Here is a 57,671-nt window from a genome sequence, read left to right on the forward strand (position 1 = left end):
AATGTACTCATCAATGTAGTGCTTATAATTAGTGCACCACCTAGTGGAACTCCCAAAGGCGCATAAGGCATTCCCCACCAGAATAACGAACTCAAAACAAATAAAAATAAACTACAAACTACGAAGACTAAAAACCATTTCACGAATCCAGCAGAGCGAATTACTCGATTATATGCACATAAAATATACAAACCAATTATGAAGAAAACAACGTTTGCAGTCGCATGCAACAAAACAACTATGGCTTCTTTCATAAATCAATACCCTAACTTTAATGTTCCACCCAATGCAAACGAGCCGCCACCGATTTCCCAAGATTTAGGTGCGAACCCAACGCCCGATGACGTCTTTGGTTTAGGAATGTACAAAAGATCAACCCAGCTAGCACCGCCTTCATACGTATAAACTTCTACCGCAATATCTAAAAGTGCATTTCCCAATCGGCTACTGTTGCAAGAGTATGCCAAGAATAAACGCATTTTTGTTCTACGCCTTTGTTTAATCTGTCCAATTTGAACTACACCGAACGGATAGCCATCCCTACACGTCAGCCATGCGCCAGACACGTCGTCTGGTGGGCCATGCCCTATAAATACGCAGCCTTCTACAGTATCATCACTCAAAACATCAACGATTTGTTCAGGCGTTGGATTTCGTAACACTATTATCTTAGTAGCACCTTTACCTCTTAGCCACCTTTTAAATTTTGCAAGTGCAATTCCTATTACTAACTTCTCCCACCAAGAATGTTCTCCTATAATAATTACAGCTTTCCACAAACCAAGTGGATCTGTATACTTAGCAGGATTATTCTCACAATACACATACCAATTCGCACCATCGCCTATCGGGTCGTTCGATAAAAATCGTCCGATGCTCGGGTCGTAGTAGCGATGACCCAACAACAGCAACCCGGAATCCGAATCCGTCTGATAACCGAATGCCCCCCCGTATCCGAAAGGTCCGCTCCAACTTCCCGTCTCGGATACCCCATTCCCGAAAGCATCGTATCGCTTCGTCCCATCGAAACTTTGCGAGGTGTTCGTCTGCTGAACGTCGTTCTTCAAGTCCGCATGATAAAAGCGGGAAACTTGCGTCGCGATATTCCGCTCCGAAAGACCTGGGGTGTAACTCGTTGTCGTCCCCCCCTTCGTGACCGTAAGAACAGGAGAAACCACATCCGTCCCCGCAAGCATGAACGAAGACGTCCCAGACGAATCCATCTCGGTCACCGTGATATTATCTCGCATTCTCGAAAAAGAAATTCAATTATTTTCCTCCCAACAAAGCACCCTTCCTAAAACGTCAATCCACCACTTGCTGTACTTAGGTTCTCCACGTATTTTTATAAACGGTTGATTAGGTTGTAGGTCTTTATATTTTTTACCTACGATATCAGCGGGTATGTAGTAGTCCCATTCTCTTTCGTAGAATTCTCGTATTCTTTCCTTTATATAAACGTCTTCTATGCCAAAAGTTTGTTCTAATTCTATAGGGAATGCTTTTGTATCGAATTCCGGTACTTTGCCATCGTGATCTTCGATATAAGAGATAACTATCTTACGAAGGAGTTCTAGATCCATGCGTATCATCTCTATATAATTCAGCCTCCGTCTCGCAATCTCTTTTGCTTTCTCTGTTTCAACTTGCTTCCATGCTGAAGGATTCCCTTCTAATAGATCTCCACATTCTCGAAGCATACAAGCTGCTCGTTCAACTTTCCTTTTCACAGAATTCTGCGTTACACCAAACCAAAGATCAATCATATGTTCATACCATGAAGTTATTCAACAATTCGGCATCTTTCGAATACACATCAACCATTCTAATTTAATCATTCTCGGGTCTTTTCTTATTTCATAGTCGTAAACTATACTAGGAGGACCAAAACGACTTTTTGGTTCTAGCCTGAACAGTAAAACATCGAAATAAGCATCCCTTAAATCAAAATGTACTTCAAGCCCCACATATTGCGCTCTACTGAAGGCACTACAACCAGCGGAATTAAAATCAAAAATAAAATTGCTGAATCCGAAGTTCGTTATGAGAAAATCAAGTTCTGATACGATTGCTTCTTCAAAACATCGGCAAATTTCTTTCCATGATTGCAATAGCATATCTACGACCTAGGGTATCTAAATAACCACATTTATGAATCTTTCCATTCTATAGTAGGGACTTCTTCCCAGTCGTTAGAGTCAATTGCAATATCCATTAAAATGAAAGGCATTCGCGACCATGTATGAATTTTATTACATCTTGCATCCTCGCATCAAAAATATAATTTGTGATAACAATATTATTGTCCCTATCAATATGCATCCCAAACTTTTACTTCCCTTTGCTTTATTAATTTTCGTCAGGAGTTCATCCGCATGCTCCTCCGGAAGGCCTTCTGAAATATGCTCCCTACGATATTTCTCAACTATGACATTCCATTGCGAAAAATCTCCCGATAGAAAGTCGGACGCATACTCATCGCAAAGACGAACGAGTTCTGCTAAGATTTTTTTTCTCGTATCAGAAGGAAAACTCATAAAAAGTTGATAGGGAGGAGCCTGATAGTGAGCACCACGAACTTTTGCGATGAATACTACAGGGAGCAAGAAATTATTATCTAAAATGATTTTTCCATTGTTAAGTTTGCAAATAGATACAACGAGCTCCGCATCATCTCTATTGATATAAATACCTGTCCCAGTTTTCTTATTCAAATACCTTCCAATGAACCAACGAGTATCAAAAGTTTGAGATAACTTGTACTTCTCAGCAAGGGGCTTGAACGCCCAGTAAATTTCGCGTTCTTGAGGACCGAAAAAGGCCTCATCGAAACGCTCTATAACGCTTGCAAGCCAACGAAAACAATATAATCTCCACATCATATACTTGGGTATCCAAACAAATCGACAAAGAAACTTTCTATACGATAAAACGCACTCTGGATTACTCCTTTCTTTAAAGGTCCATAGTCGACTAATACTCTTCCTAAGAGCATGTTAGACAATAACCATCCTACGTTTTCTACTGCCATAAGAACCGAAACCGGGAAACGGATAATTTTGGCACTTAGAGATGCAGAAAAATACCATTCTTTAAGCTTAAGTAACCCAATAACAGCTTCAACGCTTTTTCCTACCTTCGACTCAAATGCCATAGCCCCTATTGCTTTTGCAGCAGCCGGTATACGTCCACTTCCCAAATTTTCTCCTATTATGAATACACCGGCACCTGGATAAGGTCTCGGCAAACTAAACAAAAGAACGGAATTACCAACCCCAGCAAGCATACCCCACCCATAAGAACTGCTATATTTATTCACATTGTCATTTACTCCCAGCCAATCTCTTATCGTATCCGTGACAGTTCCTGACACGACATCCCCCCAACCGCAAACGAAATCGGTCAAGTCGAAGGGAACTCCACCTTCTAAATTGCCCTTCGGAAGACCATAAGGAATAGGCTGTGGATCCCCCAAAGGAGGAATAAAGCCTAGAGGATTATTGCCTACCGGAGCATAGCCGCCCCCCCAACCACCTCTCCCTCCACCACCGGTAGGCGTGAGATAACGACCTGTAGTCGTGTCGAATATCCCCACACCCGAAAACACGAACCCAGACCAATCCAGTGTGTAACCCGAGCCCCCACCGAATTGGAATGGAGTAGAGGTGTCCCTTATTCGAGAAAGGACGTTCCCCCAGGCATCGTATGACCAAGTATCGGAAAAAGAAGGACTGCCATCCGAAAGTTGTTTCGTGGAGGTAGAGGCGTCGAAGTGATAGAAGCGACTTACGCCATCACGACGCTCCGAAATTCCTGGAGTGTAATTCGCTCTCCCATCAGAAAGAATGAAAGACGAAGCACCAGAACCAGCGCGATGGAAAGTGTATGAACCCGATGTGTCTGTTTTCGAAACTCTCGCCCCGAAACCATTGTATGCAAAGGAACTCTGTGCCCCCCCTGGATAATTGATAGCGACGAGCCTATCTTCGTAGTCCCATGCGAAAGTTGTCGTTCCAGTGGAATTGGTAATCGCGGTCGTCCGTCCGCATGCGTCGTATCCGAACGACCTCACCGGGTTCCCGTTCACCCGAATCTCGGTCAATTTGTCCGCCCCGTCGTATAGGTAATTCTCTTGATTCACCACATCGCCGTTGTAGCGACGATACAGGCGATTCCCGTTCGCATCGTAATCGTACTCACACAAATACCCAGGGCGAGTTTCCGACAAGAGTTGGTCAATCGGGTCGTATGTAAACGTCACCAAAAAAAAATTCGGTATACTTTCTGCTCCCAGCATGAAACGGACCTTTCAGCCCAATAAGCGCCGCCGGAAGAAGACCCATGGCTTTCGGGTGCGTATGCGCACCACCGACGGGCAGAACGTCATAAAACGGCGCCGAAAAAAGGGTCGCTACCGACTCACCCCGTGAAGTCGCGCACGCTCAAAAAGCGCCAAGAATTCGAACGTCTCTTTCAGCAAGGAAAGGTTTTCGATACTCCCTACCTCCGGGTCCTTTGGCTTCCTGGGGAGGGGCGATTTGCAGTCATTCCGGTACGAGCGATAGGAAGCATAGCCAGGAGAAACACCATCAAGCGAAGGTGGCGCGAAGCGCTGAGAACGATGCTCCAGGAGGTTCCCTCGAATCGGGACATGCTTTTCCTCATCAAGAAATCAGGCGAAAACCTTCGAGGAGAGCACCTTAGAGAGGCGTTGCGTGCCATACTTAACCAACTTAGAAATTGAGTGATTTCGGCAAACGCGTCGGAGTGGGATTGATTCGGCTATACCAACGAAGCACCCGTTGGAAGCCGTCTATCTGTCGTTTTACGCCATCCTGCTCTCAGTACACATTGGAAGCCATCGAACGTTACGGGTTTTGGAAAGGTGTTTGGTTAGGTCTGCGCCGCATTTGCCGATGTCATCCGTTTCATGCTGGGGGTTATGACCCCGTACCGTAGATAAATCATGAGTCAACAACCGAACGCGCGAAGCAATCTGATCCAGATGCTTTTGATTTTCGCTCTGGTGTTTTTGGGGATGCAACTTTTCTTTCCCAAATCTCCTCAACAGTCCCTGACGACTGCCGAACTCATCGCGCGATATAAAAGCGCTTGGAAAGAGACTCAAATGGCATCGCGCCTTTACGTGGATAAATTGCAAGGGGAGGAAGCGGAACGACTTAGAAAAATCCATGCGCAAATGGAAACTCTGCCGCAAGCCTATGCACCGGAAGCGCAAACAACCCAGCCTTCAGAACTCGCGCCGAAACCGACCGACCCCATCGAAACGCTCAAAAAGTATTTTCATGATTCTCTTTCTCGATTGTTGCAAACTTCTTCGGAATTAGCAGCGCGTTTGCGGAACGAGAGCAAAGAAAATCCACGTTTAGCAACTCCCGCATCGAGAGTAGAGTACGAACACGCACGATTGCTCCTCATCAAAGCCGAAGTAGACAGAGATTTCAACACGGCGGTGAGCGCTTATCAAGCCTTTCGCTCTTTAGCAACCGGTTCGCATCCTCCTGAAATATTAAAAGAAGCGAAGGAATATCAAGAAATCTCGCGCGATATTGCCGCTCACATGGCTCGTTTCGAAGCGTCGGGTCCTGCGCATTTCGGTTATATGATTATCGATGCGCTCGTGAAAATGACCGGTTCGATTCCCGGATTTAGTTATTGGTTCGCAGCCATCGTGCTTGCCGTCGTCGCACGGTTACTCGTTTGGCCACTCGCAGCAAAACAAATACGCAGTTTCAAACGCATGGCTCAACTCCAACCGATGGTTAAAGAACTGCAAGAAAATTATCAAGGGGCGGAATTGCAGCAGCGAATCATGAAACTTTATCAGAAATACGATATTAATCCTTGGGCGGGATGTCTACCGAGTTTAGTGCAAATTCCATTTTTCCTTTGGATTTTTTACAGCATGAATTTATATCGTTTCGAATTCCAAAAGGGAACGTTTCTTTGGATTAATCCTTCCACAGCGAATGCATTTCACGGAATCGCCCCGAACTTAGGGTTCAGGGATTATCCTCTCGTTATTATCTACGGAATATCCATGATCGTAGCCACTTTGCTCTCGGTAAGTGATCCACAGCAAGCGCAAAAACAAAGAATTATCGGTTTGATTATGGCAGTGGTATTTACCACTCTCATGCTCTTTTGGGATTTCCCTAGTGCTTTCGTGTTATATTGGATAGGGTTAAATATCGTTTCGACAGCACAAACGATTTATATGAACAAACAACCTCTTCCGCCATTAGTGGAAGTCCCTGCGGGAGCGAAAAAGAACGGTCTATTCAAAGGACTGATTCCTTCGGAAGGAACACCGACTCAAGAACCAAAACAAAAAACCGGTACACCGGTGTTGCATAAACCTAAAACGAAAAAACATAAAAAGAAAAGATAACAACGAATTCCCTTTAGGGAGGATATTTTGAACATGACAGAAAGTACTGAAGCAACTGGTCGAACGCTCGAAGAGGCGAAGCGCGCTGCTGCGCAGGCTCTCGGTCGAAGCGTCGAAGAATGTGAATTCGAAATCATCGAACAAAAAGCCGGGGGGTTATTCGCGCGCGACAATTTCCGAGTGCGTGCATGGGTGAAGGCTCATCCACCGGAGGCAGTTGTCGAATGGAGTGCATCGGAATCCGCCCCGGAAGAGAAAACGGAAACAATCGAAGAAGCCGAAGAAGAAACGGAAGAAGGCGAAGAAGAACTCGCCGTCGAAGCCACGCAAGAGGATGCGGAAAGAGCGAGAGCGACTGTCGAAGGCATCTTCCAAGCCGGGCGTCTTCGTGTTAACGTGAGCGTAAAAAGTGTTCACGGAAGGTATGTAGATTTGCACCTTTCCGGTCCGGATGTGGGTTTTTTATTAGAAAGTCGCCAACCGGCAATCGACTCGCTACAGTATTTAGCGAATGCAATGATGGCGAGGAGCGTTCGCCCTGGAGTGCGAATTACTCTCGACGCGGATTCCTATCGAATGGAACGAAATGCAGCGTTGATACGCCAGGCGAAGCAAATCGCGGCTCAAGTTCGCAAGCGACAGCAAGAAGCCGTCCTCGACCCCTTACCTGCACACGAGCGAAGAATAATTCACCAAGCCCTTGCAGATTTCGAGGGGGTCGAAACCTACAGCGAAGGTGAAGAGCCGAACCGCCGCGTCGTGATTAGCCCGAAACCTTCATAGGCTGAGAGAGTTTTTATCGCGCACTAAGGCTTTTCTACGCTTTTTTCATACCTCGACTGCTCTCAACTTTTGAGCCTATTGGATGACTGAAATATAAAAGCGTGTGAAAGCTGCGCTTTAGACAATGTAGGCTAATAGTTTTTTTAATCGCGCCTTACGGCGCTCTCCTACGGCTCTACATCTTGCTTTTTTATCGCGCCTTACGGCGCTCCTACTGGCTATCTACATCTTGTTTTTTATCGCGCCTTACGGCGCTCCTACAATGTTTTCCCATTTTCTACTTTTCGCGCTGCGTTCGACTGCGTCTAAAACCATTTGATTTCGCAAGCCATCCTCGAAATCGGGCGTCGGGTTCTCCCCCCTCCCCATCCGTTCGAATCCTGAGTAAACCAAATGCGTGAACGTGTGTTCATAGCCGATGATATGCCCCACCGGCCACCAATTCGCTGTATAAGGATGAACTTTGTCCGTAACTTGAATCACACGAAATCCCTGCAGGTGGGGGGGATCTTCTGCATTATAATACTCCAATTCGTTCATTCTTTCCAAATTGAAAACGACTGAACCCCTCGAGCCGTTGATTTCGAAACGGTTGTGATTCTTTCTTCCCAATGCAAAGCGAGCCGCTTCGAAAGTACCCAAAGCGCCATTCTCGAATCGCGCCAAAAACATGGAAGCATCGTCTACGGTAACTTCACCCATTTCGGCAGACGCAACCCCCCCGAGTCTATCGTCTGCCTTCGCCAATTTCGGTCTCTGTTTGATGAAAGTCTCCAAATGTCCGCATACCTCTGTGATTTCACCGACTAAATATCTACCCAAATCAATAATATGCGCGCCGATATCTCCATGCGCTCCTGAACCAGCGATTTCTTTTTGCAATCTCCAAACCAAAGGAAAAGCTGGATCAGCGATCCAATCCTGTAAATACACTGCTCGAAAATGATAAATTTTTCCCAAAACGCCCTCTTCGATCATTCGTTTCGCTAAAGCGACAGCAGGACAGTATCGGTAATTGTGAAAAATCGCATGAAAAACGCCTGCTTTTTTCACCGCTTCGAACATACTTTGCGCTTCTTGCAAATTGTTCGCGAGAGGTTTTTCGCACCAGATGATTTTTCCCGCCTCAGCCGCGGCAATCGAAATCGGTGCATGCAAATTTCCCGGCGCGGAGACGTCAATAAGGTCTATGTCTTTTCGCTCCACGAGACGTCGCCAATCCGTTTCGGTCTCCTGCCATCCATATTTCTCTGCCGCCGCCTTCAAAGGGGCTTCCGTGCGTCCGCAAATCACTGCCATTTCAGGTTCCCAATCCATGTCGAAGAATCTCGCAACCTGCCGATAAGCATTGCTGTGCGCCTTCCCCATGAATTGGTATCCCACCATTCCGATTCTGACTTTCCGTTTCGGCATAGAGTCTATTTTGATATATTTTGGAAACCGAAGTAATTGAGGAGATTGTTTAGACAACAGCCCCGATTAGATGAAGCACAAATGTCTGGATAGGTTGACCAACAAGGAGTCCGATAAAACGACACATAGACCTGTTCGATGTATCTAATCCTTTCTAGCGAAATCGCTCGAACTTCAGCGCTTCAATAACTTCTCTACAATCTTAGCAAGAATATCGTATTCCAAATTCACCTTATCGCCAGGTGCCAACTCTCCCAAATTCGTCTTCTCTAAAGTATAAGGGATCAAAGCCACAGAAAATGTATTCTCTTCTCCCTCTCGGAGAATCGTCGTCAAACTCACGCCGTTTACTGCGATCGAGCCTTTATTCACTAAATAACGCCCGCCCTCGTTCGGAACCATAAACCGATACTCTTCACCTTCCTTTCCTATGAACTCTCCCACCGCATCCACATGCCCCAAAACGAAATGTCCTCCCATAGGTGCGCCTGCCTTTACTGCCGTTTCCAAATTCACCTTATCACCGACCTTCAACCCCCCCAAATTCGTGCACCCTAGCGTCTCTTCCGAGAGAGCAAAGGTCAAATCCTCCCCCCCTACGTGCGTGAGACAACAGCCATTCACCGAAACGCTTTCCCCCTCTCGAACGCGCAGTCCAGGCGCGCGAACAACCAAGTGCCGATTCTTTTCTACTACGATTCCTACCGCTTCGATGATTCCTGTAAACATTTTCTCCCCACTTTATCTTTTTACTTTAGCGGTTATTTTCAAACCGTCCCCCAATGGTTCCGCATGCAAATCCGTTAATTGCCACGCATCCTTCAATTCCTTTACCCCTTTTCCATCAACCCACACACGACCAGAACCTAAAACTTTCGGCGCAACGTGCAATTCGATTTCATCCGCCAGGGATTGACGAAAAAACGTTTCCACCGTATTCCCCCCACCTTCCACCAACACTGCGATCATGCCCCGTTCCTTCAAAAAATGCAATAGAGCATTCAAATCGAACTCCCCTTCTCGAAGCGGACAAACCCAATTCTCGACGTATTCATTTTCATAATCTCGATGCATCTGTGAAGTAACCCAAATTGTTTTTGCCTGACGATCCGTAAAGCATTTCCATTCACCTCGAAGGCTCGCATCCAGATCCAAAATCACACGCAAAGGTTGAGAGGGAACGGAAAACGCGCGAACCGTAAGAGAAGGATTGTCGCAAAGCACAGTTTTCGAACCGACTAAAACACAGCCCGTCTCTGCTCGAAGTTCGTGGGTTCGTTTTCGCGCCGTTTCGTCGGTTATCCATTTGCTTTCTCCCGACGATGTCGCAATTCTGCCATCCAAAGTCACTCCTGCTTTTACGAACACCCACGGTCTGCCCAGCCTATGACAATTCATAAAGAAGCGATTTATCTTCGCCGCCTCCTCGCAGAGCAACCCCCCTTGGACTTCGATTCCTGCTTCTCTCAATACATTCGCCCCCCCTGCTGCCATTGGGTTCGGGTCGTCGCAGGCATAGACCACCCGTCGAATTCCCGATGCGATAATAGTTTCCACACACGGGGGGGTGCGTCCGTGATGCTTGCACGGTTCGAGCGTCACATAAAGGACACCGCCGCGCGCGCGCTCCCCAGCTTCCCGAATCGCTACAACCTCCGCATGCGGCAAACCTACAGCCTCGTGATGCCCTCTGCCTACGATTTCACCATTGGAAACTACGATAGCCCCGACTCTCGGATTCGGTGCAGGAAAACCCATTCGAGACAAAGCAATCGCTTCGCGCATCATCGCGGAATCGAAATCCGTCCATTCACTCCGATTCGCGTTCATTATTCTTTTTCGGAGGACGAGACGATAGCAATTCCTGCAAATGTTGTTCGCTTTGTTCCAGATATTCCATTCGAATTCGACGGATCATCAATAACGCACTCGTAGCAGCCGCTAACCAAGTCAAAAGAACTACGGTAACGAAAATAACCATTTTTATCAAATATATTTTTTTCTCTTCGTTCGTAGCCGTCTCCACGGGAATCGAGCCTACCGTCCAAGGATAGCTCACGATCATCGCAATTCCCAAAACGACGAAAATCGTAGTGATGATTTTCAACCTTTGCACAGTGCGCTCCGTATCTTAGAAATGCGTTCTTTAGGCTTTCCGGAAAAGGCATAACTCCCGACGACAAAAACATTCGCACCATGATTAGCCGCTTCGCATACCGTCTCGGCATCGATCCCGCCATCCACTTCCACATGATGATGAGGAGCCATCTGTCGCGCTTCCTGAATTTTTCGCAAGCAACTCCTAATAAATTCTTGCCCCCCCCACCCAGGGTTCACAGTCATTACGAGAATTAAATCCACCAATTCCAAAACCTCTCTCGCAGCGTTTAGAGGTGTTCCAGGATTGAAAGCGACTCCAGCACAAAGGTCCGCTTGACGGATTTCTTGCAATGTTCGATGCAAATGCCGACAAGCCTCTACATGCACCGTCAACCGTTCGACACCGGCATCTCGAAACATTTCGATTTGTGTCTCGGGATGCTCAATCATTAAATGACAGTCGAATGGCTTCTTTGTCAAGGGTCGCAATGCAGCGACCATCTGCGCACCGAAAGTGATGGGGGGAACGAAAGTTCCATCCATTACATCGAAGTGAATCCAATCACAATCCGCTTCGTCCAACATACGAATCGTATCAGCGAGCCTTCCGAAATCCGCTGAAAGAATAGATGGTGCGATAATTCGATTCATTCCGTCTTTTCGCCCCTCCTCCGAACAGTTTGGTCTAAAAATCCATTGAAGTAAATCCTAAACGTCGCCTCTTTCCCATAACCGGGAATATCTTTCAGCACAATCTCCGACCCCCCCGGTCGTTGTTCTTCGAAAATCACTTCCTCCACCCCTCTCGCATCCGTCATCTCCACTCGAACTAAAACAGGTTCTTCGCTTTCTTGAACTCGAAACGAAAGACTGAACCTGTTTTCGATGAGTTCAGAAACATCTCTTCTTGTTCGCTCAGCCCGTTTTTCGCCACTGCTTACCGTCACGGTGATTTCCGTCCCGCGTTCCACTCGCTCATGTGGGGCTGGGTCTGTGGATATGATAAGCCCTTCGGATATCGTTCTGCTCGGAGCCTGACGAGTCGTAGGATCGAGTTCCAAACCGATTTTTTCTAATCGAGTCTTCGCTTCTGTAACCGTCAGACCACGCAAATCAGGAACTTCAACCATCCGACTTCCTAAACTCAAACGAACCTGAATAATCCCCCCCTCGCGCATGGGAGTTTTCGGAGCAGGATACTGATAAATTACCGTGCCCGGTTGGGGATAGCGCTCATTGTATTCAGAACCGAGTTCTGCGACATCCAAATTCACTCGCTTTGCCTGTTCTTTCGCTTGAGATATCGGCATTCCCAATAACGAGGGGGCTTCTACAATGGGGCGTTGCGTTAAATTGAAAATAATCCAGCCGATCACGAACATAACGAATGCGCCAGCAGCAGCAAAAACAGTGGCGCGAAGCCAAAAAGGAACATCATCCGGTTCGCTCAGGCGGGTCGTCCGCGTTGACACAGGACGAGATTCCGGCTTCGTGCTCGCCTTCGGCACGTTAGGAAATACAACCTGTGCTCGTTTCTGCTCCTCTTTCTTTTCGGCATAGGTTTTAACAGGTGCTACATGTTCCTCCCCCTCTTCGTGTTCCAAAGGCCATGTAAGTTTTTTGCCAAAGCGAAGTGCGTCCAAAAGTTGACGCAAATCTCGGAGAAGTTGCGAAGGAGATTCATAGCGTTCTAAAACGTTTTTCGCTAATGCTTTGTTCACGATGGCATCAAATACGGGGGGGATTGCCGGGTTGATTGCTCGAACGGACGGCGGGGGTTGAGAAAGATGCTTCGCTAAGATCGCAGCGGGTGTTTGACCTCGAAACGGAAAATTTCCCGTCAAAAGTTCGAACAGAATCACACCCAATGCGTAAACATCCGAACTCTGCGAAGGCATTCCACCCTCGATGACTTCCGGCGCTAAATACGGAGCCATCCTGGACAGCACCACTGCGCCTGCAGTTTGGCTCGCGCCATAACATCTCCACAATCCGAAATCGATAACCGCAGTGCGTCCTTCCAAAGTTGCGATTACATGGTCTGCGCACAAATCTCCATGAATCATTCCTCTTTCCGATGCATAGGAAAGGGCTTCTGCAATTGCAATTCCTATCTCGCATGCGACCGAAGGAGAAAACGGAGCCAAACGTCGTATCCTTTCTGCCAACGTGCTTCCTCGAATAAACTCACAAATAACGAATGGCTTCCCATCGTGTTCTTCGATTCCGTAGCATTTTGCTATCCCCGGGTGATCTAATTTCATTGCCTGTTCCACGACTTGGCAAAGCATTTGAACGAACTCGGGCTCGTCGGAAAAAGGTTTTTTGACGAATCGTAAACAGACCTGTGAGTTATGCAAACGGTCACGCGCTACGTAATTCGCAAAAATCGCCGAGGAGGGTAATTCCTCGGTTATCTCGTAGCGAACACGTACAACTTCACCTACAATCACGATTATCCTGCGGCTTTCGTATTATCGAAAAGAAGATTCCTAAAACAACGATTATCCATCCCAAATATAAATTCGGCGTATACACGAAATCCGTCCAATCTCGTAAAGCCTCCCTCCCTTGTAAATAGTAATACTGTTGTGCGAAATAACCCACCACGAGAATCAAACAAACTATCGAAGTGGCCAAGAATCGCAAAATTTCCATATCAAGATTTTTTGAGTACCTCGAGAATTACGTCTTCTGATATATCGGGAACGAGGGAACATTTTCCTAATTCGCTTACTAATGCCATCCCGATTCGTCCCGATACCACCTTTTTGTCTAACTGCATAATATTCAATAACTCCTCTTTTAGGATTCCTTTCGGAATAGAAGTCGGCAATCCCCAAACCGAAGCCGCTCGTTGCAAAGTTTCGCTCACTTCGGGCTGGGTTATCCCCAACCGTTTTCCGATTTCCGACTCGATTATCATACCAATCATCACGGCTTCGCCGTGGGATAGACCGCGATATTCTAAGGCGGTTTCCAAAGCATGACCCACCGTATGCCCGAAATTCAGAATAGCCCTCCTCCCACTCCTTTCCTCAGGATCTTCCGCAACCACGCGAGCCTTCGCCTGTACGCATTGTTCTACCAAACTGCATAATGCTGCGGGCTCTAGGGAAAGAAGTCTTTCCGAGTCGTTCAGGATCTCCTCGAACAATTGGGGGACAATAATTGCCGCATACTTTATCGCTTCTACGATTCCATTTCGAAATTCTACGTTCGGGAGAGTATTCAAACGTGTATAATCGCACCAAACTGCCAAGGGATGATGAAATGCTCCTACTAAATTTTTTCCGTCGGGTAAATCAATCCCTGTTTTCCCCCCCAATGCCGCGTCTATTTGACCCAAAAGGCTCGTAGCAACGGTGACATATCGCAGTCCTCGCATATAAGTTGCGGCAACGAAGCCTCCTAAATCCGAAACGACCCCCCCTCCTACTAAAACGAGAACCGACTTCCTGTCTGCGCCGTTGCGTGCCAGCCACACGAGACATTCCTGCCATGTTTCGATATTTTTACTCTCTTCACCCGCAAGAAAAACTTTGACAGGACCTAACTCCTCGAAATCTTTTCCATGAGCCTTCCAAACATTGTGGTCTGTGATGACGAAGCATCGAGTGCTTTCCGAATTTCCCAAGAACGAAAGGATATCCGCAACATTCGCTCTCGAAATAAAAACGGGATAACGTTTATCTCCTGCAACGAATTCGATTCCGTTTCTATCCTTCATGGAAGTTGCGTGATGCCTGCTATGATTTCTGCCATTTCTTCAGGCGTGAAGCGTTCTGTTACAAGAATTATATCGGCTGTTTCGTAAACGGCGCGACGCTTTTCGAGTAGGTCCTTAAGAGTTTTGTGTGAACCTTCCTGTAGCAACGGGCGATTGCTCTTTTCTGGTTCCAGCCTGCGTTCCAATTCCTCCAAACTCGTTTGTAAATACACGATTTTTCCTATCTTGCGCATCGTCTCTACGTTCTCCGGCTTTATCATCGCCCCTCCACCGACGGAAAGCACCATATTCTCCGAAGATTCGACACGTTTCAACGCCTCGCTTTCCAACCTTCGGAACTCATCTTCGCCGTAGCGTTTGAAAATCTCGGCGATTTTGATTCCTGCCGTACGTTCGATTTCCTCATCTAAATCTATAAACTTTAAACCGAATAATGACGCCGCAAGACGCCCCACCGTCGATTTCCCGCTCCCCATCATTCCTACAAGAATTACCGCCATAAACCTAATAGCCTTTAAACTTTCTGTCATAAAAAACACAAGCGACCAGAATATTCTGGTCGCTTGCTAAGACAATGAACAAACTCACATTTTCGCACCCGTAAATCCGGGTGCGGCAGTTATTTTTATGATTCCTCTTCTGGAACAATCGTCGGAGTAATGAAAATCAAAAGTTCAGTGTTGTTTACCGTCTTCGATGTAGATTTGAACAAACCTCCGATTATCGGCAAGTCCGAAAGAATCGGATATCTCTGCATCGAAAACTGTTCGTCTTTGTGATTCAACCCGCCGACGACAATCGTCTCACCGCTCTTCACGCGAGCCGTTACGAAAATCGTCTGTGTCGTGATTTCCGGTGCTTCTTCACCTTGCGGACCGCGAACACGTCCCGTTATCTGCGAGATTTGCGGGTTAATCGTCAAGGTGATATAACCATCTTGGTTGATTCTCGGTTGAACCACTAATCCTGTTTGAATCAGAACCTGCTGCAACGTCGGTGCAACGATAACCTGACCTTGTCCGACAGAAATCAACTGGTTGAGAATGATCCAAGTCGCTATTTGTTGCAACACGAAAGCCGGCTGATTATTCAGCGTTCTCACCATAGGAGCGTCGATTATCGTCGCTCCACTTTCCAAAAGGAGTGTGCGCAAACGAGTCGTCAAGTTGCCTTGACCCCAGTTTACAAAGAATGGATCTCCTGCTCGAGCCTGCGTTCCAGGGGTATTACCCACAAAAATCGCTCCACGCTGGAATAGCCAGTCAATTCCGAAGTTTCTCGATACGTTTTGTCGAGTCGTAACGAATTGAACTTGGATAATCACCTGCCGGGGAGCAACGTCCAATTGACGAATAATGCGTTCTAATTGCTGAATTGCATTATCGTCGCCTTGAACGATGAGGCTGTTGTCGGTCGGGTCGTAGATAATGCGGTCAATGCCTGATGGAATAAAGCCTTGGCCGCCTTGCAATTGCAATCCGCCGCCGCCTCCAAGGCCACCACCGCCGCCGAACTGGCCACCGCCTAATCCACCACCGCCGAACTGCCCACCACCTCCGCCTCCACCGATAAGACCTTGCCCAGAACCACCAGATGCTCCAGTACCTGAGTCAGAACCGGGAACAGCAATACCACTGTCGTTGGAGGGAGAATTCGAGCCCTTCGTTATGGTTTCGAGTTTGGTGAAAGATGGAGATGTGTTCATATAGACAGGTGAATCCTGACCCTTGTTTAGATAAACACCAGCATGCAGGTCACGGAAACGAAGCACCGCTCTCCATTCACCGAGCGCATCCGCTTCTCTTGCGAACAATTCTTCCAAAACGTATTTCGGATGCTGTCGCTTCAAAACGATTTTTCTAACCACGACTTCTCGCGGAGGGGGGGGTACGGGTTTTGTTTCTTGGGAGTTGTCCGCAATTTTCGGCTCTGTGCCCTTAGGGAAAATCACATACACATTCCCAGGGTCTTTGCGAAAGTCTGCACCTGCTGCTTCGCAAATATATTTAACTGCTTCGTCTACAGTAACGCCTTTCAGATTCAGCGTAATGCGAGCATAAGGTTGCTGAGAAGGCAGAAAAACGAATTGCAGGGCGAGCCCAGCTTCCTGTGAAAGCATTTGTGTCGCATATTGCAATTCAGCATCTTGCAGAGCGAGGTCGAAGCGTTTAGTGCTTTGCTCCTGTCCAAAAAAATCGCTGCTTCCACCGATGAACAGTAGAAGCGCGATGAGTCCACCAATCCATAGATTGCGCATGTCCTTACTTCCTCCTTTTGGAGTAAATCATTCTAACAGAATTGATCATGTACGTGCTGGCTTAGCGTCCGCCACCGAAGCGTCCACCGCCGCCACCACCGATGCCGCCTCCGCCGAAGCCGCCACCACCGAAGCCGCCTCCGCCGAAGCCGCCACCGCCGAAGCCGCCTCCGCCGAAGCCGCCGCCGCCGAAGCCACCACCACCGTAGCCTCCGCCGCCGATACCGCCTCCGCCGAAGCCGCCGCCGCCGAAGCCGCCACCACCGAAGCCTCCGAAGCCACCGGTTGCAGAAGTGCTCCATTCAGGCGGGATCCCGAATTGTGCGCCTTGCCCGGACAAGAGTAGCGCAATCAAATACGGGTCAGCATGGAGAATCGGAATTTTTCGAGTGACCTTAGTGGTTTGGATGGAAGGCTGTTCCGTAGTCGGAGTAACCGTAGGCTTTTCACGCTTGAAAATGCGGATAAGGCCTGCCTCGAAACTATAAGTCGCATCTACTTGATCGAGAATGCTTCTAAGTGCTGTTTCAAAGGGAACATCTGTAAGTTTTACCGTTACGGTGCCTTGAACATCGCTCGCCACAGTGTAGTTCTGAACACCAGCGGCATCGAAGAGCAACTTCAATGCGTCACGAACATCTGCGTCTTGGATTTCCAAAGACACTTTCTTCTTTCTTATATCTTCTTGTTGACCCCACGCCGTGACTGGCATTGCAAGCGCACATGCCAAAAGCGAAAGTCCCAACATTACGAACCAACTTCTTTTCATTGTTTTCATTAACCTCCATCTATTCTTACGTTGCACATGTAGCATGGTTACTTCCATTAGAAAAAACGCCTACGTGTCCGCTCCTGTCGTTCTTCCACCACCGCCACCTCCACCTGGAGGCGCTGCTCCGGCAGCACCAGGAGCCCCACCCCCTGCTCCTCCTGGAGCTCCGCCAGAAGGAAGAAAAGCGGGTTGCGACTCTACTCGGATCTCGAGACGGTTAGGGCGCTTTCGCGGATCTCGTTCGAGGACTACTTTTTCTGCGTCAATCGAGGCAACAAGCCAATCCCCAATCATATCGCCGGGCGAAACGAAATACGATTTTCCACCTTCCTCGATGATCAACGCGCGAACGCTATCCCCGAAAATCACACCTGCGACTCTGCGATATGGCTGCGGCTCCATCGGTTGAAGTTCTATTGGAATCTCAGGAGGAGCAGCAACTAATTCCAAAGCATAACTCGGAGACATCTTATTCAAGATGAAATTGTAGCGAATCTGTGTTTCGAACGCTGCTTCATCGGACTTCAAAGAGAATGGGTTGTATCGTGATGCATAAATCCGTCCTGCGCTCGAAACTATGGCTTGCTTGTCTTGCACGAGCGGTTGTCTCGGGTTTCCCGCCATGGGTGCTTCTGCGGCTTTCGACTGATATTCTGCTTTGAGAGGACCCACGATGTCTCCAACAGGTGACACCGGCTCCAACTCTTCACTCGGTTGGCATCCGCTCAACGCAAATGTTACGCAAGTTATTCCTAAAAGTGTTTTTTTCAACATATTTACACTCGCCATACTTATTTGACGCTCCTATCCTACCGGTGCGGTACTGCCTTTTGCAGGTCCACCCGATGGTGGAGGCGAAGCAGAACTCGGTCCTCCTGGACCGGCTCCCGGAGTGGGTCGTGAGGCTGTACCAGTAGCCCCACCACCGGATGCTGCTGCACTCAAATCGGGAACTGCACCACGCTCTCCAGTACCGCCATACACGCTCGGGGTATTGATGTACGCCACAACGATTAAATTATAGGTTCCCTTGAGCCGGCTCCCAGTTCCCGTAATCGCCAATCCTCGAGCGCAAGCTACGTAACCTGGGATTCTCGACCAAGAACGAACATGATTCAAAATCTGGTCAAACGTTCCTTCTACGGTGATCTCGCCCAAATCCCAAACACAGACAGGAAACGGTAAGGCTGGATAATTGAAATAAAGCTCAACGAGTTCGTTCGGGTTCTCAGTAGGATAAGGGACGAAAGGTCCTATTTGTCCATCCTGTACCGGGGCAATTACACGAACCCCACTGCGAAGAATCCACCTTCTCAAATCCCTCTCGACCGTGGGATGCCATCTTCTAGCATTCACGGTGAGTTGCCAACGATTCGCCGCAAGGTTGATTCGCCCCATGCTCGGTGTTCGTGTCGCCGCAATTTGTTTCCATTGCACTTGTGCTTGATGAACTTTTTCGAGTGCTTTTCGAACTCTCTCTTGCACCTGACGGACGGTAGTGTCCGAAACGATTTGTCGAAGTTGTTCGTTGTGTTCTTCCCAACCGGCTATCTCTTCGCGAATCTTTCCTATTGACAAAAACCAAAAACCTGCCCATGTAACTGCTATGAGAACGACTCCGCAGATCACGAACGTTAGAGGACTAAGTTTGAACATGTCTCTACCTGCTCTTTTTCAATGCTCCTAAATTTGTCGAATCTCCGCCTGGTGCTCCACCGACACCGCCTGTTGAAACTGCCCCTGGTGTAGGCCTTGTTGCGGTTCCTCCTCCGCTGGGTTGTCCCGCTTGCCCTGCAGGTGCTCCCGCTGCGGTACGCAAGGTGGGGAGTGGATCAGGTGCCTGTAAATCTCGTTGCAATTGCAGTGTCAGGGTAACTACAGAATAGCCCGGAATAGGTCCTCGCTCAGGCGCATCTGGATTGTAGCCGAACGGTCCTTCGTCGCCTGGAGGAACAGGGTTGAAACCCGAACGACCTACCGCTATGACGTCCGGATGCCTTAGCAACGAGATAACCACATCTGCATATTGTTGGAAGGTTTGCAAATATCCCACGATGGTAACCGTGCTCACGTTCGCTCCTGTCGAAGCCGCCGTTATCGTTCTTACGCGGAAGAACGCAGGGATGTACTGGCGAAGTTCGTCATATAAATCGGGATATTTCTGGTTCGCCTCGTTTATCGCTTTGACGAGTTCGGTGTTCGTCAATACGATTCGTGCCCCTGCGATGATTTCATCCGCTTCTTTGGAGGCTTGAACTACGCGGTCTGCCGATGGCTGAACGCTTGCTGCCCAATCTTGCAGGCTTTGGAGTCGCGAACGGTAAGCCTGGTTCAAAACGAAAGCAACCGCTAAATTTGCAATCACAAGAATCAGCATCGCAGTGAAGGCGAACTTCGCTGCTACACCTTTCGCTACCGTTTTCGGTAACAGATTGAGTTTCATTTCGTTAGTTCTCTATTTTAGACGTTATTACAATCAATTATTTCAAGGCAATTTAGTTCAAATTATTTCAAAGCAAAACGAGCCTAATCATAGGCGATATGCAGTCCCATGCCGACTGCTACTGAAAACTCAGATGCCCTCTCTTTCATATAGGTTTCACCCACTCCGCGTAGGTCCACTGGCAAGTTCGAGAACGGGTTGACTTTCGAAACGGGCATCCCCAAACTCGTGTTCAAGTATTGCTCTAAACCGTTGAGGTTTGCGCTTCCACCGCTGAGGGCGATCTCTTCGACCACTCCACCTCTACTGCGGTAATAATCAATCGAACGACGAACCTCTGCCACTAACTCTTCGAGAGGCGGAGCAAGAAGACTACGAATACGTGCCATTTCGTCGGCTCCCTCAGCCGCTGCTTGAGCGGTTTCATATGTGTACGGTGTTGCTGTCGAGCCGGCAGCAGGCATTGTGAAACCACCAGGGGTAGCTTCAGGAGCGCTTGCGTGCCGTTTTTTCTCTTCCGCTTCTGCCATCCCGATACCGAGACCATCGGCAATCGCTTTCGTCAACGCAGCTCCTCCGATAGGAATCGTTCTCGGAAATGCGATGGTTCCTGCACGATACATATTTATGGCCGTAGTGCTGTGCCCGAAGTGAATGAGGCAAAGGTTCTTTGCACCTATATCATTCGGATGGCATGTTTTCAGAACTCGCGCGAGTCCTAAAGGTTCGACATCGATAGCCGCAATTTTTAGCCCTGCAGCTTTGGAGGTTGCGATGATGGTATCAATTGCGCTTTGGGGGGAGACCGCCATGACTACTTCCATATTTTGAGTTGTGGCGAGTGCAGGATTTTCGATTGGGCGATAATCGCTTACGACGTTGGACTCCGCAAAGGGGATATTTCGCTGAATTTCCCATTCCATATGCGCGGCGAGTTCCTGTTCGCTCATTCGAGGAACTTCGAGAATCCTCACCACAACAGAAGAAGAGCCATTAATACAAAAAATAGCGTCTTTCGTTGCTGCACCAGATTCTTTCACAGCGGCTTGGACGGCTTTGCCTATGGCTTGCGGGTCGAAAATGCCGGTGTGGTCGCATGTTCCTTCGGGGGTCGGTGAATAGCCTAAGCCAACGATATTAGGAGAGTCTTTGCCGAGGCGGACTATGGCTACTTTGATTCCTTTAGTGCCGACATCCACCCCCACGGCAGCGGTTAGACGTTTTGCCATTTTTTCTCCAAGTTTGCGAGTGAAGCCATATTATCCCGGTTTGAAAGGAAGAGTCAAGTTAAGAGGATTCGACTTACGGAGTAAGGACGAAAATTTTACAGTCTATGGTTCAAAAAATGAAAAGTTATCTGATAGTTCGGACTCGTCAAGAAGACCGAACCATCAGACAACTCGAATATGCATTCGTACTTTAGAGCGATGCTCTTACTTAGGCAAGCCTAATTTCGGAGACAGGGAAAGATAGTAGATGTCTCGACTTCCCGTTCGACTGCTCGAGAAGTACACCCAAACCAAACCTGCACGCGGATCTGATGCCGTATGTTGGAAGGTGTCCGGGAAGGCATACACACTATCTTCATCTACAGGCTGTTCGATAGGCAGTGGCTGTTCTGTCATTTCGGTCAACCACTGAATCGGCAAATTGCTTTCCGTGGTTTGTTGTAGATTTCCATTCGCGTCGTAATACGAATATGTTACGTTAACAAGCCTTCCTTCATCTTGCAACGTGAAATAGATCTTCTTATTCGCCGTGTCTACTTGGTAAATACCCGTTGCACCGCTCAAAGTGAGATTGACCAACACACCGTTTTGATTCAACGCAGGCGAATAAGCGAGATTCACGGCTAATCGTTGTGTCTTCATGTAAGGTCTCTTCGATTGTCCGGGACCACTTGCGCCACGTTGATAGATGTGCCAGAAGCGAGCGACTCCTACGAATTCCGTATCCAAAACCGCAGAGCCATCTGCATGGAAAAGATATCTGCGGTCCCATTGATTGCGATTATCGATAAACGAACTCGGATTCGAATGTCCGCCAGTTTCGCCCCAATCGCTCACGCGCATCACGCGCGGAGTGTAACGAAGTTGAACTTGCGCGGAACTACCAGGTCCACCGGAGGAGAATCGAATTGCGCCGGTATTCGGGTCGCAAAATATCTTTCCACCGATTTCTGCATCGAAGGAGATTACGCCCGTTCTCGGATCTTCTTGTCGTGTATTCGGAATGTCGATACGAGCCGGTGCTTGACCTGGTCTTTGAATCCAAACTTCGATAGGAGCATCGTCTTCCCAGTTGACTCCACGCGAACGATAGACGTTTCCATTTCTTTCGCGAACGAGGATTTCGCGATTGCGTTCGGGAAGTGTTTTCAATCTTCCGATTCTTCCTTGCGAATTCGCTTCGTATTTCGCATAATAGATTTCCGGTTGTTGCGAATCTTTCAATAAACCGGTGAAGACTAAATCTATTCCATCTGTTCTATCAATCGGTGTGGGATCCCATGTATCCGTGAAACCACTACCCGGGTTAATCATGATGTTGCGGCTCCAGTAATTGGTTCTGTCACCGCCCCCACCGGGAAGGGTTTGCGTCAAGTAATTCATGAAAAGACGTTCGATACCATTGACTTCTGCATGCCAAAACACCGTCCAATTCGCTCGATTGCCGGTGACTTTGAGCATCGGTCGAAGACGTTTCTTTTCGAGATTCGGATCCCACACGAACCATTGCACTTCACCGAGAGATGGCTGTTGCGCACCTGGCTGCATGGTATAGGTGCGATAGAAAATGCGTGAATCCAGATTGTCGGCAAGATTATCACCGTTGAGGTCTTTCTGCGCCGTTCCCGTCCAGAAGATCATCGTATCGAAGTTGCTGGTGGCTTGGAACGCCAACGGGTTTACGGCGAATGCCGGTTCTGTATAGAGCGGATTGCCGACTACACTTCCGCCTGTACCACCGAAAAGGGTGTCGGGCATTCCCGTCGGTTCCGGACCTGCGAAGAAATTCCAGAACTTCGTTCCCATCGGAATCCATGCCATAAGGTCGCGGTACGGACTGCTTCCGGCTTCGGGGGGGGTCTGGTCGGGTCTCGTACCACGAAGGACGCTATGGAAGATAGACCATCTATCGATCGGTTGCGGACCGGCGGGTGTGTTCTGAATCGCCGGGCGATTCGAATGCCACGACATGTGCAAGTTACCTAATTGGTCACGAACTCCGGTGGGGCGAGTGTTCGTCCAAGTGAAGTTCGTTTGCACGCCGAGCGGGTTATCAATATGCGGCACGGAGCCGGTGGTAACCCCCCCGGTCAGTCGCGTTTCGCGATTGAGGAATCGCAAGGTAAATGTCGGGTCGGAATATGCTTCGAGAGGTTTTCCGTTTTGGTCGAGCATAATTGCCAAATCGTTGAAACCACCGATTAAGAAGTTATCCTCGACGACGTTTACGAGTTGACTATATTCACCATACGGAAATCCCAAAGGAACAGCCACACCGACTACGGGTTGAGTATTCGGAGGCGGAGTTACGCCATACGGATAATCGGGAACGGTGAGCACGGTGGGGGCGCGATCACCCGCTCGTGCTTTATGCAAAGTTACGCGTGGGTTTCCGCTCGCATCGAGAACGTTGCCACCATAAGGATTCACGGCATACGGAGGATTGACATTGCTGATAATGTTCATCACTCCATCGAGCCATGCTAAGGGGTCATTCATTGCGGACAAGAATGCAACGGAATAATAGGAAGGTCCTGGAAGTTGTCCAATCCTCGTGGCGATGCGCAAATCGAGCATGTTTACGTTTCCTTCATTGCGCAATGTGAAGGGTTGGAAGAACGCCGCATAAGGGGCGCCTTGCGAAATGTCGGGATAGAAGGTGTTTGTGGACATCCATGGGGCATCAGGTGTGTATCCGAGACTGTGCGGAAGAGCTCCGAGGTCAATCGTCGGTTCGAGAACCGTTAACCTCTCATCTACAGGCACGGATGCCATGACATCGAAATCTCGATATGCTTCAGTTCGGCTCGAAGGCGGTAATTGCGTGAGTGTCGCTTCGATGCCATCGGGACGTTGATTGTTATTGCTGTCTACATAAACGATGGCTTTTGCAACGTAACCGCCTGCGAGCGTTTCTCCCGCGGCATCAACATAAGGGGTCAAATTCGCAGGTTGATAACGCTCGATGTTCCATGACTGTTGCACAGGAGCACCGACGATAATGCGGGACAACGGATCGTTCGGGTCGTAATTTTGGGGGGGCGGAAGTTGCACTGCTTGCAATAACGGATTCACCGATTTTCCGAATGGTTCTACGACGAAATCAATTTGCGAGCGGTCGACATCCGGATAATCCGGGCTGAAATTCGGAATTTGGTCGGGCATGATTTCCCATGGCGGCAGGTATGGAAGAGGTTTGAAAACTGCGGCGCTTCCTCCTTGCCACCTTCCATCTCCGCGAACCATTCGGACGTTGTTGAGCCCTGTGCCGGTGAGTTCAATCATGCGGCTGCGGTCGGCGATGAAGAAATTACCGATGCCATTTTGTCCATGCACGATTTCTCCCGCTGAACTGCCGACCTTCTTGCCGAGCGGTCCACCATTGATCAAGTTCTCCGGGTCGCTCGGATTCGTCGTCCACCCTTGCGATTTTGCAGGTGGGGGTACTACAGCATAACTGGAAGCGGTCGTCAATGCGAGCGGATTGGCAACCGTAACATCGCGTCGTGCAGTGGGGGGGCTATATTGTCCGCCTTGACCGATAATCGTCACCGAAACCGTGATGTTATCGCCAGGAGTCAAAAAGTTCGCTCCGCTTGCGATGAATGGAATACCTACGACTGCGTAACCGCTTGCAGGGTCATTCGGATTTTTGCCCTGCACGAGTTGCGATTGGCGGTCATAACGAACATTGATGCCACCCGGACCTTTCACTTCGAAGCGGATGGTGGGGGGCGGGTCTCCGTTGATTTGATACGGATAATTCCACGCGACACAATAAAGTCTTTGACCCCATTCGAGCGCAGGACGCATCGGAGGCGGATAGATATCCGCCATCATCGCCGGGTCGCCGATGTTGTTGCGCAGATTTTCGTAATCCGACTTGGAGATGAACTTCAATCGGACGTCTTGGTATTCAGAGGGAGCAGAGTCCGGAGTCCATATTTCTTGTCCGGGTGGTCCGAAACCGGTATCGTTGGAAATCTGTCCACCCGTGCTAAAAGCGTAATAGTAACCATCTACTCCAGCGTGATACATCCATCCTCTGGAAACTGCTGGAGATGCGAAAACGGTCGTTCCCTTCGACTGCCATCCCCATGCGAGACGCCCCCCCGCGCTATTCGTATCATCCGGGTCTGCGTAGAAAGCGAGAAACGCTCCGTTCAATGTTCCGAAGGTAATCACCGGTGCAGGAGTCGCTTTCCCCGATGGAATCAAGCGAGTGAAGTAAGGAGAACTGTGAGCGCCGAAACCTTCGTTGCTGCTGAATACGAGAGTTCCAGTATCTGCTCGAAGTGCGTAGACATATCCGTTTTCATTAATCATGTAAACGATATCGAAGTTATAAACCGGGTCGTTCAAATCACTTGCGGCGATGAAGCAAACCGATGTGTAACGGAACGGGCTGAGAGCAGGCGCATTACCAGCGGGATATATCCAATTCAGTGTGCTACTCGTATTCCCTGTCGTATCGCGCGAATAGACACGCCCATCGAAAGAAGGAAACACGACTTGCTGACCGCGCACTGCTGGAGTGGAAGAAATCGCGCCGATTGGTTGTTCGTCCAAATCCGGATACGCCCATTTCATCGTCGTCGTTTGGTCACCATTGCCTGCGGCATCGAGAGCGAAGATTCTCCCTTCCGTTCCGGCGGCAAAAATCGTGCTCGTTGCTATATCGAAAGCGACAGAACTCACGAAGGGGGGGCGCGCAGGATCGAGTTCTAAAGTGTTATTCGACGAATTGTATTTCGCTTTGGGCCAAGTCCATTCGCGCATCGTCGTGCCGATTTTTCCGGTGGAGGGGTCGTAATCTCCACGCCCTACGGCATCGATGGCATACACACGACCGTTCGCAGCAGCGATGACGACTAAATCCTTGCCACCGATATTCAGAACAAGAGGAGAAGAGACTCCGAATGAACCCGGATAAGGAATTTGATTCCCTGGCGGTCCGTCGATCGTTTCATTCGGATCTTTCCAATTCGGGTCGTTTACATCGGGAATGGAAGGATAAGCCCAATAAACCGTCGTCGTTCCGTTTGCAGCGTTTCCGTTTGCATCCAAACAATAAATCCTTCCATCTTCTGCACAAACGATTACGACTTCCGTAGGTTCGACTACTCCATTGGATTTTCGAATATTGACGCGTGCGAGCGTCGGTGTCGAATAGATTGCTGCGATGTAGTTTCCTGCGAACATCGCAGCATCAGCAGCCACATATCTTCCAGCGTCGCCTGCATCGTTGCTGTAGTTCCAAACTTCTAAACGAAGTCCTCCGTTCAAAGAATCGTGGAGGAAGGAACGATTTCCGATGCGCACCCATTTACCGCCGACTTCTTGATTTACGAAAAATTCGTAAGGAGTGCCGTTTTCATAAACGACGTAGCGTGCCGCACGTGCAAATTGCACACCGTTTCCATTTCCCGGGAACCACACATAGATGTCGTAGTAATTTCCATCATTCAAAACTGGGTTCCATTCCGCCTTTGCAGAACCCGGATAAATCAAATCCACCGGTGCTTGCAGATAATTCGTGCCGTAAAACCCCGGTGCACCCGACGCACCTGGGTCTACCCATCCCAAATCCGCATTGAATGCCGGATTCGTGTTATCGAAAACTAAATTGATGTTCGAGGAAAGCCCAGGTGTCCATGTCCATCGTGGCAATGACAACGTCGCAGGGTTCGCTTCCGATGCATTGATGGCAGTTACCTCGCCCGTTTCGATTTGCAGAGTTTTGTCCATATCGTCGGGGTCGGGGATGGCTTTGTTGCGTGCGGCGATAGCAACGATGTTCGCAGGGTCGTCGTAGAGTTGCTTCACGACCGGAGAGGCATAGATTGAGCCGGGGAGAGGGACTGCTAATACGGCATCGGCGCATACGATTCGGTTGTTCGTTTCGCCCATGAGGTTACCGTTTTCGTCGCGAGGTACGGTGTTATAGAGCGTAATTCGAAGTTGCCCGGTGAGAGGGTCGGCTTGGAAGATTCGCGGTTGACTCGAATCGAGTTTGAAGCCCAGACGCGTCCACGAACCCCCCCCTTGGTGAGGCACGATATCCACGAAGGATTGCCCCTGGCCGTAATCGATTTTATAAACCGCATAATCCGCATTAGGCGCTAATTGCCCCCCCACGAATGTTCCGCTACTCGGAAACCATACATAGAGCGCATAATACGTTCCTGGTGTTCCGGTAATTACCCATTGCGCATTGGCAGTCCAACCCGCCGTCTCGTCAGCCCCCCCTGCACTTTGGGCGACGACGAAGGCGTATTGATAAGGCACTGTGCCTGTGCCGTACCAGTCGGGAGATTCCTCGTCGATGGACGGAGTCGTCCAGGCTCCTGTCGTGATATATCCAGGGTCTATGTTGTCTACGATGACGTCTTTTCCGACATCCTTTTGCAACGGATACCACCATCTCAAATTCGCGGCGCCAGGACCGGGCTCCGTTGCGCTAATGTTCGTTCCCGTTCTCGCGACTTGACCGCGATGCGTCGGGTTATCTCCTTGCGCATTACCGACAACTGCAACTCCTAACAGAAGAGTCGCTAAACAAAGTTTAAAGTCTTTTATCCATTTCATCGTATTCACCTATGTACTTGCATAACTAAAATCTGTCTGCATATTGAGGAATTCTCAATCCACGCGTTCCGACGACGGGGGGCAATTCCGCTTTGATATCGGTTGCCGAAAGTCCGAAATTCGGTAGCGTCGGATTGTAATTCGCAACGTTCCACTGCGTAACTTCACCGAAAAAGTTCGCACCTGTGTTCGTTTTTCCGTAATAACTGTTCGTGATGAGGAGGTCGCCGTTTTGCAGGAATTTAGCGGCGGCGGCTTGAAGTTTCACACCACGAATGGATTCGTAAACTGAATTCGTAATCATAAACCTGACGAGCCAATTCGTTCCGGACTGCACGATTTCATATACGCCTGTCCTATCGGCAAAAGTGATGCTGAAAGTCGCAACACTGTTCTGGATTACCGGTCGAACGAAGAGAGAACTGATTCCCGTGAGGCTCTTTTTCGTTCCATCCGGAAGGATGACTTCGTTGATGACTTGGTCGAGAACTCTCTGTCCTTGGGCATTGCGAATGAAAATGAGAATGCCGCCAGGTCCACCACCGGTCTCTTGCTGAACGTTTCCGGAGGGGGGGTCCAGACCGAGACCACTGCGAGTGGGCATGACATCTCCGATTGCTGTAATGTAAATGTCGTTAATTGCATTCGTATTCGGGTCGCGCTGAATTACGTAGCGACGCGTTGCCGTATGCTGCCATTGTTTTCCGGTTACATCCGGGGGGGAATGCCAATAGAGAACTCCGATTTGCGGCTCGCCCTTCGCGTCTCGAACTAAACCTACGATTTGCAAAGTGGAATCGTCTACATCGTAGCGGTCAACGAGCTCGAGGATACGGCGATTTCCAGTATCCGCGATGAGATAATGCACCCAGTATTCGACGCCGTTGGGTGGAGGACCCGTAAAGGGAATTCCTCCATACACGTACTCACCCCAGAAAGAAACGTCGCGCGGTTGTCGCAATTCTAACGGGTCGCCCTCATTCCAACCGGGGGGGCGATACGTCAAATCTAAGAGAATGCGTTCGATAGTACGAACTTCTCCGGCGGTTTTATCTAATACGACGATTCTATCCCCACCGGTATCCACGACTACGTATTCGTTTTCTCCGCTTTTATAGACTTTCGTGGGTCTTTCTAATTTGCGTGTCTTCACTTGCACGTTCGTCGGTTGCGCTTTCGGTTCGAAACTCACATCGGAAGCCCAGTTGGCGAATCCAGCGGCATCGAGTTCTACGATGCGACCTTCGTCTGCAACTACGGTCGTCGCTCGTTTGAAGGCATAAAGGCCGATATCTGCCCATGCCGCAAGGACACCATCCCCCCCGATGCACCCGAGAGCCGATCCGACGTTTTTGCTCAGATAGGTTTGTTCTACGCGAATGACGAAATCTTGGAAGGATTGCGTTCCTTCTCCCGATGGCCATCGAACGTGTTTATTCGAATGAAAACCTATTGCGGAATTGTCTGCTATTAACCAGCGTGATTGTTTGAGACCCGGATACCCCGGAACCGTAATGATGGACTCGTCGTTCACAGGGATTACCGAATCCATTGCAAACATCGCCGGGCGTGGAAGTGGCGGAAAACGATTGTTGAAAACATCCGAAAGCACAGACCCACCCGCCAGATACAAAGTGTTTCCCATGAGCATCAAAGGCGCATCGCTCATATAACCGCCTACACCGAAATACCAAAGCAAAGGTGTCCATTTCGAACCGCTCGCATTCGGGTCGAGGAGGGTTTCGGGAACTCCGGCTCCGGAAACGACGACGGGTAAAGAAACCGAGAAACCATTTTGCATTACACCCTGCGTACTCGACATCATGTTTTTAAAGCGTATGACGCCTGTTTCTTGTTGAATATCCGCCATATTCGGCTGCAATGTGACGAATCGCTCCGGTTGAGATTTGAAAGAACTTGCAGCGATGTCGGGCTGTTTTAATTTGACTCCGGAGGGCAAAGCACTACCGAAACGGATGTCACGATGAGTAGGGTTCGCATCGAATGCGAGAATATAGGAACTTCGTGTCGTGAAAAGAGGAAATTGCTGGTCTGCAGAAACCATCACGTAGCAAGTGTCGCCATAGACGACAGGCGAACTGTGGAAATGCAAACGTCGTAGTTTCGGATATCCCATACCCATCAAGACCCACAAATCGTCACGGTCTTGAATTGCAGATGGAATGGTTATCGTTTGTGTGTTATTGAGGACTAATTTGAATTCGTCGTAGAGCGACCAACGATAGACGAGTTCGAAACTTCCACGCGTTACCTCGCGAACACAATACAAATCGCCGTTATTGAATTCGTTGCTCGTTACGACAAAAAGATTTCCACTCGGAGCGAGAGCCATCGCTTTCTGCACGTAGCGCCTTCTCGAAGTATCGTCCGGGAAGAACAGCTGTCCTCGAATGACTCCACCTACGATGTTCATAGAAGGTCCACCGATATCTACGGTGTAATCGATTCGTACTCCAATCGTATTGGGCAAAGAAGTTTTCAAGAACACTCTCAACTGTCCCGGTGCGAACTGAATGACTTGCCCTGTTAAGTAATTCGCGATTTGGGAGGGGGGCAACGGGTTTCCGTTTTGGTCGACAAGATAGATTTTCACCCCATGTGGGCTCTCGGTAAGCGGAAGATAAACATAGAGACCTTTTTGACTGACGCGCGTGATAACGTCTACATAGGTAGCGGTGCGGTTCAATGTCGGCGATTCCCCTTTAGCGCCTAACCAAATGCTCGTGATTCCCACCGATGCACCTGTGGTAGAGGAACGGTTGCTGACATAAAGCACCTTATCTTGTCCACCCGAGCCATCGTTGATGGGGATGTAACCTATGGTAGGCGCCCCCCCTGTTTCGAAAAGATTCGGGGAGCCGCTTCCCGCAATCACCCACGGTGAAGTGCTCGTCATCGGCTGCATCGTAACGGCATCTACAATCCAAACACGCCCGAAGCGCTGATTTCCTACACCCTGGTATGTATCCACCACATACACCAACCCTTCGAAATACGAAGGCGGATAGGGGGGGCGATTAGGAAGCGTGAAATCCATCACCGGAGCCGATGGGGGGGGAATCGTGCGAACTGGCGGTATGGGATTCGGACCGAGCAGGAGTCCATTCGATTTCGGAAGGGCATCGAAGCCGAGCAAGTTTCCTTGACCGTCCACGACGTACACCTGGTCTTTCGGCGCTCCTTGGGCATTGCCGACTTCTACTGCCATCGGGGTACTCAAAGGCGCATTCAAAGCAGTACTCATCCAAACCAAATCGAATTTCTGTCCTAAACTACTGTCCTGATAACCGTCGTCCGTCCATCCGTCTCCATCGAGGTCTCTCGACGGGTCTACTTTATAAGCATACAAACGATTGCCTGACGTGATAAAAAGGAGTCCCTTATAAATCACGGGGGGGACATAATTCGTGTGGTCGCCTTGGTCGTTGTTGAGATTCGGGTCGCTCCAAATTTGGAGTAGCGGCGCGCCCAAGTCGTCGAGCGTGCTGTTCGGGCGTCGGCTTCCTTTGCTCAAAGCGGGATGACCACCTGCCAAAGAAATCATGTTGAAAACGAATTTCATCTCCGCCGAGGGAATGTTGAAAAATTTGTCGCCTGCAATCGCTCCACTGTTCGGACCTAACCCGATGTCGACCCCCCCGCTCGGTTCGTTGATTGCAGAGGCAATGTCACCGCTCGTTACCACGAAATAGCCATTCCCGATTTGCGCGACGCCAATAACGATTTCATCTAAATTAGACACGATGATATTGAAGTTATCGAAATCCGGTGCAAGTGTGGCAGCGACTTGTTCGTATCCCGTCATCCCGAGTTCCGTCAAAGTCAATCGCCGCACCGTATGGTTCCAATCGAGTAACCCTAAATACAATGTCTCTGCCGCACTCAAAAAATACGGATACGACAAAATCGGATGCTGTGGCTGCAGGACGTAGGGCGTGCCCCCCCCTAAATCGAACGTGAAAGAAAGGGGAAGGCCGTTCCAGCCGTCTATCGTCGTGTTGATTGCCTTATCGAACCAAAGAATCCCCCCCTTGTCTAAGAACAATCGTAATTTCTCTCTTTCTGATGGATTCAAGTTGATCAATCCCGGTGTATGCACCAAAAGGATGTCGTATTGAGCTAGTTTTTCCGCGCTGATTTTGCTGAGTTGCACTTCCCAATAAGGAGCCATGTTCTTCGAGATGGGGTCACCTAACACGAACGGGCTTGGGGTGCCTTGCGTGAAGTTGTAAATCGCGTCCCAACGCGCTTTGATCTCCACCGTGACAGTGCCAGGGGCGAGGGGATTACGAAATTCCCATCCCGGTGGTTTGACGTCGCGTCGTCTCTCCAAATTGAAGAAAACGTACGGGTCGGAATTCGGAGGAACATTCGCCCCCCAATATCCAGATGTGCTATCCAAAAGCAAAATCCCGCAGTTCACCTGGAGAGCGTTTTTTGAATAACCGATAGCCTGCGACCAGGAGATGCCACTTCCCAGTGCAAGCAACAAGCCTAAAGCGAAAATTTTCGATAATCCGTTTTTCATGGATTGATTTCTCCGAAATAAAACAGTTTCGTTCCTACGGGAAGTTTGGGAATCGGAGGAAGAGGTCTTCCATAAGCGTCTTTTCGTATGGTGTCGTCATTAGGATTAAACGAACCACCGACCCTTCCGGAAATAAGAACCGTGTCGTAATGGATAAATAAATTCGGCACATAAGGCAACGAGGTATCCCAATTATAGGGAGCGCCTGTAGGCACATGTTCGTTCGGGATAAAGTTGCCGCTTTCCCCATATTCTTTCGGGATCCAACCCCAATGTCTGAGCCATTCCCCTTGGTCTGCTATAGGAGGCGGAAAGTTTTCGCTAATGGCTCCACGAATCGTGATTTTGATATCGAGAGGTTCTCCATAAAATGGCCATTCTGCAGTCGCGTTGAATCGCGCTAGCCGTCCGTTTGCATCGGTAAAGACCTCACGCCTATCGTTGGGGTCCCAGTTGAACCAAGGTCCGGGAATCACGAAGAAGCTTCCCTCTTGTGCATACATCACCGCTTCTATGGTTACGTCCATAGGTTGTATGGCGATGCGGCTGATGTTGTAATCGAAATTTCCGCCCAATGGTGCAATCGTGTTGTCTTTTTTGAATTGAAACTCGTTTTCCAATCCGCCGAAGAAAAACTGATAATTGCCATTACCACCCATAGCGTTTCCGCTAATCGGCCATATTCGGAAAGTTCTCTTTTCGTAATTGGGAAGGGTTTGCGTTTCTAAATCCATTCCGTATGTCGGAATCGTAGGTTGAGGCGGATTGAAATATTTCCCTGCGGCATTGGGGGGGTATGCGCTGGCAAAGAGATATTCTGGCGCAGTATTGATGAATCCTTGATTGATAAGCAAATTGAAGAATGAGCCGCTTCCTTGCGCGCCGTGGTCTGCGGCATGCGCAATGAAAATCGAAGGCACCGTCGTTTGGTTGTTATTCGTATAGGTGTAATTCGAGAAAAGTTCTGCGAATTGAACGCTGAGGTAAAGCGGATTATGCGAATCCACCGGCAAACGCCAAGGGTTTTTCTCCGGTGGGGAATCCGATTTCGCATGCAGGAACGGTCTGAACGCAGAACGTCCGAAAAATTGCGTCGTATTCAAAACGACGTTTTGACGCGCGAGGATTCCGAGCGTCGAATAGAGTTTCGAGCCTTTGACGATGCTCCCTTCTACATACGCATTTCCTAATGTCACGACGGTCAGCTGCACGGGAACAATCGAGTTCAGCGGATTGTCGTCACCGGGAATCACGCCTCGTATGCGCACATCACCTTCGAAGAAAACAACACCGTTGAATTCCGGACCTTTATTGAAGTCGCTCGGTGTCGGACTGCCGAAATTCACCACACCGGGTGTCAATTCGTTGATGATGCGAAGTTTGTTATCACTGCCGAGTCCTACTTTGAATCGTAACGAGTGTCTTCCCGAATCCGTGTTTTGATACGTTCGCCATCTATCACGGTCGGGACGATTGACGAAGCGTCGAATGATAAAACCATCCGGCAACAAAAGCATATACGCGCATTTCGGACTGTAAAACGGTCCGTCCCAATTCGAGGCAGAATGACCGTTATTAGGATTCAACCAATCATAACGTAGAGTGAAATCGCCGTCTTCGGAATCGGAACCTCTGTCGAAGAAGTTATTCACGTAAACCCCTCGTCCGTATCCTAAACTTCCAAGATTGAATTCTTGGCCGTTAGCGCCGATGGCAATCGCACCGCTATCGCGAGTCAAGAGGCGGTAGCGCAGTTGACCGGTATTCGGGTCTTCTTCGTCAACGAGGGGGGGCGGTTTTCTAGGAACGTTGCGCACATATCCTTGTTGGTCAGGGAGTTCTCTAATGTCACGCAGAACGCCGCCGAAAGTGGAAAAACTCGGACTGATACTCGGAAAGGCGAGAAAACTGTTGATGACTTCCGATCCGCCCGATTCCGAAACACGCAAAACTTCGAGGCGGCTGTTCGGAGCGAATGTCAAGTCGCCATGGATATTGATTTGATCGCCTAAATCTCGATGTAAATACGCGCGCAAATCACCGTGAATTTCCAAAGAACCGTTCACATAAATCGGGCAACCCGTCGTCAAGACCCCCCCGGAATAACCACCGGGTGCTGGAACTCCGAAGCCTCCGAAGAAAACAGGGACACTCACCGGGTCGAATCCCAATCTCGCGCCTTCGAGAGGGGGGGGACTACCGGAGGAGTTTACTGGCGTGGGGTAACCCAATTGCACCGGTTCTTGTCGCTGTTCTTTATTCGTTATATATCTTCCGGATTCGATGATGCCGATGGTTGCAACAGCGGAAAGGTGTCGCGCTTTTTGAATATCCGGATTGCGAGCCGATGTCGGGTCGTTCGGGTTGTAATTACCTGGTCGCCCTACCGACTCCACGATGGTGTAAGAGCGTAGTTTGCCTGCCTCTGTAATCAATCCCGTAAAACTGGATGCATTTCCCGAAAAGATTTGAACGTTAGTCGGTTCATAACGAACGCGAATCAGTGCGCGACCATTGCGGAAGAAAATTCTCGAAAAGCAACCCAAACCGTCCGGACCTCCGCGGTCGTTCGGGTCGGTGTTTCCCGGCACGACCTGTCTACGGAGCCAGAAATAATCGGGGTCGGGATTCGTTGCATTCGGATTTTCCGGGTCGGAGTTGGGTCCTAATCCTGGGGGGGCGTTGGGATCTATATCCGCAGCAACGGGTGTGGGGGGGAGAGGACGCCAATCCGCGCCATCTTCGGAAAATCGCAATTGATTGAACGCGTATCGAATTCCTGCTTGCGCTAAACCGTCAGCCAACGACCGTTCAGAAGCGACCAACGCAGAAACCGTGGACCCAGCGACGACTCTAAGGAATAACAGCGCAAGCACGCCCAAAGCGAACATCACCGCCAAGGCAATAATCAAAGCGGTTCCTTTCGTTCGCTTTCTTCTCGATTCGTTCATTTTCATTCTTCTTTCTTTCATCGTCACTCTTCCTATTTAGCGAATAAAATTCCTTACCGCAACGACCTCTCGAACGGTCACTGCTTGTGCGTCCGTATATCCCCCCCCTGGATAGCGGCGAACCGTCAATTCGACGACCATTTGTTGAGCCGTGCTGTAGTCCACCGTTATAGAATCTTCGGGTTTATTCATTTGGAAATCCACCGAGATGACGATGTTTCCATCCGGCAACGGGGCATTCTGGTCGGAATTGAATTCGATATATCCCTTCTTATATTGGGGAAGAATATACGTCGCCACATCGCTATTCGTGCTCGGGTCGGGCAAACCTAAAAGCGTCCAATTCGGCTCCGGTAAGTCCACGTAATTGATTCGATACTGATTGATTCCCGGTTTTTGTGTAATTGCGACTCTCGAATATCGTATCGGATTACCGTAATTCGGACCGGGTCTTTGGTCAGGAGCAATCACGATCTCACTTCCGGGGACGATATGCGCATCGAGCGTCCATCCCTTATAACTCGTTCCCAGCGGATTGAAATCGTCGGGTTGCAATCCGGTTAAGGAGCGCAAATCGATGAAGCGTCTTCCCTTCTCTTTCGCATCCTGCGAAGCCCCCCCTGTCGCGCTATTTTGCCAACCCGTGAGGTTGTTGTTCGCAACGGCTGTGCTTACCGTCGGAACGTACCCTAATGCGTCTTTAATCGGAAAACTCATCTTCACCAAACCTCTCCGATAATCCACGGAATAAAGCACTAATTCCATCGCTCCTAACGTGGAAGGTTTCGGGAAAACGTGAGGTCCGATTCTTCCGGTACCCGTTAATGTCTCGTTCAGATATTTCGTCATCTCGAAAACGAGATCGCCATCGTTAAATTCATCCACATCCTGCGTCGGATTGAATACGACCGTTTCGATTTCGAAGATCTCGAAAGGATTCACCCCCCCGCTCGGTTGACGATAGCGTGTAAGAAAATACGGGTCTATGCGAAAATCACCGCGAAATACTCGTAAGATGGAATCCTGCGACCACGCTATCATCTCTGTTTCGAAATATTCCGATGCATGCCGAGTTTTGTAATCCGTGATTTCGACACCGCTTCGAAGCACTTTATTTCCTGTTGCCGATTCGTTCGTAACCTTCATCGGCGAAAAACGAACCAACGAACGAACGCGTAAAACCTCGGTATTTGCTTGATAGGGATAGGGGTCGTAAATTCCTTCCCGTGTAGATTCATCTATCGAAGCGACCAACATATCGTCTCGGATATCGTGCGAAACTATGGTTGCGATCCGCATCCAATTCGCCAAACGAGCACGATGCGCTGCGAGGTTGTCTATCGGCTGTCTCGGGTTGTAAAGAAAGAAACCAGGGTCGTCAATGATAGGTCTGCCTTGATTGTCCACAGCGAAAAACGCGGTGTTCGGCACGTATTGACCAGCAGCAGGATCCCAAACGTACGGAGCGACCTGAGCGTGATACAACACGTAAAGATTTTCCGTGCGATTCGCTGCAGCCGTGAGAGCATCACCGAACACATTGATTTCGTGAGGATTCAAATAGTCTCGCAAAGGGTCTTTCAAACCAATCCAATAACGAGTGATTACGGTTCCAGGGGCGAGGGGAAGTACGATTTGTCCGATCGGAGCTTTGAGAGTCGGGTCTTCTTTTCCTCTTCCTGGATTGATGAGCGCACCGTTCGCTCCAACGAGACCTGGGTCTCCCTTCGCGGGTTCGATGAAATCGAGTTTTGCGCCGGAGAGATACACGCTTCCATATCCTAAAAACTGTTTCGAATTCGCATCACGAATCGGCACTTGCACTTCGATGGATGCAGAGGGTGCTGCATTATCGAAAACCGCCGCTGCAATGGTGAGTTCGTTTCGAATTTTTTCGACAATTAACCTTGCGCGGTTTTGCGCCGATGCGAAGGCTTGACCCGCCTGTGTCAAGCGCATACCTTGAATGAGAGGAATCGAAATCAACGCAAGAAGCACCGTCAAAATCGCCATGACGATGAGCAATTCGATGAGTGTAAAACCGTAATGTCGTTTCGGTTCCGTTACTCTATTCCGTTTTTCGAAAGATGACATCATTTTCATAATTTATAAAGCGTCCCTCCTCATTTATAAAGCGTCCCTCCTCGAAAGATAACTTTCTACGATTACATACCGCCATTTTTCCGTCCAACGGTCATGCAGAAACATACGTTCTTGAATGTCGTTGGCAGTGTTTCCAGGGACGTCTTCTTTGCGGTCTGTGTTCCATAACACTCTCGCACGCACCGTTGCGCCAGCGACACCACGCACGGCATAACCATAAGTTTGCCAATCGAATGTGTCCGCACTCGCATCCACATCCGTGATGTCTATATAAGGAAGGTTCGGAGTATCTTGCGGACGAGGTGCTCGAATCAAAAAATCTTGATCGCGCATCGTTTTCAAAACACCATCCGCCCAATACCAAATCTCGCGTATCGTGACTTTGCTTCCGAGTTCGCACCAAGGAAAGTAAACACGAGTGGGGAGACCTGCGAGGTTGCTGTCCCACCCCCCCACATAACATTCGCCGACTCCCAACTGGTCACCTGGCAAATAGGAACCTACGATACGAAATCTCGCTGAAGCCTTGAGTACTTGAACCGCCCAATCGTTATGAGCTTGGTATAACACGCGGAAATTTCTTCCCGCAGGATTGATTCCCGTAATGGGCGATTGAGATGTCCCGGGGGGGAGAATCGTAATGGATTGCGCCAAATCTTCTTGATTCTGCGGGGGGGGATTGAATGGACTGCCTAAAGAAATCGTTCCACGCAAATAATCAATTTTATAACTCCTGCCCTCACTCCAATTATTCGGATTCACGAACGGAAGCACGAGCCCCCCCGTTTCTAAATCGATTACGGCGACGTCCATTTGGACGAAGTTTCCTGTGCCATCCGGGAAGGGGATGCCTAAGCCGGGATAACGTCGCTGGTCGTTTTGCAGATTCCCGATGGCTTTAATGCGTTCGAGGCTCAATTTATGGAGCGGACGCTTCGTATTGTCCGCGCGGAACTCGTCGCGAATGATATGCCAATCCAAAACGTCGTAATTGACTTGCGCGACGAGCGGTCGCGTTCCTCTCGGGCGCGGTTCTCGATATCGATAAGCAATAGGGTTGAAAAGAAGCATTCCCAATTCCGCATTGAGAACTTTGTATTCGTAAGGATAAGTCGGGTCGAATACGCTCGATTCGGGAATAGGGTCGAAAAGGCGATTTGCCGTAATGGAATCTGGATCGAGTCCTCGAAATTGCCCCCCCACGCCGGCGATTGCCAACAAATCGAACGGTTTGACCGTGTTCGTAGCGGGGTCGTAATCCGCTTCTAAAGGATCGCCGAATGACGCATTTTCCGTAACGGTTACGACCTGGTCTATGACATCTACACGCTGATATCCAGTAGTCGGGTCGCTTACATAAAAACTGAAATTGATTTTATAACGCACATCCCGACCTGCAATTCCGGGAAGCCACATTTGCGGCACTTCGTTATCGTATTTGAATTGATAAAGTGCTGGGTTTTTGATAGACTGCCCCGCTTGGGTTTCCATCAACGGCTCACCGATCATATCGTTGCTGTAAACCAGCAAAAGATTCGGATCGTAATCGGGCCCATAAGCAATGGGGGCGAATTGCAAAATCCGCAAACACCCGAAATGATTCCCCACCTGTTTAGGAACGGGAATCGCGCCGCCGTCTCCGATGACTCTTCTGAATCGGTTCGCATCGTTATAGTAGCGCCAGAAGACGTCTTTATTATCCACATCGATATAACCGTCTTCGTCGATGATCCCCCCCGCACCGAGAGTGAACGGAGATACGGTCGCATCTGCAACGAGTTGCCAAACATCGTTTCCGCCAATGTTCACGACGTTGTATCGCACGGCGAGAATTTGCAATGGAAGATTTTCTGCGTTTCTCTCTAAACGGTCTATCTCCCTTCTCGCCAATGCCTGCGCTTTAGCGTAATCCCTACTCAGCGAGAGTGTAAAAAATCCTCTCGGATAGATTCGTATAAAAGTAAGAATGCCTACCGCCAAAACGACGATAACCACCAGCAACTCGATAAGAGTGAGTGCTCTCGCTCTACGATTCATGTTTCCTCTTTTTAAAAATCACTCCGCATTGTTAATTTCAAAATCACGAGACTACGGGTTTTGATTGAACCTCCACGATTTGAAATAAAGTTGCTGTGAATCCGCAGGCTTTACGGTTCCGGAAAGCAGAAGCACTAAATCTGCATTTTCTCGACGCGGCACTTTCACATTCGAATAACCGGGATAGTTCACCGTCGGGTCAATTTGATAGGGGAGACGGTACATGTTGTTCCAGGTTACGACGGTGGTTTCATCGGGTTCGTTGTATCCCAATTGGCGAGGGTTATCGTTCGGCCCCCCACCCAAAAGCAATCCCTGCTGTGTCCAAAACAGCGTGTAGCGCAGTTCGTATCGCAATGCGTTCGGAGGGATGGTTCCGCAACTTACCGGACGGTATTCCGGTGAAACATCGTACGTATCCCAAGTATAAAACTGCGCGGGGTCGTCTTGTGTATAAAGCCCTTCGGTGAGAAATGTCGGGTCTATTCCTAAATGCTTATAAAGCACCACGTCCGTAGGTCCGAAGGCTTGGTAATCGTTCGGATTTCCTGGATCGCTTTCGGGGTCTCTCTCTGGCCAACATGCGTTGGTAATCGAGAAACGGTCAGCATCGTTCATCACGCTCTTGAAAACGTCAGCATCCTTGACGCGACTTTTATATAAATAGGCACGGGCGAGCCTGTCCACAGGTAGTTGCTGGCCCTGCTTGTACTCCACAACCTGCAAAAGAAGAGGCGGATACCCCCCTTGGTCCGTTTGGTAGAGTTTCAAAGCCGAATGCAGGGTCTGCATATTCGACATATCGGCTGACCTCTTCGCCGCCGTTTTCACCCTCTGAAATACGGGGAAAAGAATCGCCGCCAAAATCGCGATAATGGCAATGACGGTCAAAAGTTCAATTAATGTAAAGCCATGTTTACGCATGTATGCCTCCGCGGGAGTACGTACTCTTTTTGTTTGACAGAGTGATTTTCCAGGTTGTTCCCTGAAGATTTCGACTTTTTGGTTTTTCTCCCTTTTAGTTTTCCCCATTTTATCCACATATGCCCTGCCCCGTTTCATTAGAACTCTTCACGAACCCCCCATAACCCAATCCCAGTATCTTCTTACGAGCCCGAGCATTTGCTCTTCGAAGAGGATTGTTAAGATTGCGCTCATAGCCAAATAGGGACCGAATGGGATGGTAGTGGGACCTGGTACCCAATCCTCGCTCTCTTCACCCTCCGCTTCTTCTTGCACTCCGAACCACCACCGGTCGAATTTTGAGAAGAAAAAGCCAATAACATCCAGCCCGAACACGTATCCGATCCCGCATTTCATAAGGCTTCCGATTGGCTCTGGGGGCTCTGGAACTTCCTCACCCTCTACCTCTACGGTTTCTTTCGGCGAAAGGAGAAGGAGCAATCCTCCGAGCAGAGCACCGAGCGCGATAGACAACCCGAATGCCAGGAATTCTGCTGGGAAGAATAAAAGAGCACCGATTCCTCGAGCCAATTTGATATCTCCGTGCCCCATAGCATCCTTTCGAAAAACTATTCTTCCGGCTAAAGCGACAACAAAAAAAATCAACCCACCGAAGAAGGCACCTACTATTGAGGAAGGCACGTTCCAACCTCCGATGAGTGTGAATGCGCTGGCCGAACCATCTAACCAAAGCCAAACGTTATAAGCGATTCCTACCAAGAGAAGAAAAACATTGAGCGAATCCGGAATGGTGAAGGTGGCAAGGTCAATGAAAAGAACGGCTATCAGAGCAGAACTTGCAAGAGCAAAGGCGACGAATCCTATGGGATCGGAAGCGGCGACCAAGTATTTCCACCAAAGCGCCCCCCAAACGATCGCTGTAATGAATTCGACGACGAAATATCTCCAAGAAATTTTCGCCTTACAATAACGACACCGCGCACGAAACACTAAGAAACTGAGTAAAGGAACCAGGTCGAGAACACCGAGAGGATGATTGCAATGAGGACAATGGCTGGAAGGTGCTATGAGAGACATCTTGCGCGGGAGACGATAAATTACGACATTGAGAAAACTCCCGATAAAGGCTCCAATAATGAATCCGACCAACGAAGTCCATTCCCAGAACATGTAAGCCGAAAGTAAGACGACACAGAGGTAACGTATGACGCTTTTTTCCTCGTATTACTCGTTCCCAAACTCTGTTTGGGAACGTTATTTCGGTTAGGAGGGGGAGTAGTCTTTTTCAAAAGAAATTTGCGTTAGTTTTTTGGACCCCCTCCTTAATGGTTCCCCCTGCTTACGCAAGGGGAACCGTTTTATGAAAATGACATCGATTTTTTTACTCGTTCCCAAACTCCGTTTGGGAACGTTATTTCGGTTCTTTCGAGCGAGCTCAGAAATGAGTATTTTGCTTTTATGTAAGATAACTAAATGCTTTATGCAGCAGATAAAAGCCTCAACTGCAGGAGCAGTTGAGGCATATGAAGTTCTTCTTGCTTATGTAAGATAACTAAAACGCTTTGTGCAGCAGACAAAGCCTCAACAGCTCCCGCTGTTGAGGCATATGAAATGGGATGGTTATTTAAAAAATAAGGACAGACAAAGCATGTCTGTCCTATCTTTGATAAACTTATCCTTTACAATAAACTTATCCTTGCAATGCGTCGCCTTGCGAAAGGTTTTGCACGGCTTGAATCAGCGGCAAAAACATCGAAATCACGATGAAGCCGACGATGAAGCCAAGAATCACAATCAGAACCGGTTCGAGAGCCGCTGTCAAACTCGCAAGGGTCGCTTCCACTTCACCCTCGTAGAAGTCCGCAATCTTTTGCAACATGTAATCCAAAGAACCGGATTCTTCTCCGACACTGATCATATGCACGACCATCGGAGGGAATTGACGGCTTCGTTCCAAAGGTTCACCGATGCGTTCACCTTCGCGGATTCTCGAGCGTGCTTCCATCACCGCATCGGAAATGATGTGATTTCCGACTACTCCTGCGGTCGTTTCCATCGCTTGAAGAATCGGAACACCAGAAGCGAGTAAGGTGCCCAAAGTTCGGCTGAATCTCGCCAAACAAATTTTGTGGTGCAGTTTTCCGAAAATAGGAACTTTGAGTTTCAATCTATCCACCACGCGACGCCCGAAATGCGTATTCACGAATGCTTTCCAAACAATCAAAAACAGAATCAAGCCGCCGATGAGGAAATACCATTTCGTCGTGATGAAGTTGCTGATATCGATGAGAAGTTTCGTTGCGGCAGGAAGTTCTTTGATTCCCAAATCGGTGAAAACTTCTACGAAACGAGGAATGATGAAGGACACCAGGAAAATCACGATACCTAGCGCGAAAAATATAACGATCGTGGGATAAGTCAATGCCGAACGAATCTTGCGGCGCAGTTCCACGTCTTTTTCCAAAAACTGACTCAGACGTTGTAATGCCTCTTCCAATACACCGCCTACTTCTCCTGCGCGAATCAAACCGATAAACAAATTACTGAAAGCTTTGGGATGACGCTGCATTGCGCGGCTCAGAGATTCCCCCCCCTCGACTCGCTCACCGACGTCGAGGATGATTTTTTTCAAACGAGGGTCTGTCGTTTGCTGAGCCAAAACGTCTAAACAGCGCACCAACGAAACGCCAGCATCTACCATCGTAGAAAACTGGCGACAAAATAGTGCGAGGTTGGTGAGTTTTACTCTTCCAAAACTTTTCGGACGTGAGCGTCTTCCTTTCAGCAACTGGACTTCGAGGATTTGCATGTCCTGTTCGCTAAAACGTTTGCGAAGGACTTCCTCGCTGTCTGCTTCAGTTGTTCCCTTATGGATTGCTCCTGATGCATCTCGATAGGTGTATGCATAAACCGGCATAGTTTTGTCTCCTTAATAAAGGGTTATCGTAACCTTCCTGGGGTTTGACCAGCGCCGACCGTGACGGTTTGAGGCGTTTGCACCATCTTCTTGAATTCGTCTGGGTTGATGGCACGACTGATTGCGTCCTCGTAGGTGATAAAGCCTTTGAGGTACAGGTCGCGCAAGTTTTGGTCCATGCTTTGCATACCTACAGCAGCGCTCGTCTGTATCATTGACGGAATTTGGTGAGTTTTGTTCTCACGAATCAAGTTTCGGATAGCAGGAGTACAAATCATGACCTCCACAGCAGGGATTCGCCCCGGAGAGCCCGCACGTGGTAGAAGTTGTTGAGAAATTACGGCTTGAAGGTTGTTCGCCAACTGGATTCTAATTTGTTCCTGCTGGCCAGGAGGGAAGACGTCAATAATACGGTCAATAGATTCTGCCGAGTTGTTCGTGTGCAAAGTTGCAAAGACGAGGTGTCCCGTTTCTGCGGCAGTAATCGCTAAGGCTATCGTTTCGACGTCGCGCATTTCACCAACGAGAATCACGTCTGGGTCTTCACGAAGGCACGCTCTTAACGCTCCAGCGAATGACTTCGTATCTTGTCCGAGTTCTCGCTGATTGATTACGGAAAGGTTATGAGTGTGCAGATATTCGATAGGGTCCTCGATAGTGATGATATGAACGGCTTTACTTCGATTGATTTGGTTAACCATCGCAGCGAGCGTGGTCGATTTACCATGTCCAGTCGGACCTGTACAGAGTATGAGACCTCTCGGTTTTTTGCATAGTTCCTCGAGGATGGGTGGCAAGTTCAATTCACGAATCGTAGGAATTCGGTTCGGAATCAATCGAAAAGCACCGGCAATCGCCCCTTTGTCCTTGTAATAGTTCACACGAAATCGAGCGCGCTTCGGTAAGGAATAAGAAAAGTCCAACTCTAAAGTGGTTTCGAAACGCTCGATCTTGTCATCTGACAAAATCGCATAAAGCATTCGATGGGTATCCGCGGGAGATAATTTTTCGTAATTCAAACGAATTAGTTGTCCATCCACACGAATAATCGGCTCAGAGTCCGGACAGACGTGAAGGTCGGAAGCATTTTTTTCTACTGTAATGTTGAGGAGTTCATCGATATGGAGATCGTCTACGGGTTTCGGACGACCGACTCGTTCCTCTTCTTCGATGACATGCTCGACAAGACCTGGTAATTCGTAACCTAATTCTATGTTAGACATTCGTATTTCCTCTTACATTTTGAACGCGCGAGTTCTTATTGTACATCAAATTTCGAAACCTTAGAATCCAGCCGTGAAGACGACGCGCATGACTTCTTCTGGAGTGGTGATTCCTTGAAGGATTTTTATCAAACCATCTTCTCGAAGTTCGTGCATTCCGTTCGCCTTTGCGGCTTCTTTAATGTCTGCTAACGGCGCCCTTCGAACCACGAGTTCCGCAATTTCCGCATTCATGCGCATAAGTTCGAAGATACCGATACGCCCTCTGAAACCGGTGTATTTGCATTCCTCGCACCCTTTGCCTCGGTAAAGCACTACCGGTGCATCTGGGTCTTCAATCTGAAATCCGAAACGACGCAAGTCTCCTTGACGCACTTCGTAAGGTTCTTTGCAGTTATTGCAATTCTTCCTTGCCAAGCGCTGAGCGAGAACACCGATGACGGTCGCCGAGATGAGATACGGCTCGACGCCGATATCCACCATACGAACTACTGCCGAAGGAGCATCGTTCGTGTGAAGCGTCGAAAGAACCAAGTGACCCGTCAGCGACGCTTCTATCGCGATTTCTGCCGTTTCGAGGTCGCGCATTTCACCGACCATGATGATGTCTGGGTCTTGGCGTAAGAAGTGTCGAAGCGCGGTTGCAAACGTTAAACCTGCTTTTCTATTTACTTGTACTTGCGAAACACCTGGTAATTGGTACTCGACTGGGTCTTCGATCGTGATGATGTTGCGCTCGATGGAGTTGAGTTTGTGGAGAATCGCATATTGCGTCGTCGTTTTTCCAGCACCGGTAGGTCCGGTGGAAAGAAACATTCCGTTCGGCTGGTTGATCAATTCGTCAACCTGGGATTGATTCTCTTCGGTAAAGCCTAATTTCTCGAGCCCGATAAGAACGCTCGTCTTATCGAGAATACGCATCACGATTTTTTCGCCCCACTGAGTCGGAATCGAACTTACGCGAAGGTCATAGTCTTTTCCAGCGTGACGGATTTCGATTCTTCCGTCTTGCGGAAGACGACGTTCCGCGATATTCATTTCCGCCATGATTTTGTAACGGCTAACCAGGGGTGCTTGAAGGTTTTTCGGAATCGTGGCAGCTTCGTGAAGAACACCGTCTATGCGGAATCGAATTCGCACACCGCGAGCCTGCGGTTCGACATGGATATCCGATGATCGGTCTGCGATGGCTTGTTGGATGAGAGCGTTAGCCAAACGGATAATTGGAGCCTGTTCCGCGACTTGGACAGCGGCTTGTTCATCCTCTTCGATTGCGATTTCTCTGCTCGCCCCTGCTTCAGCGATGGCTTTGCTAATATCGCCTCTCATACTAATCGGAGGCGCGGAAGGAGGTCCTCCTGCAGTAACTAACCCGTTACCTTCTCCACTTTTGTAATAGCGATGAATAGCGTCTTCGATGGCTCCCCGCACTGCCATAACAGGAGTTACATAAAGCCCTGACGCTAAGCGAACATCATCGATCGCTAAGATGTTGGATGGGTTGGAAGTGGCGAGGTACAGCCTGTCTCCCTCCTTTTTATAAGGGATGACCGTATGCTGACGAGCGATACGCTCGGGAACGACGTTGATAGCACTAGAATCGCAGGGTTCTCTGTCGAGGTCTACGAACTTATATCCCAGTTCTTGGGCTTTGGCTTCCATGACCTCGCGTTCCCCTACGAACCCGAGTTGAATCAAGATATTCCCGATGTCGCTTTCATGCGACTGTTGCTGTACTTTCTTCGCTTCTGCAAGTTGTTCCGGCTTTAGATAACCTTTTTGCAGAAGGTAGTCGGTTAAAGGCTGACGTGCTATAGCCATTCGTTTTGATTTTCTCCTGCTTGCATCCAGCGTTTAGGCTTTATGGCTGAATAAGGAAGGATACCCCCATCACAGGGAGAGCGGAAATTTCCAGTAATTTTTCGACGCCCTGGGGTTGCTTTAAAGTTCATTTTCTTCAACGCCATCCATTTATTTTAAGTTCCCGCTTTAAGTTCCCGATTGGCGGCAGGGATTCCTTCGAAGGATTCCATGCTTTTTATCAGAGAAGTTATCAGAGAAGCAAGCCTTCGAAAGGGTGCATTCTCAAGGTAGATGATGGTTTGAAAAGGATACAACTTAATATAGAGACAGAAAGCCCTCTGGAAGATTCGCCCCTTTATAGGGGATACATTATATTTAAAAGACTTATTTTGACCGTCTGTTGGGCAAAATTCACTTTTTCTTGTTCCCGCCACCTTTGCCTACCCCCTCTTTGTTAGTGCCAGTTTTTTCTCCTCCCAATTCCTCTTCACGAACTCGTAAAGAACCCTCAGCGCCATAGCCTATTATGCGTTCATCACCTTCTTTCGTAGAAATCACCAAAGTCTCCACATGGAATTCGTCGCCGAGACTGTTTTTCATCACTACTTCACGCAGTCCAGGGGTACTCATAAGGGTGAGAATTTCTTTTTCCTCTTCATAAATCGCACGAGGTCCTGTGATTTCGCGCCAAGCATTATTTCGCAACTCCTGCCTCGCCAACGGAGAACCAGTGATGATTGCTCGTTTGGCACCCTTCTGATAAAAGTATTCGATGTTGCGGCATGTAATCACTATGGGGTACTTGCGTATGGTCTTTCCACTTCGCAATTCCTCCTCCGTCTTCTTTTGTTCTTCTTCCGAAAGTTTCTCCGTGGGTTTTACACCAGGAGGCAAGTCGGGTTTTGCGGGCTGTAACGCACTCGACGGTATGCGACCCTTCTCCTTTTCCGGCTTTATCGTCAAACGAACATCGCCAGTAATTACAGCGCGTTTTTCTTTGTTGTAAATCGTAACTTTGGGAGCAAGCATGAAGGCATCGGGTGCGTGATATTCGCATTCCCCTTCTGCAACGATGACATCGTTTTCTCTATCGTGGGTTATTTTTCTCGCCCTCAACAAACTGTCTTGGTCAATCGCTTCAGCGTTGTAATAGATAATCCTATCAGGGTTCGAAAAAGATTCGAAGCGTTCTCCTCTAACGAGGATTTGCCGACGTTTGACTGTTTTTTCCTGTTTTTCTTGTCGAAGTTCGATTGGACCTTTCCATAAAAAACTCTCTACGAGACCGTGGCGATTTTCCCAATCATAAGTCAAACTCGCTGCGTGAACCTCTCCCTTTTTATAAGTCCCATCAATACCTTTAGAGGCAACCAATCGTTTCTCTTGTCGAAAGATTTCGACTATCGAAGCACTTAGTTCGCCTTCTTCAAAGACGAGTTTCGGTGACCCCAAAACTTCGACGAATTCCCTTCTTGCATCGTACACCGCTTCTCCAGCGCGGAATTTCGCTTTTGCTTTCCCCTTTTCCCATACTGCGCCGTTGTGAACGTTTTCTAAATGAAAATACTGTTGGTTGCGGTGGATTTCGATTCTCGCTACATCGAACGATAGTACTTTTTCTTTTCCTTCGAAAACTTTTACATTTGCATCCGTAATGATGGAGCCGATTCCTGCACCTAATGGATTCGCATAGGCAGCGCTGTAGCGGGCAAACGGGTCTATGCTCAAAAGGTAACGCACACCCGCCAAGAAAGCAGGCGTCGCTAAAGCGAAAAGAACGAACCCAAGTGTCGTCCTGATTTTAGGGTTTCTTATCAAGTTGTACATCTATTTGAACGATTTGGTCGGGAGAGGTGAATCCCGTAACAGGCACGTTTTCGTCGCGGTAAATGCCGTTCGGGTCATGGAAAAATATTATATAGTCATTAGGAGCCACCCAGAAGTAGTATCGGTTATCTTCACCCACGGTCGTAAAGCGAATCGGTGTACCGTTAGTCAATTCGAGAGTGACCTCCACACCATTTGGACTTCCGCCATCGCTGGTCGTTACGTTTCCCCAAAGGTTGTAAGGTGGTGGTGGAGGATTTTCGTCGTTCGAAGGCGCCATCAAAATTGGGGGAAGCGTAATTACCCCGTTGATAGGGTTTTGATTCGCCGTGAAATTCGACGGGATGTAACCTTCTTTCTCGGCTCTTCCTACGATGCTTTCGAATACCCATGAGTTCTCTGCATCATAGGCGACTTCTGTAAGCGTGAATTCGCCATTTTCATCGGTCGAATCTATCCTTCCTGCGAATTTCACGGTTACATCGGGTATCGGCTCTGTGGTGTTCACATCTACTGTGCTTCCTTGCACGGTAACCGTTTGCGGCCCTATCCAGAATTCGCCTAAGTCGGTGCTTTGCGTGATGGCTGGAAAATTAAAAGTAAAGGGAGGGAAATCGCTCGTGACGAGCATAGTCGTCGCCCCAGGTTCTACGAAGAGCAAAAATTCTCCTGTTCCAGGTTCTGTTTGGGTAGAAGCCCCCCCAATAGTCACTACGGCAGGTGGGTCGGGACCTTCCCCCGTCGAGACAGAAAGGATTTTTCCCGTTACCGCGATTCCAGAACCACCACCGCCGCTACCCCCACCTCCGCAGGAGACTGCAAATGTTAAAATTAATACGATACAAAATAGGCTCGATATCTTTATCATTTATTTATCCGCCGCAACAACGTAAAAGTCTTGTTTCTTTTGTTTCGGAAGGAAAAGATAAGAAGTTCCGTCTCCTAATCGCGTGAGAAATTTCATGTTGGAATCGTATAGAAATAGTTTAGGTGCGCTACCTTGAAAAATTTTAAATGTGCTTCGCAGGTAATAGGCTTTTCCTTCATGCAACCCTGTCAAAGTGATTTTCCAAACCTTTGCGGAATCGCCGCGAATATCGCGAAACATAGGCGAAGTCCCGCCTAATTGGGCTTGAAGTGCGCCCCCCCATATTGGAGGAAGCAAAGCATCGAGCCCTATATCGTATCCCGGATTCGCCCCGGGTTTGTAACCGATTTCCACGACAGATTTTTCGACATTCAATCCCTCCCAATAGAGTCGCGCAATCCAATGAGGCAAGTCCGTGCGAAAATGCGAACGTTCTTTCCTTTCGAATGCGCCAGGTCGAAAGGTAAACGTAACACCTTCCGTAGCGAGAACTCTCACGAAGACTCCCTCCCCGGGAAAGAAGCTATCTGCAGGAACGAGTGTCCCCCCCTCTGGCACACCGCTATATAAATCGGGTGCACCGGGATTAAATTTGAACATCACCGTATCGATCCAACCCTTCGCTATAGCATCGGGAATGTCTACAGCGCTTTCCGTCGCTTTCTGTACAGAGATATTCGCAAAAGTGATTTCCGCATCGAAGGGATTCGTAATTTGATTCCATCCCACCTGCATCGGAACGCTGAGCGGTTGTTTTCCGGGTTTCGCTCCGAAAATGGTAAAATTCGGAACATCGGAAGGCATTCGGATGTAATAACCTCTTCCGTAATCGAAGGGGGGGATATTCGGATACATATCGTATTTCAACAAATCCTGTCTCCATCGCGCGACCAAAGTTTCGAGCGGATTCAGCCCCAAGATTTGCGCCATATCCGTAACGAAAGGTCTCACGGGAAAGCCTATCATTTGAACGCCCCCCCTCAATCCTCCTGGAAACTGATAAGTTCCCTCGGAATCCTCTTCGTTCGCTTCGTCCGTGTCCGCGAAAATCGTTAGACCGAGGGATGTTCCCCACGTATTCACAAAAATAGTTTTTAGAACCGTTTCATTTCCCGAGTCGAAGTTTTTCAAAATCACTTCGATTTTCGCATGCCGAGGGATATTGACTCCCGTTGCCGGATTGGAAAAGTAGTCATCAGGGAGTTTCATGCCGAACGCACCGTTGCGAAGGGGCACAGATATCGGGGTTTTTCCCGGTATCGTAATGCGCACGAAGCCGCCTATCGAACCATCCCCCCCTGTTACGAAACCATCGAAACCGACGACCGTTCCATAAAAATTATTGGGAATAGGGTTTTTCGACGTGGCGATCGCCCCTGCCGGCAGAATCGTTCTCGCGATGTTCTCACCGAGCGGCAACTCGACCGTGGCTTTATAATATACCCCCCCGAAAATATCCAGTAAATTCGGAGTCACCGAGCCGAAGCCCGCCGCGAAATCTACGCGATCGTCTTGCCCCGTAAGAAACATTCTCGAAAAAACGGAATCCCAATAAATAGGAAAACTCGTTCCTGAAAGGAGTTGTTCTTCCCCCCCAGGATACGTTTCGTAATAACTCGTCCAGATTGCAAAAACTCCGAAATCGTTTCCACTCAAACCAAAGATAATGGGAATGGATTCGACGAACATCTTCCTGCCGAGACTGACGGTCGTATCCAAAATATATTGTCTACGAACCCAATCTGCGAAGGGCTGCTCTTCGATTTTCGCTCCTGTTCCTTTTACTTCATCCATTGCGTTTTGCATAAGAGAAACGAGCGCAGGAATATCTCCCGAAATTGCAGGATTATTTATAAATGCAGTGTAATAATCTTCGAGAAAGGAAGCGAAAAACCCCGGTGAGTATTCTGCAAAAAATTTCGCCCAAGCTGTGCCTGCTTGACGGTATCGCATCAGGAAAATCCCCCCCAACGAGCCGCCGGGCGGCAAATCCCCGTCTTTCAAATTCGGTGCGATAAAAGTCGGATTACCTAAAGGGGGCTGATTGTACCAAGAATATAAAAAACTATTATCGTAAGTATTCGAAATGACCAAATCGAGCGTTTCTAAATCCAAACCCATTCCCTGCAATATGGAACGATTGAGACGACATGTTTCCATCGTAGTCGCGCGAGCGAGTCCTTCCGACCATGCGTCGTATTGAAAAGCCGCAGGTCCTACGTAAGCGTGATACAAACAGTGCAAAAAATTTACTACAGCGGTTTCTTTAGCGTTATAAACAGGAAACCATATCGCTGGATTGCCGCTTCCATCATCCGGGAAATAAATCCCCCCCGCAACTGCATCGCGGTCACCGATTACAGCGTCTTTATTATATACTTTGACGACCCCCCCTTGAAAAGGCATTCCGAAAAATGTATCTAAAACTGGTTCGAAAGTGTCGAATGTTTCTTGTAGCAATTGTTTGTAAGCGTCGGGGAACGGACCAGGGTCGTTGCCTTGGTCTGGGAATTCCAAAGTTAATGAACCTCGTTTGCTCGAAGAAAATGTCGCGCTCTTTAAAAACTTCCCAGAAGCATCCTTCACGACAGCAATGCGCGGAAGAATAAAAAGAGAACCCGGTGGAGTCAAACCGAGTTCGATACGCTTCTGCCAGTAGGGTCGAGCAGCGTTGTCCATCGCTTCGACCTCTCTTCGAACGATTTTTTCTGCTAATTTCGTAATTTCTTCGAAATTCCTTTCTTTGCCGGTCAACTGGATGACAATCGCAGATTTCGGTGGACGAATCTCATAGGAAAGGGCGAAAGAGAAGGCACAACTCAAAAGAATAAGGACTAAAACTTTCATCACGTGAGCCATTGACATAACGCAAAAGTTGGACGGATGGCGCTTCCCTGCCTGTTCGCAGGACATAAACCGGATATAAGATTACAATAGAAGCACATGCGAATTCCTATCGAGGGTGAGTTTATCGAATTAGGACAACTTCTCAAGAAACTTCATTTCGTCTCTTCGGGTGGTCAAGCGAAAATCTTCCTCGAAAAGAATCGAGTTACCGTGAATGGCGAGAGAGAGCAACGGAGGGGAAGAAAATTGCGCCCGGGAGACGTCGTTCGCGTCGAAGGGTTTGCTGAAGTGTTGGAAATCGCGGGAAAAGAATAAAACTGCATGGGTGCGCTTTCTAAAATAACTTACTTTTCATGCGCTCGTTATTTCTTGTTGCAGGATTCTTTTTCGCAGGACTCGGCTTTGTGGGGATGTTTGTTCCCCTCATGCCGACGACGATATTCTTGGTTCTTTCTTTGTTTTGTTTCGGAAGAAGCTCCCCTTATTGGGAGAATCGTCTCCTTGCGAATCCACTCTTAGGAGACGCACTCAAAAATTGGCAAGAGCATAAAAGCATTTCGCGAAAGCATAAAATCTTGGCAATTTTCACTCTTTGGATTTCTTTAGGGATTTCGATGATTTGTTTATCGGAACTCTGGTTGCGAATGTTATTGTTCGTGTTAGGGATGTTTCTGACATTGTATTTACTTACACTACGAACTTATCGAGAAACAATGAACGTTCCCAAAGAGAGTTTGGGAACGAGGAAATAAAACAATGTCTTTTGGCATGGAAAGTTAGCAGAGCTTCTAAGTTTGGAAGCCTCAACAGCAGGAGCTGTTGAGGCATAAAATGAAGTTCCCAAACAGAGTTTTGGAACGAGAAAACTCTAAAAACGCCGTTTATGTCATCAAAGAATAAAAATTATTTCTTCACCTTCGGTGCGAATGTGTCATCTTTCGCAAAAGAGAAATGCTCTTGCAAATAGGTTTTCAGTCTTTCCAGCGCTTCGCGCCAGAATTTCCGCATCTCTCGTCCTTTCGTCAATTTATCTAATCCAGAGTAATTCGCAGAAAACGTCAGTTCGATACGAATCATTCCGGGTGTAAGTTCTGCGAGTCGCCATTCGAATTTTTCTCCGTAAATCGGGTGCACGGGTCTTTGCAATATTCTTGCCTCTGCGCCGGACCAATTGCTCACCTCTGCAGTAACGAGTTCATAGTGCTTTCCATTCCATTCGAAAGCGATCTTTTGTCCGGGTAGAAACTGTTCGACGGGACTATGCGGTCTCGGTTCGATTTCCTTGATTTGTTTTACGGTAGAGGGAAGATAATGTCCTTGTTGCATTAAATCTGCAACGGCTAAAAATGCGGCTTCCGGTGTCGTCAAGACATCAACATGCTCTGTGAACGAAAACATAGGCTTTAAAGTTTGAGACCAATTTGCGATTGCATTTGTTCCATAATCGCAGGAATTGCATTGAAATACGCTTCTCGTAATTTTTCTAATTCGATTTCCAGCAGGCTTTGCGAAGGTGCAACGATTTGAAAAGATGTGCGAGAGGAATCATAAGTTCCGAGGCAATGCACGAAAATGCCATATTCGCTCGCTAAATCGAAGATCTTCTCGAGATTTCCTCTTCGTAATCCGTCTGCGCTAACCCCGAACAATGCACGACCGGAGAGTTCACCGAATAAATGCGCGTCTCTTCGTTCGGAATAAGTCCACGGATTGAACTGCATTTCCGAATCCAAAATAGCGCGTTGAATCGTATCGTCCGACGTGAGTTTTCCTCTTGCCATGCGTTCCAAAAGCGGAGCGAGAATATGACGCTGAAAATGCTCTTGCGGGTCAATCAGCGCGAAACAACCCGCTTCTCCCAGGCAACACATTTCGGCGAGCGCGACGGCGACCCCCCCCTCTGAAATGTCGTGAGCACAAACGAACAACCCTTGTTCGATGGCGTGAACCAAAAATCGAATGAACGCTGCCTCGCCTTCTAAATCGGGGGTTTCTGGAGAACCGTCTTCGATGCCATGTATCACTCGAAGATATTCACTCGCTCCTAAACCCTCCTGACGCGCGCCACGTCCATAGCATCCGGCTATATAGATATAGCCTATTCCGTTGGGGAATCCGATGGGGGTTCGCTTCTTTGCATTTTCGATAACGCCAACCACGCCTACCGTAGGAGTAGGCAGGATTGCGCCATCCTGCGTTTCGTTATAAAAACTCACATTACCGCTCACGATGGGTATTCCCAATTTTTCGGAAGCATCCGCAATCCCTCGAACCGCTTCACGGAATTGATAATAGACTTTAGGGTCGTTCGGGTCTCCGAAATTGAGACAATCCGTCGCCGCAAGAGGCATCCCCCCCGCACATGCGACATTTCGAGCCGCTTCCAAAAGCGCGAGTTGCCCCCCCAAGTAAGGATTCGCATTCGTCCAAACACCGTTTCCGTCTATTTTCGCAACGATTCCCTTCGAATTCTCTCGCAGAAACAAAACCGCAGCGTCGCCCTTCCCCGGTCCTAAAGTCGTTCGCGTTTGCACCGACGTATCGTACTGTTCGAAAACCCAATTTTTCGCGGCGATGTTCGGACTCGAAAGCAATGCGAGTAACGCCTTTTCGTACGAAGCCGGCTCAGGAAGCGAAGAAGGCGACCACTTCGCCGCTTTTTGAACGATTTCCGGTTCGTCTGCGTCGAGAAAAACCGTAGGGCATCCATTGACGATGAAATCGGCAGGGATATCCGCTTCGACTTGTCCATTTTTCTTGACTACGACGCGTTTGGTATTCGTAACTTCGCCTATCACGACTGCTGGCAAGCCCCATTTACGGAAAATGCCGATAACCTCTTCCTCTCGACCTTTTTCGACCACTGCGAGCATGCGCTCTTGGCTTTCGCTCAGCATAATTTCGTATGCATTCATCGTCGAATCACGAAGAGGAACTTTGTCCAAATCGATTTCCATGCCTACCCCCCCGCGAGCGGACATTTCGCATGTAGAACAGGTAAGACCTGCCGCTCCCATGTCTTGAATGGAAACGATAGCACCGGTCGCTAAGGCTTCCAAAGTCGCTTCGACGAGCAACTTCCCCGCGAAAGGGTCACCGATTTGAACGTTCGGTCGTTTTTCTTCGCTGTCCTCACCCAAAACTTCGCTCGCAAAAGTAGCGCCGTGAATGCCGTCTCTCCCTGTCGCGCTTCCCAAATACACAACAGAATTGCCAACACCTTTTGCAATCGAGGATGCAATTTTATCGAGCGAAACGAGCCCGATGCACATCGCGTTCACGACTGGACTGCCCGAATACTTCGGGTGAAAATGCACCTCGCCTGCTACGGTGGGGACGCCGATGCAATTTCCATAATTTCCTATGCCTTGCACGACTTGGTCGAACAGTCTTCTATCCAAATTGTTTTCAGGTCGTGTTATGTCTCCGAATCGTAAAGAATCCAAACAGGCAATAGGCCGCGCGCCCATAGATAACACGTCTCGAATAATCCCCCCCACGCCTGTCGCAGCACCTTGGAAGGGTTCGACCGCAGAAGGATGATTGTGACTTTCGACTTTGAAGGCAACCCCGATTCCGTCACCGATATCTATGACCCCGGCATTCTCCAGCACCCCGATTTCGCTCGCGCGCTGATAGTTTTTGAAGAACTTCAGGATGGGTTTGCTCGATTTATACGAGCAGTGTTCGCTCCAAAGGACGCCGAACATGCCGAGCTCTGTAAGGGTCGGCTCTCTCCCCAATTCGCGGAGAATCGTTTTGTACTCATCCTCGGATAGCCCCATTTCCCTATAAAGCGGAGGCTTAACGGCTTCATGCATGGTGGTTATAGTATGCCCGAAAGGAGGGAACGGCTTTTAGGCTTCGAAAGTTCTTAATCTTTTATTCTTTGCCCCTAAAGCTGAAATCGTGGATCTATAAAACATACCGCTTCCACTTCGAGCGAAGCGAAGGGGGAACCTCTAAGAAGGGGGTGAAATATCTACGGAAATTTACATTCTCTGCATCGACTGTATGCCTCAACAGCTCCTGCTGTTGAGGCTTTTATGCTTAGATGGGTTCTGTTACCCGTTTTTTTATGCCTCGACACTTCTGTTATGAAGCTTTAGCTTTCTCATATATCTCTCGTTCCCAAAACTCTATTTTGGGAACGTTTGCTTATGAATTGATAAAACCCCCTCCGTAAGGTTCCCCCTGAGTTTCAGGGGGAACCGATTTTCTTTATTTTTTATGACCCCCTCCGTAAGGTTCCCCCTGCTAGCGCAAGGGGAACCGATTTTCCTAACCCCAAATGCTGACTCGAGAACTTCTACTATGTTGGATTTCCAATGCTAAAATCCAAGTATTTATACTGGATTTTTTAAGTTTTTTTTTTTAGCCTTTCCCCCTTGACAGAACGGATTTTCTTTGTTATCCTGAAAATACGAGGAGGATTTCTTGATGGAGAGTCCTGAAAATTCGAATGTGGGGACGGACACAGCGCTTCGGGAGGCAAAACTGCCTGCGTGGGTGGTAGTGGGGTTCGTTTTCGTTATTCTTTCTTCGCCCGTTTGGCTCCCTAACCTCGTGGCATTCGGTTATGACCCATTCGCAGGAGCAAACCCTTCCCAAGGTCCGGAATGGCGTAAAGACCTTTTAGGCAAACGTGTGAACCTGCCATCCAAAGACGTTCAAGGATACAAAATCCCGAAAGACCGCAACCTGTTCGTGTTTTCCATGAGCTGCAGTCCATGAGGAGACAAACAGGCTCTCGTCGAGAGACTGAAAAAAATAGCATTGCGACCGGTGATTATTGTCATCCGCGATGAATTCCGAAATGCCCCCGACCTGTATAAAAAGAAACCCGACTTAATTCTCATCCTTTGTGATTGGACGGGCAAATACGTTCCGAAAGAAATGATTGACTTCGCCCCCCAACTCGCTCTCGTTTCACCCGAAGGGACAATTATTGATATTCCCAAAGAAAACGAAAGCGCTGACGAATTCTTCAAGAGAGGAAAACTATGAAAAAGAAAACGAACTCCGGCTTCACATTAATAGAAGTAATCGTCTCGGTTTTGATTATCATCGCGTTAGCGGGGCTTCTCATGCCTGTATTTCAGAGAGTCAAAAGAAATTTCGCAATTCAAGATTCATTGAGTCGTTTAAAACAACTTCATTTGGTTCTATCCATTTACCGACAAGATTACGGGGGGGAAGGTTATGCGCGCTACGATACTCCCTACGCCTTTTATGCTTTGGGTTTACCTCCATGGTCGTACTGGTGGGACCCACGCAAGTTCGGTCTTGATTTAGAATTTTGGAAAAGTCCCTGTGGAGCCGACAAAACGATATTCGACACGGGCATAGGCGGTCATTTCGGTTTAATAACTTACGCTGCTGGACTTTGCTACAGTCCTGAAGCTCTTCGCTCAAATGATGTTTATTATAGAGACTATTTGGCAACGTATCGTGAAAATGCGGTGGCGTTTCTTGATATGTATTGTAATCCCCCCGGAACTGTCATCGGGAGTCCATGGACGAGTAAACGCGGGCTCGCGGTTCTACTTTCTGGACAACTAGTCAACCGATATAAAAAAGGGAACGCGGCTTTCCTTTTTTTCTACTCCGAACCGCCTGAATAATTTTTCTAGACAAAAAGACATAAAAAGGAGAAAAAAATGATGAGTATAAAAATGAAAAAAACGATGAGCTTGATTCTTTTCATCGTAGTTATAATCATTCCCTGTTTCATTCGATTATATTCTCAGATTCCTCCTGCATGTGGCAGTGTGCCACCAGCACATCCTTGCGGAGCTTATACCATCAATTGTCAGGTCGAAGACCCTGGAAATGGAACGAATTCATCACCACCATGGTCTTGTTGCAAAGAAGAATGGCCAAGGGGCGAACTAA

General features: G+C 48.5%; 46 protein-coding genes (1 of these 46 running past the window's edge). 11 read left to right on the plus strand and 35 right to left on the minus strand.

Annotated elements, in window-relative coordinates; translation table 11 throughout:
- From VNK96_04290 to VNK96_04310, 5 genes are all read right to left on the minus strand, one after another.
- The coding region (locus VNK96_04290) for a hypothetical protein (protein ID HWP30933.1) at positions 1-254 on the minus strand (254 nt) is incomplete at its 3' end.
- Between the two features lie 3 nt (positions 255-257).
- The gene (locus VNK96_04295) at positions 258-1,250 is read right to left on the minus strand and encodes an RHS repeat-associated core domain-containing protein (GenBank protein HWP30934.1); all 993 of its coding nucleotides are present in this window, start codon (positions 1,248-1,250) and stop codon (positions 258-260) included.
- Between the two features lie 15 nt (positions 1,251-1,265).
- The gene (locus VNK96_04300; protein ID HWP30935.1) at positions 1,266-1,766 is read right to left on the minus strand and encodes a hypothetical protein; all 501 of its coding nucleotides are present in this window, start codon (positions 1,764-1,766) and stop codon (positions 1,266-1,268) included.
- 486 nt (positions 1,767-2,252) lie between these two features.
- Positions 2,253-2,882, minus strand: a complete 630-nt coding sequence (locus VNK96_04305) for a hypothetical protein (GenBank protein HWP30936.1) — start codon at positions 2,880-2,882, stop codon at positions 2,253-2,255.
- Positions 2,879-4,297, minus strand: coding sequence for a hypothetical protein (locus VNK96_04310; GenBank protein HWP30937.1), 1,419 nt, complete (start codon positions 4,295-4,297; stop codon positions 2,879-2,881). Before VNK96_04310 ends, VNK96_04305 begins: the two co-directional genes overlap by 4 nt.
- Here VNK96_04310 and rpmH point away from each other — a divergent pair.
- Genes rpmH through jag form a run of 5 tightly spaced genes read left to right on the plus strand, consistent with a single transcriptional unit; the run spans position 4,296 to position 7,195 of the window.
- Positions 4,296-4,430, plus strand: coding sequence for a 50S ribosomal protein L34 (gene rpmH, locus VNK96_04315; GenBank protein ID HWP30938.1), 135 nt, complete (start codon positions 4,296-4,298; stop codon positions 4,428-4,430). The two genes, VNK96_04310 and rpmH, sit on opposite strands and share 2 nt — an antisense overlap.
- Positions 4,427-4,744, plus strand: coding sequence for a ribonuclease P protein component (rnpA, locus tag VNK96_04320; GenBank protein ID HWP30939.1), 318 nt, complete (start codon positions 4,427-4,429; stop codon positions 4,742-4,744). Before rpmH ends, rnpA begins: the two co-directional genes overlap by 4 nt.
- On the plus strand, positions 4,741-4,959 hold the full coding sequence (yidD, locus tag VNK96_04325; GenBank protein HWP30940.1) for a membrane protein insertion efficiency factor YidD: 219 nt from the start codon (positions 4,741-4,743) through the stop codon (positions 4,957-4,959). Before rnpA ends, yidD begins: the two co-directional genes overlap by 4 nt.
- Positions 4,960-4,966: 7 nt before the next feature.
- The gene (locus VNK96_04330; protein HWP30941.1) at positions 4,967-6,412 is read left to right on the plus strand and encodes a membrane protein insertase YidC; all 1,446 of its coding nucleotides are present in this window, start codon (positions 4,967-4,969) and stop codon (positions 6,410-6,412) included.
- Between the two features lie 33 nt (positions 6,413-6,445).
- Positions 6,446-7,195: an RNA-binding cell elongation regulator Jag/EloR gene (gene jag, locus VNK96_04335; protein HWP30942.1), complete on the plus strand. Its 750-nt coding sequence runs from the start codon at positions 6,446-6,448 to the stop codon at positions 7,193-7,195.
- A 246-nt stretch (positions 7,196-7,441) separates the two neighbouring features.
- On the opposite strand, the gene VNK96_04340 is transcribed toward jag, so the two are convergent.
- The 28 genes from VNK96_04340 to VNK96_04475 all read right to left on the minus strand — a co-directional run bounded on the left by VNK96_04340 (position 7,442) and on the right by VNK96_04475 (position 51,794).
- Positions 7,442-8,608: a Gfo/Idh/MocA family oxidoreductase gene (locus tag VNK96_04340; protein ID HWP30943.1), complete on the minus strand. Its 1,167-nt coding sequence runs from the start codon at positions 8,606-8,608 to the stop codon at positions 7,442-7,444.
- 174 nt (positions 8,609-8,782) lie between these two features.
- Positions 8,783-9,337: a riboflavin synthase gene (locus VNK96_04345; protein HWP30944.1), complete on the minus strand. Its 555-nt coding sequence runs from the start codon at positions 9,335-9,337 to the stop codon at positions 8,783-8,785.
- A gap of 12 nt (positions 9,338-9,349) precedes the next feature.
- On the minus strand, positions 9,350-10,438 hold the full coding sequence (gene ribD / locus VNK96_04350) for a bifunctional diaminohydroxyphosphoribosylaminopyrimidine deaminase/5-amino-6-(5-phosphoribosylamino)uracil reductase RibD (protein ID HWP30945.1): 1,089 nt from the start codon (positions 10,436-10,438) through the stop codon (positions 9,350-9,352).
- Positions 10,419-10,724, minus strand: coding sequence for a hypothetical protein (locus tag VNK96_04355; protein ID HWP30946.1), 306 nt, complete (start codon positions 10,722-10,724; stop codon positions 10,419-10,421). Before VNK96_04355 ends, ribD begins: the two co-directional genes overlap by 20 nt.
- Positions 10,712-11,359, minus strand: a complete 648-nt coding sequence (rpe, locus tag VNK96_04360; GenBank protein HWP30947.1) for a ribulose-phosphate 3-epimerase — start codon at positions 11,357-11,359, stop codon at positions 10,712-10,714. The genes VNK96_04355 and rpe overlap by 13 nt, the downstream gene beginning before the upstream one ends.
- Positions 11,356-13,161, minus strand: a complete 1,806-nt coding sequence (locus VNK96_04365; protein ID HWP30948.1) for a protein kinase — start codon at positions 13,159-13,161, stop codon at positions 11,356-11,358. Before VNK96_04365 ends, rpe begins: the two co-directional genes overlap by 4 nt.
- Positions 13,148-13,366, minus strand: a complete 219-nt coding sequence (locus VNK96_04370) for a hypothetical protein (protein HWP30949.1) — start codon at positions 13,364-13,366, stop codon at positions 13,148-13,150. The genes VNK96_04365 and VNK96_04370 overlap by 14 nt, the downstream gene beginning before the upstream one ends.
- Before the next feature lies 1 nt (position 13,367).
- Complete coding sequence (gene aroB / locus VNK96_04375; GenBank protein HWP30950.1) at positions 13,368-14,438, minus strand: 3-dehydroquinate synthase; 1,071 nt, start codon at positions 14,436-14,438, stop codon at positions 13,368-13,370.
- A complete protein-coding gene (locus tag VNK96_04380; protein ID HWP30951.1) occupies positions 14,435-14,968 on the minus strand; it encodes a shikimate kinase in 534 nt (177 codons plus the stop codon). The genes aroB and VNK96_04380 overlap by 4 nt, the downstream gene beginning before the upstream one ends.
- Positions 14,969-15,063: 95 nt before the next feature.
- Positions 15,064-16,695, minus strand: a complete 1,632-nt coding sequence (locus VNK96_04385; GenBank protein HWP30952.1) for a secretin N-terminal domain-containing protein — start codon at positions 16,693-16,695, stop codon at positions 15,064-15,066.
- A 61-nt stretch (positions 16,696-16,756) separates the two neighbouring features.
- Positions 16,757-17,464, minus strand: coding sequence for a hypothetical protein (locus VNK96_04390; GenBank protein ID HWP30953.1), 708 nt, complete (start codon positions 17,462-17,464; stop codon positions 16,757-16,759).
- 69 nt (positions 17,465-17,533) lie between these two features.
- Entirely contained in the window at positions 17,534-18,256 is a 723-nt protein-coding gene (locus VNK96_04395; GenBank protein ID HWP30954.1) for a hypothetical protein, read from the minus strand.
- Between the two features lie 15 nt (positions 18,257-18,271).
- Positions 18,272-19,123: a hypothetical protein gene (locus VNK96_04400; GenBank protein HWP30955.1), complete on the minus strand. Its 852-nt coding sequence runs from the start codon at positions 19,121-19,123 to the stop codon at positions 18,272-18,274.
- Between the two features lie 4 nt (positions 19,124-19,127).
- Positions 19,128-19,910, minus strand: coding sequence for a hypothetical protein (locus tag VNK96_04405; GenBank protein ID HWP30956.1), 783 nt, complete (start codon positions 19,908-19,910; stop codon positions 19,128-19,130).
- An 83-nt stretch (positions 19,911-19,993) separates the two neighbouring features.
- Positions 19,994-21,139, minus strand: a complete 1,146-nt coding sequence (gene pilM / locus VNK96_04410) for a type IV pilus assembly protein PilM (protein HWP30957.1) — start codon at positions 21,137-21,139, stop codon at positions 19,994-19,996.
- Positions 21,140-21,343: 204 nt separating this feature from the next.
- The gene (locus VNK96_04415) at positions 21,344-27,727 is read right to left on the minus strand and encodes a hypothetical protein (protein ID HWP30958.1); all 6,384 of its coding nucleotides are present in this window, start codon (positions 27,725-27,727) and stop codon (positions 21,344-21,346) included.
- 25 nt (positions 27,728-27,752) lie between these two features.
- On the minus strand, positions 27,753-32,276 hold the full coding sequence (locus VNK96_04420; protein HWP30959.1) for a hypothetical protein: 4,524 nt from the start codon (positions 32,274-32,276) through the stop codon (positions 27,753-27,755).
- Positions 32,273-35,248: a hypothetical protein gene (locus VNK96_04425; GenBank protein HWP30960.1), complete on the minus strand. Its 2,976-nt coding sequence runs from the start codon at positions 35,246-35,248 to the stop codon at positions 32,273-32,275. The genes VNK96_04420 and VNK96_04425 overlap by 4 nt, the downstream gene beginning before the upstream one ends.
- Before the next feature lie 15 nt (positions 35,249-35,263).
- Entirely contained in the window at positions 35,264-37,330 is a 2,067-nt protein-coding gene (locus tag VNK96_04430) for a prepilin-type N-terminal cleavage/methylation domain-containing protein (protein HWP30961.1), read from the minus strand.
- A 24-nt stretch (positions 37,331-37,354) separates the two neighbouring features.
- A complete protein-coding gene (locus tag VNK96_04435) occupies positions 37,355-39,367 on the minus strand; it encodes a prepilin-type N-terminal cleavage/methylation domain-containing protein (GenBank protein HWP30962.1) in 2,013 nt (670 codons plus the stop codon).
- A gap of 51 nt (positions 39,368-39,418) precedes the next feature.
- The gene (locus VNK96_04440; protein HWP30963.1) at positions 39,419-40,291 is read right to left on the minus strand and encodes a type II secretion system protein; all 873 of its coding nucleotides are present in this window, start codon (positions 40,289-40,291) and stop codon (positions 39,419-39,421) included.
- A gap of 147 nt (positions 40,292-40,438) precedes the next feature.
- Positions 40,439-41,461, minus strand: coding sequence for a prepilin peptidase (locus VNK96_04445; protein HWP30964.1), 1,023 nt, complete (start codon positions 41,459-41,461; stop codon positions 40,439-40,441).
- Positions 41,462-41,981: 520 nt separating this feature from the next.
- Positions 41,982-43,208, minus strand: a complete 1,227-nt coding sequence (locus VNK96_04450) for a type II secretion system F family protein (GenBank protein ID HWP30965.1) — start codon at positions 43,206-43,208, stop codon at positions 41,982-41,984.
- Between the two features lie 23 nt (positions 43,209-43,231).
- Positions 43,232-44,431 carry a type IV pilus twitching motility protein PilT gene (locus VNK96_04455; protein ID HWP30966.1) on the minus strand — a complete coding sequence of 400 codons (1,200 nt, stop codon included), beginning with the start codon at positions 44,429-44,431 and terminating at the stop codon, positions 43,232-43,234.
- Positions 44,432-44,491: 60 nt separating this feature from the next.
- Positions 44,492-46,252, minus strand: a complete 1,761-nt coding sequence (locus VNK96_04460; GenBank protein HWP30967.1) for an ATPase, T2SS/T4P/T4SS family — start codon at positions 46,250-46,252, stop codon at positions 44,492-44,494.
- A 393-nt stretch (positions 46,253-46,645) separates the two neighbouring features.
- A complete protein-coding gene (locus VNK96_04465) occupies positions 46,646-48,061 on the minus strand; it encodes a hypothetical protein (GenBank protein HWP30968.1) in 1,416 nt (471 codons plus the stop codon).
- A complete protein-coding gene (locus tag VNK96_04470) occupies positions 48,036-48,929 on the minus strand; it encodes a hypothetical protein (protein ID HWP30969.1) in 894 nt (297 codons plus the stop codon). The genes VNK96_04465 and VNK96_04470 overlap by 26 nt, the downstream gene beginning before the upstream one ends.
- Entirely contained in the window at positions 48,930-51,794 is a 2,865-nt protein-coding gene (locus VNK96_04475) for a hypothetical protein (GenBank protein ID HWP30970.1), read from the minus strand.
- Between the two features lie 78 nt (positions 51,795-51,872).
- Between VNK96_04475 and yaaA the strand changes: the two genes are divergently transcribed.
- Positions 51,873-52,091 carry a S4 domain-containing protein YaaA gene (gene yaaA / locus VNK96_04480; protein ID HWP30971.1) on the plus strand — a complete coding sequence of 73 codons (219 nt, stop codon included), beginning with the start codon at positions 51,873-51,875 and terminating at the stop codon, positions 52,089-52,091.
- Between the two features lie 38 nt (positions 52,092-52,129).
- Complete coding sequence (locus VNK96_04485; GenBank protein ID HWP30972.1) at positions 52,130-52,528, plus strand: YbaN family protein; 399 nt, start codon at positions 52,130-52,132, stop codon at positions 52,526-52,528.
- Between the two features lie 151 nt (positions 52,529-52,679).
- Here the strand turns inward: VNK96_04485 and VNK96_04490 are convergent, their stop codons facing one another.
- Positions 52,680-53,174: a hypothetical protein gene (locus tag VNK96_04490; GenBank protein ID HWP30973.1), complete on the minus strand. Its 495-nt coding sequence runs from the start codon at positions 53,172-53,174 to the stop codon at positions 52,680-52,682.
- 5 nt (positions 53,175-53,179) lie between these two features.
- Positions 53,180-55,597, minus strand: coding sequence for a phosphoribosylformylglycinamidine synthase subunit PurL (gene purL / locus VNK96_04495; GenBank protein ID HWP30974.1), 2,418 nt, complete (start codon positions 55,595-55,597; stop codon positions 53,180-53,182).
- Positions 55,598-56,216: 619 nt separating this feature from the next.
- On the opposite strand from purL, the gene VNK96_04500 reads away from it, so the two are divergent.
- The 4 genes in view from VNK96_04500 to VNK96_04515 are tightly spaced (at most 51 nt apart) and all read left to right on the plus strand, a layout consistent with a single transcriptional unit that may run on beyond the window.
- A complete protein-coding gene (locus VNK96_04500) occupies positions 56,217-56,510 on the plus strand; it encodes a hypothetical protein (protein HWP30975.1) in 294 nt (97 codons plus the stop codon).
- A 51-nt stretch (positions 56,511-56,561) separates the two neighbouring features.
- Positions 56,562-56,783 (plus strand): hypothetical protein, encoded by a 222-nt coding sequence (locus VNK96_04505; protein ID HWP30976.1) that lies wholly within the window; start codon positions 56,562-56,564, stop codon positions 56,781-56,783.
- Entirely contained in the window at positions 56,780-57,400 is a 621-nt protein-coding gene (locus VNK96_04510; GenBank protein ID HWP30977.1) for a type II secretion system protein, read from the plus strand. Before VNK96_04505 ends, VNK96_04510 begins: the two co-directional genes overlap by 4 nt.
- Before the next feature lie 36 nt (positions 57,401-57,436).
- Positions 57,437-57,671: the 5' portion of a hypothetical protein gene (locus VNK96_04515; GenBank protein ID HWP30978.1), read on the plus strand. 119 nt of this gene lie beyond the right edge of the window; 235 of the gene's 354 nt are visible here — the first part of the coding sequence; its start codon is at positions 57,437-57,439; the stop codon falls past the right edge of the window.

Source organism: Fimbriimonadales bacterium, from assembly GCA_035559795.1.
In the GTDB taxonomy this organism is placed as follows: domain Bacteria; phylum Armatimonadota; class Fimbriimonadia; order Fimbriimonadales; family ATM1; genus DATMAR01.

Coding starts and splice junctions, on each gene's coding strand:
- VNK96_04295 (HWP30934.1), bottom strand. CDS start 1,250: ATGCGAGATAATATCACGGTGACCGAGATGGATTCGTCTGGGACGTCT.
- VNK96_04300 (HWP30935.1), bottom strand. CDS start 1,766: ATGATTGATCTTTGGTTTGGTGTAACGCAGAATTCTGTGAAAAGGAAA.
- VNK96_04305 (HWP30936.1), bottom strand. CDS start 2,882: ATGATGTGGAGATTATATTGTTTTCGTTGGCTTGCAAGCGTTATAGAG.
- rpmH (HWP30938.1), top strand. CDS start 4,296: ATGAAACGGACCTTTCAGCCCAATAAGCGCCGCCGGAAGAAGACCCAT.
- VNK96_04310 (HWP30937.1), bottom strand. CDS start 4,297: ATGCTGGGAGCAGAAAGTATACCGAATTTTTTTTTGGTGACGTTTACA.
- VNK96_04330 (HWP30941.1), top strand. CDS start 4,967: ATGAGTCAACAACCGAACGCGCGAAGCAATCTGATCCAGATGCTTTTG.
- jag (HWP30942.1), top strand. CDS start 6,446: ATGACAGAAAGTACTGAAGCAACTGGTCGAACGCTCGAAGAGGCGAAG.
- VNK96_04340 (HWP30943.1), bottom strand. CDS start 8,608: ATGCCGAAACGGAAAGTCAGAATCGGAATGGTGGGATACCAATTCATG.
- VNK96_04345 (HWP30944.1), bottom strand. CDS start 9,337: ATGTTTACAGGAATCATCGAAGCGGTAGGAATCGTAGTAGAAAAGAAT.
- ribD (HWP30945.1), bottom strand. CDS start 10,438: ATGAACGCGAATCGGAGTGAATGGACGGATTTCGATTCCGCGATGATG.
- rpe (HWP30947.1), bottom strand. CDS start 11,359: ATGAATCGAATTATCGCACCATCTATTCTTTCAGCGGATTTCGGAAGG.
- VNK96_04370 (HWP30949.1), bottom strand. CDS start 13,366: ATGGAAATTTTGCGATTCTTGGCCACTTCGATAGTTTGTTTGATTCTC.
- aroB (HWP30950.1), bottom strand. CDS start 14,438: ATGAAGGATAGAAACGGAATCGAATTCGTTGCAGGAGATAAACGTTAT.
- VNK96_04380 (HWP30951.1), bottom strand. CDS start 14,968: ATGACAGAAAGTTTAAAGGCTATTAGGTTTATGGCGGTAATTCTTGTA.
- VNK96_04385 (HWP30952.1), bottom strand. CDS start 16,695: ATGCGCAATCTATGGATTGGTGGACTCATCGCGCTTCTACTGTTCATC.
- VNK96_04390 (HWP30953.1), bottom strand. CDS start 17,464: ATGAAAAGAAGTTGGTTCGTAATGTTGGGACTTTCGCTTTTGGCATGT.
- VNK96_04395 (HWP30954.1), bottom strand. CDS start 18,256: ATGGCGAGTGTAAATATGTTGAAAAAAACACTTTTAGGAATAACTTGC.
- VNK96_04400 (HWP30955.1), bottom strand. CDS start 19,123: ATGTTCAAACTTAGTCCTCTAACGTTCGTGATCTGCGGAGTCGTTCTC.
- VNK96_04405 (HWP30956.1), bottom strand. CDS start 19,910: ATGAAACTCAATCTGTTACCGAAAACGGTAGCGAAAGGTGTAGCAGCG.
- pilM (HWP30957.1), bottom strand. CDS start 21,139: ATGGCAAAACGTCTAACCGCTGCCGTGGGGGTGGATGTCGGCACTAAA.
- VNK96_04415 (HWP30958.1), bottom strand. CDS start 27,727: ATGAAATGGATAAAAGACTTTAAACTTTGTTTAGCGACTCTTCTGTTA.
- VNK96_04420 (HWP30959.1), bottom strand. CDS start 32,276: ATGAAAAACGGATTATCGAAAATTTTCGCTTTAGGCTTGTTGCTTGCA.
- VNK96_04425 (HWP30960.1), bottom strand. CDS start 35,248: ATGAAAGAAAGAAGAATGAAAATGAACGAATCGAGAAGAAAGCGAACG.
- VNK96_04430 (HWP30961.1), bottom strand. CDS start 37,330: ATGAAAATGATGTCATCTTTCGAAAAACGGAATAGAGTAACGGAACCG.
- VNK96_04435 (HWP30962.1), bottom strand. CDS start 39,367: ATGAATCGTAGAGCGAGAGCACTCACTCTTATCGAGTTGCTGGTGGTT.
- VNK96_04440 (HWP30963.1), bottom strand. CDS start 40,291: ATGCGTAAACATGGCTTTACATTAATTGAACTTTTGACCGTCATTGCC.
- VNK96_04445 (HWP30964.1), bottom strand. CDS start 41,461: ATGTTCTGGGAATGGACTTCGTTGGTCGGATTCATTATTGGAGCCTTT.
- VNK96_04450 (HWP30965.1), bottom strand. CDS start 43,208: ATGCCGGTTTATGCATACACCTATCGAGATGCATCAGGAGCAATCCAT.
- VNK96_04455 (HWP30966.1), bottom strand. CDS start 44,431: ATGTCTAACATAGAATTAGGTTACGAATTACCAGGTCTTGTCGAGCAT.
- VNK96_04460 (HWP30967.1), bottom strand. CDS start 46,252: ATGGCTATAGCACGTCAGCCTTTAACCGACTACCTTCTGCAAAAAGGT.
- VNK96_04465 (HWP30968.1), bottom strand. CDS start 48,061: ATGTACAACTTGATAAGAAACCCTAAAATCAGGACGACACTTGGGTTC.
- VNK96_04470 (HWP30969.1), bottom strand. CDS start 48,929: ATGATAAAGATATCGAGCCTATTTTGTATCGTATTAATTTTAACATTT.
- VNK96_04475 (HWP30970.1), bottom strand. CDS start 51,794: ATGTCAATGGCTCACGTGATGAAAGTTTTAGTCCTTATTCTTTTGAGT.
- yaaA (HWP30971.1), top strand. CDS start 51,873: ATGCGAATTCCTATCGAGGGTGAGTTTATCGAATTAGGACAACTTCTC.
- VNK96_04485 (HWP30972.1), top strand. CDS start 52,130: ATGCGCTCGTTATTTCTTGTTGCAGGATTCTTTTTCGCAGGACTCGGC.
- VNK96_04490 (HWP30973.1), bottom strand. CDS start 53,174: ATGTTTTCGTTCACAGAGCATGTTGATGTCTTGACGACACCGGAAGCC.
- purL (HWP30974.1), bottom strand. CDS start 55,597: ATGCATGAAGCCGTTAAGCCTCCGCTTTATAGGGAAATGGGGCTATCC.
- VNK96_04500 (HWP30975.1), top strand. CDS start 56,217: ATGGAGAGTCCTGAAAATTCGAATGTGGGGACGGACACAGCGCTTCGG.
- VNK96_04510 (HWP30977.1), top strand. CDS start 56,780: ATGAAAAAGAAAACGAACTCCGGCTTCACATTAATAGAAGTAATCGTC.